This is a genomic window from Undibacterium sp. GW821-FHT07F11, assembly GCF_059418665.1.
In genome coordinates, this window is sequence record NZ_JBWKQH010000010.1 from 220,172 (window position 1) to 264,678 (window position 44,507).

A 44,507-nucleotide genomic window follows, 5' to 3' on the forward strand; every position below is an offset into this window, starting at 1 on the left:
TGCCCGGCTGGGCCCGCTGGCCCTGGCTCACCGCGATCACCTTTTTCGCCCGCGGCACCGTCAGCACCGGCTGGGCCCTGGGCACCCGGCATTCCATCCGTTCCCTTCTCACCTATTTCACCACGCTGACCTGCAGGTATGGTCTTGATGCGCTCATCCAGGGCATTCATACGCTCCCAGATTGCAGAAGTGGCTTTGGTTACATAGCCTTTGACCGACTCGATTACAGCATCGCCGAGGGCTTTCAGGTCTGTGTGCATTCCAAGCCCTTTCTTATATAGTCGAGGAGATCCTTTGCCTCGGTCAATGATGTGACATCATCGGGTTCGACTGGGGTTGATGGGAGGTTAGTTCCGCTAGTAGACGAGTCTTTTGCGAATGGATCTGCCTTGGAATCGCGTTTAACCAGCGCTTCCAGAGAGTAGTTTTGCTGCTGCATATACACTGAATCGCCGCCTGGCAGAGGTTTGTACCCAAATTTCTTGCGCCCCTCGTTTATCGCCATCAAGGAACCTTTTATCGCTTCGGTGATTGCTTTGATACGTGTTTCTGTATCCATGCGCAGCAAGTCTTCCAAATCGAATTCAGATCTGTAGCCAAGCTTCAATAGCCCCAGGCCATCATCAAGCAGGTCTTCGATCGCATTGATCATTTTTTGCAGGCACTGGGTGTAGTACTGCTGATTCAGCGCCTCGATATTTTGAGACGGCAACGTGCCGACGCCGACCATGTATGGGGGCACGTGAAAAGCAGAGCATATTTGCTCGCCTGATAATTTCAGTTGTTCCACCAGTTGAGCGTCATTCGGGTTCACCGTCATGCCCATATATTTAAGGTCATTGCCTAAAACCGCCATGCGTCCAACATTTCCACCCGAGTAATTGTCTTCCCAACTCTTTTTCAAGCGATTGGCAGTTTCGTCATCGATCGCACCTGGGGCGGTCAAAAAACCACTCGGGCGACTCATGTTCTTGAAAAATGTGTCAGAGTTTTGCTGAATGCGCATGCCCTGGGATGCTGGCAAATATGCGGCTGTCAGCGGCGATATTCCAATCAGTGGATGAAACAAGCATTCCATCCGGTCATGTATTATTTCTGATGCTGGTATTGCTGGCTGGTCGGCAGGCAACTTCGACAGATCGTCTCTCATTACCTGGTAATAAATAGATCCATCAGGTGCCACCAGCGGTGTGACTCTATTCCAGTCCAGTATATAAAGGGCAGTAACAATATTTCTGTTATCGCGAATCTTCAACGCAATTGTGTTGCCATGAGTAAGCTTGGATAGTACCCATGTTTCAATAAATTGCTGACGCGTCTGAAAATGATTTGGCTTTCTTAACAGCGGACTGAATGCAGGATTGGTGGTTTCCACCCAGATACCGTCTTCCAGATCCATTAAGCGTAGGCAAATTTTACCTATGTCACTTGCGATCAGTGTCATACAGGAATAGACCGGCGCAAAGGCCAGTATTGCATCCTGGCTGACTTTTTTATCTGACTGCCAGTTCAAATCCTTATTGCTTCGGAAAAGCGAGAACCAGCCGCGGTTACCATCAACACCTGACAGAGTCGGCAAACCCTTCAGTATCGACAAAGCTGCAGATGCAGCGGCGCGCACACGGCTTGTTAATTTCATTGTTTTGCAGCGCCTTTTTTACTGCGAGTCGTTTTTACAACTGGCTCTGGTGTGGGCACTGCTACTGGCGTGGCGGCTGGCGGAATAGTTTTTTCTTCTTCTTTTTCTTCAACTACCGGTTGTAATGGTTGCTCGTCTTCACCTGCGGTGACCGATTCTTGCAGGTCAGTTACATTTTCTGGTGGTACGTCGAGAATCTTTTCCTCAACTATTGGCGAAGTCACCGCGACCATATCTGTCGCTAGCACTTTCGGCACTATCTTTTCCGCAATATGCGTCATAACAGAAGTCGCTTTTATTGCATCTACTGATCGCTCTGCCTTTTTAATAGCCGTCAGTACGCGGGCATCCTTGTCAGTTTTAGCAAAGAAGCTGTCGCCTGGGTTAAACCGCTGGCCAGCATACACCAGAGTTTTGGTACATTTCATCGCAATCATGGAGTCCCCTTGTATAAACAGGGAGCCGAAGCCCCCCTGTTTAATATTGCCGTTACTGATTAGCTGACTACGCCACCGTATTCAGCATCTTGCAGCCCTGCTACGGCAGACGCGCGACGTTTGGCATAGTTGATGCGACGTGTCAGTTTGAAGCCGACCTGCTCGGTTTGCCACAGAGACATCACAGTCGCAGAAGCTGCCGTTGGTGTATCACCGGCACCTTGCGGAGCATCGTTCTGCTCAATGGTTGCTGTATCAGACATAGACAACTCGATACCAGCATCGCCAATTTTCCAGATGTCAGATGGTTTCAGCAGGATCCAGTTACCTGGAGTGACGTTGTCACCTGTGAATACCTGATCGCCTTCGAGCGTGCCACCGTCAGCACGGATATCAGGGAATTCACGCTGCCCCAGAGAGTTGCGCAGCATTTGCAGCGCCTTTGCCATGCTTGGCGTCATGATCTGGACCAGGCCAGAAGCGTTTTTCGCAGCAAGGAACGCAGAATACAGCGTCATCAAGTCTGCACGGACGGCATCAGCATCGGTACCAGATGGCGATGCCAAAGACAGTCCATTCAATATACCTGCAGGACTGACACCAGCACTTGCAGCAGCAGCACCCAGGAAAGTCGTATCAACGCGCTGCGCACTTGCCTGAACGATGGAATCACGGATCCACAATTCTGCAGAAGGATCACTGTCGGCAATCAGTTCTTTAGAGCAAACGGCAATTGCGCCAACTTTCAGTGGTGTCAGTTCAACGTCGGAAAAGTCCGGTTTGCTTACTGGAATTGCCTTGGATTCACCTACCCAGTAACCAGTTGCCGCACCATCTTGTCCCTTGATATGGACGCGTGCAGGCACAGAGCGCAATGGCAGGCGGTCGAAGATCGTCATCGAATACAGAAATTCAATGAAGTCGCCGTTGAAGCGTGTGTCAGACTGGGCGAGTTCAGCACCCCACTCACCAGAACCGGTACCACCACCAGCAACAGCTGCTTTAATCCAGTTCACCAGATTTGGATGAGATTTTCCCCAGCGTTTCTCAGCGATTTGTGCTGGCGAGACAAAGTTGCCGTCCTTTAAGGCGATGAAACTGGCAGCTTTAGCAATCGCCAGGCGGGTGAATGCTTGCCCTTTAAATTTGTCGTCGGGATCTTGCTTACGGACAAAGCTGACACCAGCACGGCTGCGAGAACCTTCTTCGCTGCTTTTTCCCTGGATAGGTGTAGCAGCTGCCGCATTGGTCATTTCGTACTGTTTAACGCGGATATCGTCATCCAAGTTACCGATTTCTTCTGCCAGGGCATCGAATTCAGTAGCTTCGTCGGCAGTGAAGCGGCGATTGTTTTCAGATTTACGCAGCTCCATCAGTTCATTTTGACGTGCCGCTTTTTGTGCGCGCTCTTCGCGCAACTCTTGTAGCGTTTTCATGAGGATACCTTTCGGGTTGATATTTGAAGATTTTCCCGAGGCGTCGGGGGTAGATTTCAAGACCGGTGCTTTGCTGGCATGCTGGCCGGACGCGGCCTGCTCAGTTTTTGCTACGGACTTGATGGATTGGATTGAGGCATCAGAGTTGGCTGGGATCGTTACGGCGGAAAGCTCCAGCCATTCCCACTCCTGATACTCATAGCTGTATGTTTCAGCAATGCGAGAGTACTTTAGCGGATTGAATCCAATGGATAACCCGCGAACCAGCTTATATTTGATGGCTTGCCAAGCTTCATCCAGGCGTTTTTTTAGGTCGCCGTCGTCAGGGATATCAGCAACTTCGCATTTGATCTCAATGCCTGTACCAGTCACTTTGGCGTCGGTCACCCATCCTATTGGCTGGGTGCTGTTGTGTTGCCAAAGCAGGGGGATTGGCAATTTGAATTTCGCACCTTTAGGAAGCACGATATCGCCTGAACGGTCTGCTGTAGGTGTGGATGCAATGCCAGTGAAGGTTCTTTTATTACCTTCGCCTTCCATGGCTTTTATCTCGATCGTCGAGTAAGCACGCTTCATTGTCATAGCTCCAAAAACAAAAAAGCCCTCGAATTGAGGGCTTTCAAATCAAATAATGTAAATTTCTAAATAGATACGATGTGAAATGGTCCACGAACGCCAGCGCTGTGCGCCTCTGCGACTTCCAGCGCTTTCAAGAGACGTTTGCGAGGCTTCATTTCTGCGAGTACATGGAGAGCACCTATTGCAAGAGAATCACCACACCCGCATGCTGCGTAGTCAGCAGTTCCTTCTTCGACTTGATAGTCGGAATTGATTCTGAATAGGCGTCCAGCGTATCCAACAAGGAAAGTTCCAGCCTTTTCTTCCTCGTTTATTTTTTGTGCAAACCCACCATCTTTAAGGCATTGACGTATTGCATCGACAAAGTCCGTGCACATGTATTCAAAGACGTCTTTATCCGAACTTCTGGCGGGTAAGGTGAACGAGTACCTGATCAATTGCCCCATTCTGAATGACGAAGTAAAACCAAATATGGCTGCGCCATTCGCGAAAACCTTTTTATCAGCCCTGACCGTAAGGTCCCATCCAGCAACACCTGCAGAATCACCACCAATAAAGACTTTTCCGTCTGAGACAACTCCAACAATACAAGTCAATTTGCCATCCTTGAAAATTTAAACGAAGAACAATTGATGCTTAGGCTTCGGTGCCGGCGGGTTCAGCGATATAAGTGATATCGCGTTGAGCATTGCCATCAGCGGATCGATCTTGGCCGTGCCTGAAGCCTGCTTTGTAATAATGACTGCATTCCCGCGTGGCTCAACCTTCGCGTTACCAACACACCAGGCCATCATCGGCTGACCTCCGTGAAGCAACTTTTCTTCTGCCAATTTGCGTTCTGCGGTCTTTATCGCTCCGTTCATCTTCCAACCCTGGGAAATACCTACAATACTTGCTTCAGGTATCCCGGCCCCAACCAGAGCTTCAAGAATTGCTCCCAGGCCAGCAGGGTCACATCCGATTTTGTCGAGCTTTCCCGATTCAAAAATTTGCTCAGCTAGCATAGCCACCGCTTCGACGTCATCACCAATCTTTTTAACAAGAGTGAGCGTGCCCTCTTTACTAAAATCCTCTAGCCTAGCAGCAACCTCTTTCCTGCGTTCGAGGACAGAAGGATGTGCCCATGCATGCGTCCAGGCAAGCCATTCGCCTGATCCTTCACACCTGCCAACGGCCGCAAACCCCAGCAAATCGTCCAAACCACCACCATCAATACCAATATCAATTACTTCGCAGCGCTCTAATAATTCTTCAAGGCTAAACACTGGAATTGCAGCGGCCTCCCAGAAATCTGCGCCGGCCCAGCGGTCAGACATCAAGGCCAGTCCAATTTCTACGTTGGCATGCTTTGCCAAAAAGCCACACATTGACTCTTCGCCATTTTCCACAGCTTTTCTGTACTCATGTTCCAGAAATTCTGTATCGACTGACGCGCCCAGATTGGGATTTGTTACGTAAAAATTCTTTGGGTTACGATGCTCTTTCTTGTCGAGCATCACCTTGGGAAATTCATACAAGATTGGCAGAAACTTGTTATCTTTGATCCTACCGTCGCGCACACCACGTGCATATTTCAACTTTTGCTTGAATACCCCTGCAGGCGGCTCATCTGATTGCGTTGACAGAAAAATCGTAAAGCCTTCGGGCCTCGATGCCAAACCGCCGCAGGCTTCGCGCAGCATGTTCTCTGCTTTGGGTTGTTTCCCAAAAAGCCAGAGCTCATCAACAAGTACTCCAATGGCTTTTTTCCCGCCAACCGTATCACTGTCCGCCGCAACGACTTTCAGTGTGGCATCTGTATTGCGATGCTTAATGGTCCTGGTATGCTCTTGCACCTGGTAGAGATCAGACAATTCTTCATCATGCTTGACCATGTCCCGCGCCGGGAAAAACGAATTGTTCGCGATCTCGATTGTCGGTGCCAGAATCAGAAACTCGCCTGATTGACGCCAGTTCCTGGTCAGCGCGGTCATCATGATGCCAGCTGCCGTGGTCGATTTCGTGTTCTTCTTACTGATCAGAAGGAAAAACTCGCTGATCATGCGGCGCCCGGTCTCAGGATCGTAAGCACCAAAAATAGATGCCACAAAATCAGATATCCAAGATCTGGATACCTCGCCCATGGTCGGGATGCCTGGCATGTCGACAACACGGAGTTGGTTGAATATGTCCAGACCTCCCTGAGCCTCCCCTGGAAACAAAGGCTCAAACGGGACTAATGACTTCCCTTCGACAATCCGTTTTTCCCAATCGAGACACTCTGTTGACCATTCCATTACTTACCGTTGTTGACAACTAGCTTAGGCGGAGCACCGGAAGCGAACCTGCCACTGTTGCCTGCCTTGGCAGCCGCCGCCGCGGCGTCTTCCTTTTTGCCTGACTCGCCTTTCTTGGCATGCATGAAAGGCATCAGTGCCTTGGCAGCATCAATTCGCAACTTCTCGCCCAGTTCAATATCGTTCATCGCTGCAATCAGGAAGTTTTTAGGATCCGTATGCTGGATTGCCTTGCTCAAGTCGAAAGTGGGCTTTGACTTCTCTGGTTCAGTTTGTGGTGGCGCTGGTTGTGCCGGTTGCGCCGCTTCTCCCGCGGCCGATTCGGCCTGGGCGCGGTGTATTGCAAGGTATGCAGCTACTTGTTTGTCTTTAACAAGCCGGGACCCAGCAGGTGACGCCGTCTTGGCGCTATAGCCTGCGATTATCGCGGCTTCCTTATTGGTCTTGCCTGCGAGAACAGCATCGGCGAAGAGCAACTTCTTGCCTGTTAATGCCATTAACAAAATCTCCGAAGAGGAAAAAATCTACGCGTGGGATCAGAGCGGTTTCCAAAAAAATAAAAATTTCTTCGGCGAAACCTACCCCCCCCGGGTGCCAGCGCCAGCGAGATCCTGGCGGGTCTTGGCCTCATGGCATGGGGTGCAGAGGTTCTGGGTGTTGGAATCGATGTCAGGGCCACCAAAGCACAAAGGGATCACGTGATCGACCTCTACTGCCATCGTCGTGCGGCCGTGCTTCTCACACTCACAACATAGCGGGTTTGCTGCTAAGAGCTTTGCACGGCGTGACATCCATCCGCTACCACGCTGTCGTGGAGTTGCAATGACACCAGCAATCATGGTGTTGAGTACTGCGAGCTTTGGCTTAAGATTGTGCAACTTCATGGTGCCACCTTCCACAACCAAACGCATGCACCCTGGATAAATATCATGACCCCATATTTAGCTATCCTGGTCAACCAGTCACCACGCTGTTTAAATTTCCTCCGGGTGACCGGATCATGGGATAACTCAAGTGCTTCGTAATAACCGCCAGCGATATACCAACAGAAAGATGCTATTGCAAGTCCGATCGCCATCATGATGGAGTCCTAGCTGTCGGTTTCTTGCAATTAATATCTCGAAGTTTTCTTGCAAATGTCTTTACATTCTCTGGTTTTGGATCATGCAACTCGATAGTTATTCCACGCATAACCCAATAAGCCATCTTGTCTTCATTAGGCAACTGATTTGTCAGCCTGCATATGAACGCCATAGTGTTGACATAGACAGGCACCCACCATGCAACCTTGACCTTGAGTGTAATTTGCATATTTATGATCACTTCCTTGGCTTTGGCCAGTATGGGCCGAGCCTGCGACGTACTTCATCAGCATCCATGGAGTCCATAAATCACCTCGCTGAATAGTGGAGCGGGATATCGGAATCGAACCGATGTCTCAAACTTGGAAGGATTGCGCTAATCCCCTCAGCTAATCCCGCTTAAAACTTAGATGGTTTGTTGGTGCTCAGCTTCGAGCAATAAGGGATTCGAACCCTTGTAGGAGGCTTACAGGCCATAGAGCCAAGCCAACCATTATCTACGTTACCGTTAAACCAGCTCCGGCAATCACTCGCCGTCAAACACCAACACGAATGTTCAGCACTAATACCAACATTCGTTTTGGTGCTACTGAGCGACTGGAGTGAAGTCTACATAGAACTCCAGACCAGGCTTAAATTGAGCGGCTGCTGCTTCATTGATGGTGCAAAGATCAATACTGCCTGATGGAGTCCACTTATAGAATTCCGCATTCTCTTGACTTCCACTTGTGACCGGCTGCAACTTCACTGATTTCAACCCACCTTCAATTTCAGTAACAGAAGAAACTTTGAATTTTGCGCGAACAGACATGGCATTTCCTTAATGATTTTTCCAAAACAAAAAGGCCCTAAATCCGAGAATTTAGGGCCTTGGGCACACTGATGACGTGTATATGAAAAGCACTATAAACCGGAATGCTACTTTTTGCAAGAGCCTGCGACAAGGTGTTGAATCGCATCAGCCACTTGCTCACCTGCCTGCGCATCTACATTCTTCAGCCAGGTCCAAATCTTCGTCTTCTGATCGTAAGCTGTTGAACGCTGCACTTTATATTTCTCAGCCGCTTGCTGTATCGAAATACCACGTTCAAAGAAAGCACGAACTATCAACTCCCGTACTTTTCGTACCGATACACCAGTGATATGGCCACCTTTGATGCAGAATTCCATCAGGTTCAAGATCGCCTCGCCGTACTGATCTGTCATAGCTTCCGAACCGCAACAATGACATTCAGTGGTCTTAATTGCATACCTGGCCACGATGCAGCATTTATGTATTGGGGTGAGTCTATCTACGGCGGCCATAATGAATCCGGCCTGGCCAGCGCCATCCACCGATATCAGGCCCTTGCCAATCCCGGCACCTTTTAACGACAGCTTAGACATCGGTGACAATGCGTATTGCTGACTCGAGTAATTGAATGCGAACGTCAAGGCATCGTGTGTACTATTAAATAACTCGTTCATTCTTGATCCTTATGTCTGATACATCCAAAATCTTCTGCTGTGAAAAGAACTGCGTAGAACTCACTCCCGTCGGTCAGACCAAATCCATTTGATTCAACCGGAGGTTCAAATCGGGTTTGCGTCGGCATTCTGCAGATGTTTGTTTCAAATCCACGATCCATTGGTAAATCCGAATCAGGATCAATCGGACGACAGATTTCCCTTTCCATTTGATTACTATCTAGCGGAGCCTCCCAGTAGATACAAGTTTTGCAGGTTTTCATCAGTCTCGCTCCTTATACAAAACACACCTTTTCCCATGTCGACGCAGCTTTACACATGTGATGATCTTGACCTCGAATACACGCTCGGTACGTTCAAATACACATCCCTTGCATGTCCGCTCCTCCCTTTCTATTAATATTTGCAAAGGATCGCGTGAATATTCTTTTTTCAAAGTCATGATTGCTGTGCCTTCCCAACCTCTGTCATTTTTTCTAATATTTGCGTGTCTTTAATTAATTCCCTGGCGTAGCCGACAGTCATGCTCAGCGAAGCCGAATGCATGCGAGCGAAGCATGCCCGGCAATCCTGCGTATCACTCGGGAAGATCATCATGTCGTATTTCAGCTTCTTGGCGAGACGGCGCAATGGCTCCAGATCAATCACTATGCCGGCGCGCTTTTCATGTATCTCATACGCTTCGACCACTCCAATGATTGCCGTGTAGCTCTCATACCAATGACCGTCGACGGCATCCTTAAATATTGCTGTTCCGTCGTTCGTCACATCCTTGGTACCGTCGCGTTCAAGTTGTTCGATGATCGATAAAAGCGGATCAAACACAGCCTTGATGCGCCAAGGTTGTGTTTTCAGGAGTGTATTGTCTTCACTCCAGCGTCGAGACCCACCTTTCCCTTTCTTACGTGCACGCATCAGAATGTCTCCGTCTGCCACTGGCCTTTAACCTTCTTGATTGCAATAAAATCAAATGGATACATGCCCGCGGCCACTTTGATCTTTACCCTGGCATCATCCGTCCAATAACCTTTCACCTCATGCACCTGGATTCGTCCATCAGCCATCATCACCATGAAGTCGGGCGTGTAGAAAGTGTTGTCAGCGAGCCGAAATTTAATGCACTCGAACCGGTACCAGATCACCTGACCGATATGCATTAATGCCGCCAAGTGAGCGTCGTATGCTGCTTCAGTCTTGTTCATTTCACCCGACTTGAGTCTACCTAGGGCCTGCATTGCAACCTTGCCTGATTGTTTTGCCGGTACTGGAGCGGCTTGCTTTTTTGCTTGGAAATCGGCCAATTGCTCTGGTGTCCAGCGAATCATATTTCCCATGGCAGTCCAATCAAGCAGGCACAGTTGCCGTGTAGTTGGCATTTCCACGACCAGACTCCCAATCGAACTTAACGAAAATGCAGTTCTCGCGAAGCCGGTCATAACTGCGTTCACCCAGGAACTCTTTCAGGCCAGGCACGTTCTGATTTGTCAGGATCATCGTAGGCATGAGGTCACGGTACCGCTTGTCAATAATGTCGAAAAGCTGAACCTTTTCAGCGTCGGTGCCAAATTGGACGCCAACTTCATCCAAGATCAAAAGACCGACACCGACAAGCCTGTTGAGAATTTGAGACTCGGTAACCGGGGAATCACGGCGCCAGGTATCCCGAAGCATGCGCACCGCATCTATCGCGCTGATGTACAGAGCCGTATGATCAGACATCACGTGCAGCGCGATCGACGTCGCCAAGTGACTCTTTCCAGTTCCCATAAGCCCGGAGAAAATTACGAAAGTACCGGCCGTACGATGTTTTTCAAAATCCATTGCAAACTGCATCGCCTCGGCTAACGCTTTTTCCTGTCCGTCATTTTCAACAACATAGGTTGAGAAATCTTTCTTCTGATATCGCTTCGGAATGCCGGTACGCTTCATCGTTGATTCGAGATTTCGCTGTTTTTCCTCGATCTCTTTGGCGTTTTTTGCGGCATCAGCAGCCTTGATACCTGCCTGTGAGCATTGCGGGCACGGCGACCAGAGCATTACTTTTTCCCCAATCTTTATTGCGTTACTCACAAACTCACCATGCACAGCACAAAGCACTGTTTTTGATTCTGTTTGGATAACATTTTTTTTAGAGAAGTCGTCCATTTTCGCCAATACCCTCGTCATAGTTCAAGCTGCTAAAATTGCTTTGTTTTGATACTGGTTTTCCGCCTGGCGAAGCACGCGCCAGTGGCAATTGCCCTTTTGTGTTGCCCACGCGCTCTGCCTCTCTTTGCCATCGCTCAATGATGCTCAAAACGTAACCGAACGAGATAACCTCATTCGGCTTTGAATTGTGAGCTTCCGCGCACGCAGCCTTCGCCAAATCTATCGTGCACCCCTTTCTCGCTAGCGCATCTAGCGTCGGGTTACCAGCTTGAACGATGACTTTTTCCGCTCGGAAAGCAATTGCCAATTGCACCGCTGTTGCAACCCCGCGCTCAGAATCGATTTTTTCGGGCACTGGTTGATTTACTAAAGCTGGTTGCGCGGGGGGTAAAGCTTTCTCCTGTTCCTGTTCCTGTTCCTGTTCCTGTTCCTGTTCCTGTTCCTGTTCCTGTTCCTGTTCCTGATTAGCGCATGTCTTTGGCATAGCCTTGCCTGAAGGCTTTAAGGAAGGCTTCGCGAAAGCCTTATCGAAAGCCTTTGCGAAAGCCTCTCCAAGCACGTAGATGCTAGCTTTCAGCGATTCGTATGCATCACATTTCAGCGCACATTCCGGTATCAAATCCCACTCGCCACCCCAACTCAAAACAACGTTTGGTGACTCTGGTCGATTGCATTCGATAGCCTTTGGTATCCACACGACCTTAGCCTTCCAGTCGGCTTCCACCATGCCTTGCTGAAAGACTTCCCCGAAGGCTTTGTCGAAGGCTTCCAACTCCCAATTCAATTCTTCTGCCATGGCTGCACGACCTGTACGAAACAAGCCAGGTATAGGGCCAGTGTGTGGGCCAGTTAATAAAAACAACCACAATCCTTGGCCGCAGGCTGGCAACGGCGAAAGATCGCGGAATTTCAAGTCGCCCCACATCCTTACTTCAATCTTGCGGTAACGACTCTTCGGCGTTGGCTTTACATCATCCTTGCTCATAAATAACCCCTGGCAAACCCAATCTCCTTAAACCAAATTTTGATCACAACTCCGCCTCAGAAAATAGACGAGGCTGTACAGCACCATTCTGATAAACGATATCCATCACCGTATCGGCAGTAGGCTCGTCACCTTCCCAGCCCTGAGGCCAGGTCTGTAACTCAATCAATTCACGAATACGCGCTTCTTCTTGTGGATTTATTAAATCGATCTCTGGACGACCTGTTGCCCTTGCAACCTCGTTGACTTGAGCCTGGATGACCAGTACACGTTCAAGACCCATTAAGCGACCATCGAATGTGATCGGGCCCATGCGCTGCGGGTTCTTCGCATGTGATCCGTCCTTGAGCAGTTCCAAGCCGGGTTTGCGTAATCGATACTGTGGCTCACGCAGTTCACGCCAAAGCACCTTCAGGCCTTTTAATGGAGCAAGGTAGGCATGCGATGGATTGGTCAGTATTGTGTCAAGAGCGGTGTCTTCCGCTGCCAGTGGACATCCAATACAGCCAGTGCGGGCATTTATCTCTTCGGCCTCGTCCCCGCCGTACGCATCGGCGATCGTGGCAGTACTCCAGTCACCAAACTCGGCGCTTGGCGCCCAATGCTTGAGCCACTCCCATACATGGCAAACCCTCCAGTGCAACAAAGGTGCCAAGGTTGCGAGGCGGCCGCGCAGGCCTTTTGCATTTGGCAATACCTGCTGATACCAACCCTGCCCGCATTCGGCACCATCTTTGCTGCAACTCATTTCTATGCGACGGTCGCGAATTGCACTTTCACCCTGACGAACCCCAGTGATCATCAGGATCTGGCCATCGAGCTGCTCAAGCCTGTCGCGCAGCGCCTGCTCCATAGGATCAATCTTGATCTGACGTGTGCACCAGCGAAGAGTGTTGTTATTTGGGGGTGGCACGCCGCGACCGAGAATGTAGACCATGAACCGCTTATCCATCGGAGCGGTGACAACTTCGACCTGGATGCCACGATCAGCAAGCTCATCCATGATCAATCTTGCGGCATGCGCGAGCGGTGGCAATTCCTGCCGTGTGTCAGCATAGAAAACGGTGAACGACTTGGGTTTGCGAATCTTGCCCGTATCTAATAAATAAATTACAAGCGTCAATGTTGCACTCGAGTCTTTGCCGCCAGACCAAGCCAGTCCCCAGTGATCATGCGCATCGCAGTATGCCTGCAGTGATTGAATAGTGAGTTCAATCGACTCTGACATCTGCAATCGCTTGGCACCGCCTTCGAATATGTCGAGTTGATGCGTGCTCATGATTTAGCCTTGAAACCGTTAAACCAGCGGCAGATGACGTAAGACCGCACAACGCTGACAATGGTGAACCAAATACCAATCTTGATGTTCTCGGCAAGTGGCAACCGAATACCATACCAGGGGAAGATGATCAGCTGCGAGGCAAGCGCGACAAAATAGCCTATAGCTACGTTTGTCAGACTTTCAATCAAAGACCCCAGTCGAGTTTGCATCATGCTGCTTCCTCAAGCTGCTCGAAATCAAAAAGCCCGGGCATGCTGACTTGACGCTCGGCTGCGCGGAGGTAATGCACCTGGTCCATGAAATAGGCAGGGTTGAGTTCTGAGCCACCACCAGTGCGCCCCTTCAGAATTGCGCGGTAAGGTGTCGTACCCAGACCAGCAAACGGGTCATAGACGCGCTCGCCCTTATTGCTGTACCGATCAATCAGGCGATCAACAATATCGAACTGAAGGGGACAAACGTGCTTCTCGACGGCCCGAGAAGCTTGATTACCGTTCAGCGTATGCATGCGCACAACATCGTGCCATACGTCATCCTGGTGACTGCCAGGCATAAGGCTCATGAACTTGGTTGGCAACGCACCGCGCTCAGCCAACTCTTCACCTATGCGCACGTGGAAATCATAATCGTAGACATTCTCTAGGCTGTAGTCGGTGTACATCTTTGCCAGCTTGGCCGGGCCATAGCCAGCCATCTCTTCCGCGGTTAGCAGACGATTACCATTACTGCGCCAATTTGCATGCGCATCCACCTGCCAGCGCGCCAGGCTGTATTCATCTTTGGACTTGGTTACCGGCATGTCAGCGTAACCACGGCTACGATCAGACTGTGGTTTATGAAAAAGCAATATGTACTCTGGACTGCCGACGCCCATCTTGGTCCCGTCCTTGCACATCTCCGTATAGCCCAGGCGGTATGTCTGATTGTTCTCTCTGACGACATCGGTGACCACCGTGATCATGCCCATGTAGTCAAATCCATGCTTCAACCCGTGAAACAACGCCTCTGCATGGAATGGACTGACAGTCGGGATGCCGGCGCCAGTCACGTTGCCGAAGTTAATACGGTCCTTGACGTGGCAGGCATACACACGGCCAGGCTTCAGGATTCGCAGTAGTTCAGGTGTGAGAAAATCCATCTGTGCCCAGAAATGCGCATTGTCAGAGGTGTGTCCAAAATCGTTATATGACGGCGTGTATTCGTAATGGTTTGCAAACGGTATGCTGGTGATGATCAGGTCAACTGAATTTTCCGGCTGCAGCTTTGCCTCTTCCACACAATCATTATTGGCAACAGTGAAGAGATCACTGGAAACTTCAATGCGCTTCACTCCTATCGATCTGGCCAGGCTCTCCTGCATTGCCAATTGATTCAGACCGTATGTACGGATGATTTCTGTCATTTTTTCGCTCATTTCTTCATGTTGCTTCCACTTGGCCTGCAGAGTGCGTAGTACTTCCCTTTCAGACTCTGTATAGATGATGTCTATCCGAACAGGATGCTCCTGCCCAAAGCGGTGGACCCGGTGGATCGCCTGGATGAAGTCATTGAATTTGAAGCCAATACCAGCAAATATCTCGCGATGGCAGTGGCGCTGGAAGTTGCATCCGGATCCGGCAATGACGGGTTTCGTGGACAAAATACGGTGCTGGCCATCACCGAAAGCAACTATCCGGTTTTCGCGCTCATCCAGATCCAGTGAGCCCCAGACACTTACTGCTTCAGGGATTGCTTTCTGAATTGCATGCCGTTCATCTTCCAAGTCATGCCAGACCACGAAATGATCATTGGGGTTTGCGGATACCAGCTCAGCAACCTTTTCAATGCGGGTTGACATGCTGTTCCGTTTTTCGCCAGCGGCAGCTGACAAGCCCAATGCAACATCGGGAATCAGCAAACCCTGACCATTCTTTTCTACACCTGCACTGGTGTAGTCGCTTGGTATCTCGTGGTACCGGACATCGATAGCTGGCAAGTCGTAGCCAATATCAGAATGGCCCAGATCACTGGGTTTCTGAATAAACACTGCCCAACTGGCAACCCACAGCCAGAATTCTTGTTCCTTGTGCGGGTACAGCGTCAAATTACCTGCCTTCTCGCTGTCACGCTGGAAGAACCTGGTCAGAGCCTGGCCTGTATCCATGACACCAAGGTAGCCGGCGTAATGAATCAGTTCCTTGAATCTATTAGGCGATGGCGTTGCAGTTGCGACAAACTTGAATTCAACCGGTTCAAAAGCAGGCAGAAACTCCTGGTATGTTTTGCTTCCATAGCTACGCAACACGCTAGCCTCATCAAGGCTGGTCGCGCGGAACTTCGAAACTGTGATATTTCCTTCGCGCACCGCTTCATAGTTGGTCATGTACAGCGTGGCCGGATCATCGATCTCGCTATCACGGCGAATGAATCTCAAGTCAATCTTCATATCGTGACGGAAGCGCTTCTGAACCTCTTGCCGGAATTCAGTGCGGACACCAAGCGGTGCAACCTGTAGGCGCAGGCCTGGCTTATGAATACCTATCTGCCGCAATATCTCCAGCTGTGTCGCTGTCTTGTGCAGGCCGAAACTTGCGAAGATGGCGCGCTGTCCACCCTGGAGCGCCCAGCGGACAATCTCCCTGGTGTGAGGCTTCAGCCCTGGATTGATTTCTTCCATGGGGACATCGAAGCCTTTGTAACTGGCCATCTTTATCTTTTCCCGCAGGAATTGATCATAAGCGGAGGTCATTAATCATGCCTCCTGGTGCCAACGGTATGCGTGCGCAATCGCAATTGTTCGTTTAAAATACAGACATCCATTGCTCACATCCTTTATATGTGCGGTTTTGGTAGAGGTCCGGCAGTTAGCGCTGCCGGGCTTTGTTTTTTTATGAGGTCGATATATGTCGCAAGCTGGACGATGTCCCGGATCGTGGCGGGTGCCACTCCATACCTAGCGGCCAGTGCTCCATACCCGCAGCCATGCTTGCGTGGTACGTGCTGGGCACGGATCGCGATAACCTGCTGTTCTGTCAGCTTACGGCGCCGTGTCATGCTGGCACCTCGGAGCGCTGCTGCATGAGCAATGCGTCTTGTATTGCGGAGATAATCCTGCAGAGGTACTCATACTCAGGATTTGGCCTGCTCGGCAGGATGCACCACCATTCGTCGCCAAATATCTTCAGCAACAGTTCGTGTTCGGTATGAGGGTCATCGGTGCAAAAGCTATCAAGTTTGTCATTCAACTCTTCAGCTTCATCTTCATCAATTTCGTGATCTGCAAGTAATTTAGCAACGCGCTCTTTACCTGCCGCCTCGATGCTTTCTGCGTCAACGACGGTGTGCGGCATTTGGCCGCAGACGCAATTTGCAATGTATTGGGTATTCATGGTGCGGAAGAATTGAGCGATGGTTTGCTCACCCATGCCACCCCAATACCCAATCCATGCTTTATCCCAGCAAGCAAAAATGATTCTGCCTCTGCGTGGTTCCAGGTCATGCAGAGTCACATAAATAGGGTCGAGGTTAGGTGCGCCAGTGATGGTCAAATAACTGACTTTCTCTTCAACAATGATCATTTGACACCTCTGCAATTACGGCAATGTTCAAATACAACCTCGCCACGTTCATTCTTGAATTGTTGGATAGAACGTGACTGGCCAGAACCGCCGCGGCAGCGCGGGCCATAGCAGAATCGCATTGAAGAAGGCGCAATGGTCTTATTCGTGTTGTTTGCGATGTGTCGTTCGGCTGTGCGTGCAGACGGATCAAAGAGGCTTGTGCTCATGTAGGCCTCCGACCTTGGATGATGTCGCGCAGCAGTGCATTTTCTTGGCGATGTCGGTCGCATTCTTCTTCCATCATGCGCAGACGTTTCGCCATCTCAGATTCACGTTTGCGCAAGGATTCCAGGTCGTAACCCCGTTGGTGCAACATCCAAAGGATTGGTGCGTCATTGCCACAAACATCCATCAAGCGCTGAAACTTAGGCCAAACGATGCCCTCGGTGCCGGCGAGCCAACGAGAGAACTGTGCCTTATCGACCTCCAATTCTTGTTGCAGCTCTTTATCAAGGGCAAAGCCACCCAGCTCGGCACACAATTCCATCGCGGAACCAAGGGTTTGCTTACGAGCGATTTCATCTGCTCTAACCTCGATTGGAATGGGTAATTGCTTTTGGTTCATATTTCCTCGCAACAAAGTTGAGAGCAGTTGAGTGGCTCAAATTGGTAAAAAAAATCAAACTACATACATCGAATAAGGCGGGAGATTCCCAACATGTACAATCAAAGTCCCTCAACAATGATTCTTCTGAAAGGAATCTCCCATGGACTATCAAGAACTACTGTTTGCTGCAGAAGTACGAAGAATTGCTCTTGCAGAAGTCATCCGACAGCACGCACCGACAAACTCTCCCCATCAGGCGCCACCGCTCTCCTAATAGCGCGATTCACTTCGTCTTGGCTCTGTAGGGATGCCTGGATTAATATCAATAGGTCTGTCTGCTTCTTTAGTTCCGCCAGCGATGACGGAACTTCTTCGGCACCTGGCACAAACAGTTTTTCTTCGGAAGTCATTTCAACAGGCGTGCCAGTACCATTGGCGTGGTTACCCACTTGCCTCAGTCGTTTGTCTATCGCTATTGAAATTGCTGGATTCGCTTCGCAAACCCCGAGAATCACTTCATACAAGACCGTGGCCGCCTGCTGCTCTATGTGCGCTCGTAACCGTGCAGATGATTCCGCGCTGAGTAACGGGCCATCTGAAATGCCCAATGCTTTGAGGTCAGTGCCCAGCATTTCTGCAAGATTTTCGCTGACGGGTGCGTTTGAAAGCACCATGCATGCGGCACGGAGCTTTCCTTTCCAGGTGGGGTTTGCGGACATGATAGGGTTCCTCAAGCACAATCAAAGGATGCTATTTTTTTTCTTCGGATCGATTCCGGAGACGCCTGGAAGGAACAATTCAGGATGTGCAAGTTTCTGCTTCGGTGGAATTCCACGCGTCATCCAATTTTGAACGCGTTGAACCCCGCCGCGGGCTTTGTCAAGATTCAACAACTCCGCAACCTTTGCAGGCCCACCCAAATGAATAATGATTTCTTTGTCTTCCATGATGCTCAATTAAACACCATGTTTAAATCAAAAGCAAACAATTTGTTTAACAAACTTACGATTACTTAGGTAATCATATTGTTATGCATGATCAAATGAAAAGACTTTACGACGCTGCATTCAGCCTTAGGGGTTTAACCGGGCAGACTGAAGTAGCAAGATTTTTAAATATGTCACCCCAAACTCTTAATAATTGGGAGGCTCGCGGCATTTCCAAAGCTGGCATTTTGACAATCACCAAATTATTAAACGTAAGTCCTGTTTGGCTATCGGATGGAGGAGAAGGGGCTCCCATTGTGTATGGCAGCCCAGACCAATATAGCGACAGCGGTAATTCATTGTTTAGCTTTGCGGAGATAGCTGAAGATAACGATCCTGAATTAATCGAAGTAAGAATGGTCAAGTTGAAACTCCGTGCAGGAATAACAGGATTCAAAATAGAACCAGATACGAATGATGGAAGGCCAATTAAATTTGAAAAAACTTGGCTGCAAGCAAAGGGGTTGTTCTCTGAAGACCTTTTAGCAATGAAGGTTTCAGGATCAAGTATGCATCCTTTTGTCCCGGAGGGAGCTACAGTAGTTATTAATACTGCAGATAAAAAAATGAAGGATGGTAAAATTTTCGCATTCAATTATGAAGGCGAAGTTGTCATCAAGCGCCTGCAAAGAGATATTGGTGAGTGGTTTTTAGTTTCTGACAACTTGGATCAACGCAGTTTTCCGCCGAAACGGTGCAGAGGAGCGGAGTGCATAATAATTGGTCGTATTGTGCATATGCAAGTTGATCAGATATTTGATTAGCTCCATTTATTTGGTTCATCATTAAAGAGGAACATCTGATGGCATTGATTAACTGTAATGAATGCGGCAAAAGTGTATCTGACACCGCTGCGACGTGCCCTCACTGCGGATATGCACACCCAGCGCAAAACAAAGAGGATAAAGCAATCATAGATCAGTTTTCGAAAATTGCTCAGACAGCTCGACTTGGTGGGTTTGCCTTCTTTTCCGGTCTGGCCTGGCTTGTCATAGCAGGTATATCTGGACGAGAAACTTTAGAAATCGCGTGGCCCTATGCTAAATGGCTGATCGGCGGTGGTGCCTTTTGGTACGTACTAGCAGAAATCGACAGAAATTTGAGCGTAAGAAAACTAAAAAAACAATCCAAAAATTGAAATGAAGCTTGCCATTCTCTTGTTGTTGAGCGTGGGCCTTGGCTGCACTTCTGTTGTTGATGCAAAAATTCCTCGCAGCGCAGCTGCCAAAGCCGCATTCCAGCGCCAGTTCCCCTGCCCTGCTACTGGTCAGCATCGAGGTAAATGCCCTGGCTACCAGATTGACCATAGAATTCCTTTGAAATGCGGTGGTGCAGACCGGCCAGACAATATGCAGTGGCTATCAATTGAAGATCATAAGGCAAAGACCCGGCGAGAGGCCAAACTCTGCAGGTCGAAATCGTCAGGCATACAAAAATGAAAACTGAAACTGGCATTGAATTGGATATCGTCAGCGCATCGGGGGAGGATTATCCCACTGTGTCGGCGCAAAGTGAGTTGGAGCTTGACCGCGATCTCTCAACCTTTGAAGAAAATATCGGTATTTTTAGCGATCTCATCACGAAGGCGGAGCTATTGTGCATGGAGGATGGCTTTGGCGAAATTCAAATGTCAAAGATTGCCATCCATATTGGCGATATGAATTCAATCCGTCGCGAACTTGATAAGCAACAGAGCGACGGCGTTAAAGCCTTTGGAACAGAACATTTCTTGGTGAAGCGCCTTCAGGGGGTTATTTATAGATCACACCTATTGTCTGCCCTGCTGCAAATCAAGATAGATGCTTTTAAACGAAGTAGAAACGACAATAGCAATACTCCGCCTCCCGTTGACAATTCTAGACAACAGACCGATGATGAAGGAATGGAGAAACGAGTTGAACAGCTAGAAAAGGACATGTCCGTGGTCAAGACGGATGTGGCTGTTATTCGCTCAAATTATGCGACAAAGCTTGATATCAACGAATTGAAGCAAGAATTAAAATCGGATATTCATGCCATTCATCTTCAAATTACTGATTTAAGGCAAGATTCCCAAAGGGGCATCCACTCCCTGGAAAGTCAGTCAAAGGATGGAGTGACCTCAATCAGGCAAGAACTGACGTCCAACATTGCTGATATGAAACAGGACATTAAAGCACTGGAAGTCACTCTGACTAAATGGTTTGTAGCAACTGGAATAGGTATCGTCCTTGGTTTTGGTGGCTTATTTCTTGCAATAGCCACAAAACCTGCCATAACCACCCAGCAAACTAGTGCATCAGCCGCACCGGCACCATTACCTCAAAAGCCAGCTCAACCTGCTCAGTAAGATATTTTGTAAATTACGAAAGACAAGTCTATGTCCACCCTCTTTGCATGGGCAAAACCTGCTTTTTTCAGGGGATCGGTACTGGATCATACCTGGGTTACCGACTATGACAACCGGGTGGATAAATACCAGGATATCAACGAGGTTGTGGCAAATGGTAAAAACTATTGGTACAGCTGGGGTGACTATCATATACTGGGTTCAACACCACTGTTGCCTGATGGATTTGTTTGTGCTGACAACGGCTTGATTTCATTGGCAAAATGCCTGTGCCTACCAAATATTCCTTCGTCAGCGAACTTAAAAGCACGGGGAACGATCTATAACTATGGGGTTGATGGAGTTTGTCATCAACTCACAAACCAGATTCTGGCTGCCACAGACAGTAAATTGAAGGTGAATAAAGTCCGTGGATATAGTTTTACATCCTTATTTTTTGGTGAATATGGTCATAATGAGGATAAGTTTTGGAAGCATAAGTTTGCTGATTGCAACGCGCAACCAGGAAGCTACCGCTCATGTATTATGGGCTTTAAGGAGGTTCACATGGACCGACATATTGATTCGTTTGAGGCACGTGCACGCGAAGTACTCTCGGGAAAGTCAAATCAGCATAAGCTGCAAAGGGTGCTGGAATTGCGCCGCACTCAGCAAAGCTACTTTTCCAAACTATCTGACAATATCGACGCCGACAGGGTCAGGTATCCGTCTGCAGATGAACTCAACGCAAAATACACTGAGTTCCTGAATCAGTTCGCTGAGCTGCTTGGCCCTGTCGCCTTTCAAACACTCTTCGATGTCCCTCCTGGCACGGAAATCAAACTGGTTGACGAGTCTCAGTTAAGGACTGCTGCATAGTGTTTTGACCTGGCCTGTTCAAATCCACAACAACCCGCTTCGGCGGGTTTTTACTTTATAGCAAAGGGAATTGTGCACTACCCTGTCGATGTTCGATAACCTTCAGGATGCTGCGTTCAATCTCGAACTTCGCGCCGGATCTCTTTTGGAGAAGGCGCACGTCCACTATAAGCATATCTCCTTTGCCAAAGCGCTCACCACCATTAATCCGGTCGAGGAAGTCTTGATCCTGCATTTCAACGAAAAAGGACTGAGACCCATCTGACAACTTCCATTTATTACCATCCTTAAACGACGGGCTTTCAATTGTGAACCCCATCCTCGTCACATTATCTGCAACTGTTTCTGATGCTGCCACGGGAAGGAAATATTGCGCTTCTTCACGGGTGGCCTGGGCAATAGTCTCTATCGGACTCTCCAGGCTGATGCTTTGCATACCCTCAGTTGCCATGGCTTGCCTGATGAACTTATCAGCTGCCTCAGACGCCTTTTCGTTCAGCACCAGAGTAAGTGATTGGGTTTGCACCTGGATCACATTGCCAGCGTTATTCGTGACAGTTACTGTCTGCTCAGCATGTTGAACGCCTTTCGGTGGACTTCCCTTCAGATGTTTCCAAAGAGAAAAAGCACCTTTGATGACTGTCATCAACTGGTCAGCCGGCACGGTGGTAAGGATCGTCGCAGCCTGGCCACCTATGCTGAAAAGCAGATGAGTCGCAAATGACCCCTTCGCAAACCCGGTCACCTCGGCATGCGCCGTTGCTTGCTCACCGAAAGTCGCTTTTGTCGCCACCACCATGAATTCAGAGAAGGCAATCATATTGGCGGAAGCTGCGTAGACGTCCATGCGCCCGTCATCGACAGCCAGGCCAGAGTACTTAAGAGTGAGTGAGGTTTCCATATGTTCATCATATCAAAGTCCAAACATAAGTAGATAAATTTATCGAATGAACGATTTGTTGATTACAACTATATCCAGAATCTGTTGATTTTTTTCAATTTATATAACCAACAAATCTATCGCAAAACAAAGTGTTTTAAACAAAATGTTTGCATTCAAATTAAACATAGTGTTTAATGGAGTCACTGCAGCAGAAGAATATTACAAGCTGATCCGCTAAACAAACCGATTTAGCAAATTAAAAGTTCTTTGAAAATTTGAGATTTAGGAGAGGGTGATCTGCTTTAGGGTGGCCCTGACGGTTTTAAGGCCGTCAGGGTTTTTCCTAGGTAACGATGAGTAAGATGATCAATACCAAATGCGTCAAACATTTGGCAAGATCAACTTTCAAATCCACCTTCACTGCAACGGTAACTTTCATGGCATAGCCCTTGAAAGCCCGTGGCCACGGGCAATTAGCCCTGGATTTGTTTCGCGCCGTGCCTGGCGCTAGCGAGTCGTCATCTAGAATCACTCTTCGCACCGTTTTGCCTTTTCCCAGACGCGGGACGTGGCTCTACGGTCGGCTAGCACACATTCACTTACTGTACTTCGTGCACAGCACGCCAGGCCTAGCCTGGTAGCACTCACAAGGGTTTGCGTGTTCACCTTTAGCGGGGTATCACTCCCGCAGCCGGAATTGATAGTTCCGGTGGAAGAAGTATAGCAAAGCTTATCGCCCTCCCCTAAATCTCTTATTTCAAAGTCCAGCCAATCCCGGCAAACCCTAACTTGATTTGGAGATGTCATGAACGCCCAAACCTTACTGATCGAAGGCCTGAAAAGACTGCACAGCCTGAAAAACGATGCAGAGCTCGCTCGCCGCCTGGGGGTTGCGCCTCCAGTTATCAGCAAGATGCAGCATGGAAAATTGCCGATCGGTGATTCCTTCCTGATCCGTATCCATGACGCATTCGACAACATGCCCATCACAGCGATTCGTGCCCTGTATATCAAAGCTGAAGAACCGCCGCCCACGGTAACGACTCAGTAACCAGGCTTCTTGCGAGCCTGAGCGCACACAGGTCCATGGGGGACATGGTTAATGCCATTTCACCATTACTAGTTTGTTTTTTTCGAGGTTGTCATGGCACATACATCTACTCCCTGGCTGCAAGTAAAGCAATTCCCAAATTTGTTGGCAACACAGGCAAATCCACGTTTGTCATTGCTGGGCTTGGATCAAGAAGGTGCCGCTTGTTTTCACAACGAAGATGACTGTGAACTTGCTGTGCGTGCTGTCAATACCCACGCAAGTTTGATGTCCGAACTGGATAAGGCTGGTCGGATGCTTGCTGCTATTTTGCAAGAACTCAGCCCACGTCAAAAAACTACCTTGCATGCCAAATTTGAAGCCATGGGTGTCCACGGTGAAAGCCTGATGCGTGCGAACGAGCGCGACCAGGTACTTCGTAACGCCGCAAAACGTCTCTAACAGTAACCCTCGCGCCCTCGATGGGCGGCGTAACCGGCGATCGTCAGGGGTCAATGGAATTACGTGTCTATACCCTGGCCGCCGTGGAAGCGCAAGAACACTACTTACGGGTAAGCCCGTGCACCTGGCGCCAGGATAGCGCGTCTGCTGGACGAGAGTAACCAGCAACCCTTTTGATACAGGAGATTTCGATGAGTGAGCAAGCTGCAGCGGCAATTGAAGTCCGCGCAAATGAATTTGTTGTGGTGCCCGAAGTGACTTTGCCTAATGGGACAGTAGTTCCATCGTTTGCAGTCGGCAAATACATCACTGGCCGTGTAGAAGATCAGTTGTCTATTTCAGAAAATGCTACACCCTGGACTCGCATCAATTTCCATGATTCCAAGGCAGAAGCAGAAAAAGCCGGTATGAAGTTGATCACTGAACTCCAGTATCTGGCCATCGCTCACGATATCGCCAATCAGGACATCAATTGGTCTGGTGGCAAAGTCGGCGAAGGCTTCATTTACCAGGGCTTGCACTTAGGTACCGTACGTGAAGCAAAGGCAGGCAGCTATGTTCCTTCCGAAGCAGCTGAGCGCCGCTGGCATCAACTGTCGAATGGAGAGCAGGTCTTCGACTTCGCGGGCAATTGTTTTACCTGGGTGTTTGATGATGTCCAGGGCGATGACAATGGCTTGGTCGCGAAAGAGTTTGATGAAAATACACCTTCATTGACTACTGCCCCATACCCATCAAGGAAGAATGGGACTGGCTGGCGCCCTGATGCTGGCGATGATTGGTCCGGCGGTGCGCTCGTGCGGGGCGGCTGCTGGGTCTCGGGCGACCGTGCGGGCGTCTTCCGTCTCCTCATCGGCGATCCGCACTTCGGGGACGTCAGCGTCGGCTTCCGCTGCACCAAATAGCTCGGGTACCTTGTAACTGGCTTCCGGTCACGGCGTAGCTGTGACCCGTTGACAGTAATAAATGGCATGGCTGGCAAACCCAGCCACCACAGGAAAGAGGGGGCGCTGCAAAACGGTCTTCCCGAGATATGCGTAGTACCGAACGACCGAGATCGCATATCAAAGAAGGGTGAATTCCTCTTTTTTCCTGTGGTGAATGTTCCGTGCAATGTGCTCTGTTGGGTAAGCAAACATAACCGGCGTGGCAACCGGAAGCCGCAATTGCCTGGCATCAGAAAGCAGTCTGGACTAGTTGAGTCGGCTAGTTACCGACCACCACAACATTTTTGAACAGGAGAGTCAGATGACACGCACGAAACCAATACGCGCATACCTGTACTGGAGGCGCAATCAGTTTTCAAAATATTCTGCGCTGTTTCTCGCCTTGAAACATGGGATGCCAGGCAAATGACTTTCTTGAAAAACGTCTTTTTCTTCCGTCGACTCGGCCATAGCTGGCGGGTCTCATGGAAGAAAGATCGCAACACAATTTAGCACTACTAATTATTCCTAATTTTATTCTGGGGTATCCAAAATGAGTAATCCAGCAGCAATATCCGCCTTAGTGCGGGGCGACGTAGGCAATTTCTTGGTTGCTTCCACTCCAGGTGGCATTGAGCGGCAAGAAAAACAGGGGCAAATAACTTTCGTGGCCAACTCAACCATTCCGAAAGAATGTGATCGTGGTCAGACGCGCGCGCAACTGGAAGAAATTGGTATCAAGTTTCATGGCGATGCAGATGACCTGTTTGTCAATGTGACCCTCCCTGATGGTTGGACCAAACGTGCAACAGAACACTCCATGTGGTCTGAGTTGCTTGATGAACAAGGTCGTGTGCGTGCGCGAATGTTCTACAAAGCTGCCTTCTATGACCGGAAAGCATCCATCGGACTGGAAAGCCGTCTCAAAATAGACGCGTTTTGCCCATGTGATGAACTGGGTAACTCTGTCGATGAATCACTGACCCATAAAAGATCAGAGCACGTACGCATTCGAATTCGTGATTATGGCAATGGCAATGAAATCCACAGCGTTGGATTTTGCAGAAGGGACGAATACGAAAAACATCAAAACCTTGAGAACCTGGCTACGGCGTGGCTTGTCGATAAATTTCCTCTGTTCCAAAACCCAACAGCCTATTGGGATTGATTCTCACGGTAGTCGGCACATTCATACAACCATCAAATCGAACCAGACGCATATGAGCAGACATTTATCAGCAAATCAGGCAAAGACCAGCGCGCAGCTCCAAGCATCATGCGACAAGTTCAACAAAGCACATCCAGTAGGGACTGGTGTCAGCGTGCTGTTGGACGGCGGCGAAGTGCGCAAGACGGTCACAAGGAGCGAGGCGCACGTTCTGAGCGGGCACAGCGCAGTTATTTGGCTGGAAGGCGTCAGTGGTTGCTATTTGCTTGATCGCGTTACAGCTATGCCATCGGAGGCGTCATGAGCACCGCCTGCACTCAAGAGCGATTTCTGCGTGATATCGCCAATCATGAAATGAACGTGATCCGCGATGACGGGGTGAACCGGCATATCCGCTTCAAACAACCGGATAGCAGCAACATGTACTTCGATCTGATCACTTGGCCTGGCTTCCTTTGCTACACCGGTGACATGGGCACATACGTGTTCCAGCGCACAAACGACATGTTCGGATTTTTCCGCAAGGGTGGGCGCCTGGATAGTATCGATCACCACTACTGGGCCGAGAAGGTTGAGGCAGCTGACCGCGAAGGCGTGCGCGAATTCAGCCATGCGAAGTTTCAGGCCATGGTGCGCTCATGGGTCGATGACAGCGAAGATGACGAAAAGCCGTGCACCGATGACGCAGAAGCAGTAGCAAGACACGCGGCAGCCTATGCAGAATTGCGCGCCGCTGTCGAGTCTGACGTTACCAGCGCGGACGATAACTCGACCAGATGCTACGACGCCGCGACCGACTTCCGCCACAACGGCGACGCCTGGCAGGAATTCCACGGCCAGAACGCCGAGTTCGAATTTTCCGACGTGTGGGACGGGTTCGACTTCGCGACGAAGGAATACACGTTCCGTTTCCTGTGGTGCTGCTTTGCACTGGCTTGGGGAATTCAACAATACGATGCTGTGAAAGAAGCGGCGAAAATCGAAGAAATGGCGGTCTAATCATGTGGTTTAAAAATCTTCAGGTATTCAGGCTGACCACCAGTTGGGACATATTGCCAAGCGACTTGCATCAGCAATTGTCACGCGTGCCATTTACAGAGTGTGGCTCCAATGAGTTTCAAACTCAAGGCTGGGATGCGCCCCGGGCAAGCGACATGTTGGTTCATTCTGTCAATGGCAATTTCTTGCTGAAGTTGTCAAAAGAAAAGAAGCTACTCCCCTCCTCTGTTATCAACCAGGTGACCAAGGCGCGGGCTCTTGAAATTGAGGAAGAGCAAGGCTTTGCACCTGGCCGTAAAGCAGTCAAGGATTTAAAAGAACGCATAACTGAAGAACTTTTGCCGCGTGCATTTGCTGTAAAAAGCTCGACTTCAGTATGGATTGACCCAGTGAATCGCTGGTTGGTCATTGACGCATCCAGCCCGTCGACCGCTGACGAAGTAATCAAGCTCCTGCTGAAATGCTGCGACAAATTGCCGCTGGAAGGCCTGCGCACAGCGATATCGCCACAATCCGCCATGACTAGCTGGCTGGCGGGAAATGAAGCGCCCAAGGGCTTCACGATCGACCAGGATACCGAACTCAAGTCTTCGACTGAAGATAAGGCCACCGTACGCTATGTGCGCTACACGCTGGAACCAGATGACACCTTGAAACACATCACAGCCGGCAAGCAATGCACAAAGCTGGCTCTTACCTGGGATGACAAGGTCAGTTTCGTTTTGACCGACACGCTGCAGATTCGCCGGGTTCGCCCTCTTGATGTGTTGGAAGAAGGCAAGGAGGTATGCAGCAATTCAGAAGAGCGTTTTGATGCTGACTTTGTGCTGATGGCTGGCGAACTGGCCAAGATGCTTGATGACATCACGTTTGCACTTGGTGGTGAACTCTCGGACTCAGCAAATCGCGCCTGAGGTCAGCATGAAGATTATCACGATGACACTTGCGGAATGGGAAGAAGAAGGCGAATTGCGTTTCGGCCAAGACCGGTCAAATTGGAAATTCGTCTGCCCTTCTTGCGGAAACATTGCATCTGCCAGGGAATGGCGTGCGGCGAAAGCTTCAGATAGTGCGATCGGTACCGTATGCATTGGACGCTTTACAGGATCCAAGAAAGAAATCGGCGACCAGTCTGGCGGTCCTTGCAGTTACGGTACCACGAAAAAAAACAATCTTTGCCCAGTGCGCGTGCTGGATGACGGCGAAAGTCGTAGCGCATTTAACTTTGCCCCAAAAGAGGAATAACCATGGATCTGGAAACTGCCAAAGAAATTAACTCACTGTGTGCCGCTCACTACTTCTTTCAGATTGGGTTGAGCAAGGCGCCCAGCAGTATCGCTGAATACAGTCTGTCTGAACTCATCCAAGCGAGGGACATGATCAATCAAGAAAATGAGAATGCACCGGTTATAGAAGGTACAAAAACCTTCTATACCACATGCGATGACCGTTTTCTTGCAGCCCTATATGCAACTTATCACTATGCCGGCAATGAGGGTGATGACTTCGAACCCGTCGCTATTACTTCTGATTTTCGCGTGATGGCAGTGCTGCAGTTGCCATCCGCTCCGGAACGCCAGCCTTTGGCGGCATAGCAATACCAAATTAGTCAGCAGTTAGCCGATAAGCATCCGCTTCAGAACATCGATAGGCTTTTTTTATTCTTTCTCACACATAGACAGGAGTCATGATGAGTGCAGTTCTCGATGAATCACCAATCGATCAAACAAAGATCGGTCTTTACAACAAGTTCAATGTATCCCGCACTGACGGCTCCAGTCTGCCAGGTGGCAAGCATGAGAAGGATGAGTACTTTGTTCTGAATCTGACCACGGACAAGCACGCCATTCCATCGCTGGCTGCTTATGCCCGCTCTTGCGCCGCTGAATACCCTGCCCTGGCAAATGATCTGCGCGCAAAACTCAGCTCACTTCGCAAGAATGAGTTTGTGACCGTGCCTGAAGTCACTTTGACTAATGGCACTGTAGTGCCGTCGTTCCAAGTGGGAAAGTACACTTCCGGCAATGAGGATGGTCAGTTATTGATCTCTCAAGAAGCACAACCCTGGGTAGAAATCAATTTTCATGATGCCAAGGCAGAAGCAGAAAAAGCGGGTTTGAAATTGATCACTGAGCTCCAGTACCTGGCCATCGCACATGATATTGCCAATCAAGATATCAACTGGTCTGGCGGCAAGGTCGGTGAAGGATTTATTTATCAAGGCCTGCATCGCGGTACGGTCGATGAAGCTCAAGCAGGCAGTTACGTTTCGTCAGACGAGACAGAGCGCCGCTGGCACCAGTTGTCAAATGGCGAGAAGGTGTTTGACTTCGCAGGGAATTGCTACAGCTGGGTATTTGATGATGTCCAGGGTGATATCAATGGCCTTGTCGCATCCACCATCAGTACAGAATCCCCCTCCCTGGCAACAGCGCCATTCAAGTCATATGAAAAGGGTATGGGCTGGCGTCCATCAAACAGTGTGAATTGGTCCGGCTATGCGCTCGTGCGGGGCGGCTGCTGGTACTCGGGCGGCGATGCGGGCGTCTTCAATCTCCTCTACGGCGGTCCGCTCTGCGAGCTCGGCAGCGTCGGCTTCCGCTGCACCAAATAGCTCGGGTACCTGGTAACTGGCCTCCGGTCACGGCGTAGCTGTGACTCTATTGAAAGTATGGAGTTGAAATGAAAATCGAACTTATTCAAGAGCAGACATTCACCGTGAAAGCCGGTGGCAAGGCAATCCGTGGGATGGTTCAAACCGATGCATGGGAAGGACTGATCAAACTGCAGGATTCAACCGGCAATAGTCTGATCTTGAATGACGGCGTGATTGTTAGGGGTTCAATAGATCTGATATCAGCGCTGGCGCCGACAGCGAGTAGCTTCGTCCAGGTGCCCGAAACCAAATTGCCGAATGGCTTGACCGTACCTGCTTTCCAAGTAGCGCAATACATTTCGACCAAGACAAATGAAGGTCGCATTGGTTTTGATGTTACCAGCATGCCATGGGTGAATATCAACTATTTCGATGCGATAAAGGCCTGCAAAGAAGCTGGTTACAGCTTGATCACTGAAACGCAATGGCTTGCCATTGCCTGGAATCTTTCTCAACAGGATTGCAATTGGACTGGCGGCAAGGTTGGCGAAGGTGATCTGTACCAGGGCATCCGTAATGGCGGCGGTGCAAGACCTGCAGGGTATCTCCCTGACGATGCTAACACCAAGCGCTGGATGACACTTTCAAACGGTCAACAGGTTTGTGATTTCAATGGAAATGTCTTCCAGTGGGTGTTTGATGATATCCAAGGCGATGAAAAAGGCGTGATTGTAAAGGCTTTCGATAGTAGTTCCCCATCGTTGACTGTTCCGCCTTATCCATCAAGGATAAAAGGCACTGGTTGGCGCCCGGATTCTGGTGCCAATTGGTCCGGCGATGCGCTCGTGCGGGGCGGCTGCTGGAGCTCGGACGTCCTTGCGGGCGTCTTCCGTCTCGGCGACGGCGTTCCGCACTTCGGGTCCGACGTCATCGGCTTCCGCTGCACCCTACCCTAATTCTGGACTCTGATCACTGGTTCCTGGTCACGGCAAAGCTGTGACCAAACATTGTAGATAAATAAACGATTATGCCAACCACACAATACCCGACGCCTGAAGAGATGTCCAAGCACCACATCAGTTCTTTCAAAGGAATAGATGTAGGGCTCGGCGAGGCGGATCCTGTAGCGGCAATAGCTGCGAAACTTGAAAAACAATACCCTGATCATTTGATCCTGGTACAGGCAGGGAAATTCTTGCACGGTTATGACCGCAGCGCGCACGCTTTGAGCGTATTGAAACAGTACAAAGTCAAGCTGGTGGGTACATCGAGCGATCCACATATCCGTGTAGGCTTCCCGGCTGGTAATTTCAAACGGAGGCTGTGGCCAATTGTTGAGGAGTTCGGTATTCCCTACGTGGTTGCCCTTGGTCGGCAGTCAACAGGGCATGCTGTGTTTGTATCTGATGAAGCCTCACAACACAGCTCAGTGCTGGCATCCGTTTCATTAGACATCGTAAATCAGGTTATATCTGATTTGCAGCAGCGCGGTGAAATCAACAAAGCCAGCGCCAAACAGCTGCTCGCAAACCCAGATTCATCTGGTTTCAAGCTGAAGTCTCAGGCACAAGAGCTTGACCTGCAGCTGATGCAAGACATCATTAAGATGCCGCGTGATATCCGGGTTACCTATGGCGAGAACATTCGCGTGTGCATGGCCAGAATCATGCATGGTGTGTTTGCCTATGGAATGGAAATCCATAAATCGCCTTTGCTGACGAAGATATCAGCTGATGTTGATTTGCTGAAGCACTATCTTTCCCAGGCTCCACGGCTAAACAAACTCAAGTTCGCATTTGAACACCGAGTTGGTTTAGCGGTTGAACTTGGCAGGCTGCTGGGAGGCGTCATTCGCGCCTCAAAGGAGTCATCATGATCAACAAACAAGGGGATTTTCTGGAAAGTCCAGCAATGCGCTCGTACGGGGCGGCTACTGGAACTCGGACGACAATGCGGGCGTCTTCAATCTCAACAACGACGATCCGCACTACGAGAACGACAACATCGGCTTCCGCTGACCCAAAAATTACACGCTTAGGCACTGAGCATGCTCATGTAAAGCCATCTATTATTGGTCGAAAATCTCCTGGTGAATCACCAAAAGCAAGGCAGCAAGCCAAACCGAAAACCGTTGCAGGGCTTACGAGCGCTGCAACGGGATCCGGTAGCCAATCAGTTTTTGCCCGACTGACCAGCCTCGATAATTTGTATCAATGCTGGTTAAAAGCGAAAAAGAACAAATCCGCAAGTATTCGCGTTCAGCGCTTTGGTGATGATCCCCTGCGCTACCTGACAACGATTCAAGAGCGCTTGCGTAACCGGGCATATACGTTCGGACCATACAAGTCATTTACTGTGCGTGAGAAGAAATTCCGTCATGTTGTTGACGCGCCAATGAAAGACAGGATCGTCCACTGGATGCTGTATGACTACCTGCTCCCTATCTGGCAACCACGCTTTATTCACGACACGTATGGCAACTTGCCAGGCCGTGGCACACATGCGGCGGTAAAGCGTCTGGCCCAGTTTGCACGTGGTCACTCCAGTACCTGGGTTTTGCAATTGGATATCTCGAAGTATTTCTATTCAGTTAATCATGAAATATTGAAATCCAGGGCACTGCGCTTTATTGGAGATCATGAGTTGCGTGTGCTGATGGGTAACCTGGTTGATTCCTTCAGGACAGACAATCAATACGATGACCTGTTTGACGTCGACAGCATGTATCGCACGACTGCAGCGAAGGGAATGCCGATCGGGAACTTGTCATCGCAGCTATTTGCAAACGTCTTTCTCAATGATTTTGATCACTGGATGAAAGAAGAATTGCGCATCAAGCACTATATCCGCTATGTCGATGACATGGTCATCCTGGCTGATTCGCCACAGTACTTGCGCAATTTACGCGATGCGATCGTTGCAAAGCTAAACGCCGACGGCCTGACCATTCACCCAAAGAAGATACGCCTCGCACCAGTTAAGTCAGGCATTCCATTCCTGGGCTATGTCGTCTGGCCAAATCATATTTCAGCCGGCCATTACGTCCGGATCCGGTACATCCACCGATTAAGGCAGCAAGAACAGCAAGGAAAAGATTGCTGTGAGGCGCTTGCCGCCTACTCGGCAATGTTCAGACATACAGGATCAACCATATGCAGGAAATCAACATGATCATCAGTAAAGATCTTATTAAACGCGAATACCTGCACATATCAAAACACGAAAAACCCGAAGCAGCAGTGCAATGGACCGCACAGAAGCTGGGGGTTTCAGATGACTGCGTTAAAGAAGCAATAAAGGACCTGGAGCAAACAGCATGAGCAACTCAATAACAATCACCCATTCCGCATGGATGGCAGAGGGGAAAAGGATCTTTGGCCCGGATCCACTCAAATGGAAATTTGTCTGCCCCTCCTGCGGATACATTGCAGCAGTCGAAGAGTGGCGAGATGCGAAAGCGCCGGAGGGTGCCGTAGCGTTTTCATGCGTAGGTCGCTACACCGGATCAACAAAAGAGATGGGCGACAAAACTGGCGGCCCTTGCAACTACACATCTGGCGGCCTGTTCAACATTAGTCCAGTGACAATTATTCTTGAAGATGGCAAAGAAAGCAGCGCCTTTGCATTTTCACCAAATAAAGAATCTCCTACTTCAGAGGTCGAATCAGCATGATCATCGAGAAAGATATCAAACATTTCCACTTCTGCTGTGGTCTCGGTGGTGGCAAGAAAGGCTTTAACAAAGCCAAGCCTCGCGTGGGAAACATGGTCGGCAAGCTGCGTTGCATTGGTGGTGTGGACGTGGACCCTGCCGCCATTCGCGATTTTGACAAAATGGGCGATGGTAGACCTGGCACAGTTATGGACTTGTTCACCCGCGCGCAATATATTGCCTTCCACGGCAAGCAACCTCCTGAAGGTTGGAAAGAAGTAACACCGGTAGATATCCGCCATGCAGCCGGCAATGAAAGCCCTAACATTGTTTTCATCAGCAGCCCTTGCAAAGGAGCATCTGGTCTGCTGAGTGAAAAACTCAGCCAGACAGCCAAGTACCAGGCACTGAACGAACTGACGTTGCGCTGCATCTGGCTCATGGCCGAGGCCTGGCAGGACGACCCGGTCGAACTGATTGTATTCGAGAACGTGCCTCGACTGGCAACCCGCGGACGCCACCTGCTTGACCAAATCAACCAACTGCTGCACCGATATGGATATGCAGTTGCAGAGACAACGCACGACTGTGGCGAACTCGGTGGCCTGGCTCAATCACGCAAGCGATTCTTGCTGGTTGCCCGGCATATGGAGAAAGTACCGCCGTTCTTGTACGAGCCGGAGAAAAAGCGCCTGGCTGCAGTCGGTGACGTTCTTGGTCGCATGCCTATGCCTGGCGACTTGGCTGGTGGGCCAATGCACCGCATACCTCGGCTGCAGTGGAAAACATGGGTGCGCCTGGCATTTGTCGAAGCCGGTTCAGATTGGCGCAGTCTGAACAAGCTCGCGGTAATTGATGGGCACCTGAGTGATTACCTGATCGTGCCCGAGTACCGTTCAGATTACCTTGGTGTAAATGAGTGGGATAAACCTGCCGGGGCTATCTCTGGCCGTGGTGGTCCAAGCAATGGTGCCTACTCAGTAGCGGACCCACGCATGGCAACTACAGCGGAATACAGCCAATACGGCGTATTGCCATGGAACGAACCAACGGGTGTAATCAGTAGTCAATCTGCACCTGGTGGTGGAAAGTATTCCGTTGCTGATCCCCGTATGCCTGAGAAAGCGAATAGGCAGAATGGAATGTATCGGGTAGTCAAATGGGACGGCCAGTCAGGATCTGTTACCGGGGCATGCCATGTGGCTGGGGCTGCGATGTCAATCGCTGATCCTCGCCGGATGGGTCCTACATTTGGCAAATATGCTGTAACTCAGTTTGATGAGCCAGCCGGCACCGTTATCGCTGGCAGTACAACTGGTCAAGGCGCATTCGCAGTTGCAGACCCGCGAACCAACTGGCCAGACTCTGCCCATGGCAGCAAATTGAAGGTGACGCCGTTTGACCAAGCAGCGTCTACTGTGACTGGGTCGCGCTTTGGCAGTGGTGCCCTGGCGGTGGCAGACCCACGTACAAGCATGAATCGTAAGTCAGGCGATGCTTATTTGACTGGCGGCCATTATGGCGTAGTGCCATGGGACTCTGCCTGCGGAGCCGTTAGCGCATCGGCTGGCCTAGACAATGGCCGCTGGTCGGTTGCAGATCCTCGCATTGTCACCCTGCCCGCCATGGATGAAAAGACGATCGCCATTATTCAGTCGCTTGACGGTACTTGGCACCGTCCTTTTACTACCCTGGAGCTAGCAGCACTGCAAAGCCTGGTCGATCCAGAGGAAATGCTGATATTGGATGGGCTGTCTGACAGCGCCTGGCGCGAACGCATCGGCAACGCTGTGCCACCGGCAGCTGCGGAAGCGATAGCCGAAGTCATGGGTACAACCCTGCTCCTGGCCTGGTCTGGTGAAACTTTCGTGCTGTCTGCCATGCCAATCTGGGTGCAGCCTGTTGCGGTGGCCCTCTCTGTTGCTCAAGGAGAATCACCGTGAGCGCAAAACATACGCCAGGCAGACTGCACTACGCAGAAGGCCGAGATGCGTACACACATCAGTTAAGGGATGAATCAGGCAATTTCATTGTTGCTCAAACATCCCAGTCCAGCAACCCAGTCCATGAAGCTGACGCTCGTCGATTGGTTGCATGCTGGAATGCCTTCGATGGGATCGCCATAGAGAAATTCCAAGGCAAGACAGTCACCGAATATATGTGTGAGCAGGCTTTCTTGGTTCACGCAGGTGCCGGGGAAAATAGCTTTGATATGGAGATCAAAGGAGGCGCATGCATGGTGATGGCCAGCTGCTTTGCTGGTCAGTTCACGGGGAGCGGCGCAACCAATTTTCTTGAAGTGGGATTGACTCATCCGGATATAGGCCCCTTTACGGTCACCATTCAGAGGGTCGAAGGAAGATCCCCGGCTTTCTTGAAGGCTGATGCCGACCGAAGCCGTGATAAGGCCATGGCGATGCTTGCGGACTGCCTACAAGGATATGAAAAGGCAATTTCAACCCTTGATGATGCCGGGATCCCCACATCGAAAGATGAAATTAATACTACTAAGAGAATACGCAATTTTTTGAAAGGTGAATCATCATGACATCGAAAACTCATCAAGACTCAGGATCTCGGAATGACCACCTGCATGCAGAGGCATTTTGCCTCATGCGCTATACATGCAAGTTGTGTCAACACAGTGAGACCATTTGGAATAGCCGTGATGGTGTACTCCCTTCGGCACCTCTTGCCCTTCTTGCGGGCAACCTACCCTTAACCATAGTGATTTTGGTTCTGACAAATATGCACCTGACCATAAACCACACAAAGGTCAACGTGTCTGGATTTCCATGACGCTCGAGCGTGCTGAGAAGCTGGCTAAACGCATGATTTTGTCACGGATCAAACGGGGCACAGAAGCAAATAACCTGATCAAAAAAGCTGCAGAGCGGTATTACAACAATGGTATCGAGCCTGATTTGCGCATTGAAGGTTACACCGAACAGAACTGAGTTGCTTACCCAGATTAATAACAAGTAGAAATCATGTCCAATTTATCAATTAAAGAACGGCCAATCTTGTTTTCCGGTCCCATGGTGCGAGCTATTCTCGGCGAAATTAAGACACAGACGAGGCGCGTGATGAAACCACAGCCCGAGCCTGACGCAGACCAACCAGGTAAGCATAGGTGGCCAGCCGACACGTTTCAAATGATGGTCGACGTCGAAGGCGAGTTGCAGTATTACACCGGCATGGCCGGCGATTGCTGCCCGTACGGTTCAGAAGATGAGCGAATCTGGGTGCGTGAAACCTTTTTTGCGTATGGCCGCTGGGTGACTCGTTACAGCGAGAAAAAGAAGCGCGACGAGTGGCACTTTATAGATGCGACCGTCGAGTGTGGCCGCGCATATCAATATGCCGCTGACAATCCTGACGTATCAGTCGCGACGTGGAAAGGCGGAGCGCCTGGCTGGTACAAGCGCCCGGCTATCTTCATGCCGCGCGCGGTTAGCAGAATTGACCTTGTCATTACCAAAGTGCGCGTTGAACGACTGAATGACATAAGCGAAGACGATGCAAAGGCTGAAGGTGCACCAGGCTATGAGGAAGGAATAGACCCTCACCCTCCAGATGATCATTGCGAGTGGTCGTATCAAGCATCATTTCGCAGGCTTTGGGAATCAATCAATGGCGTCGGCAGTTGGGCAAAGAACCCATGGGTTTGGGGCGTTGAATTTCGGCGGGTGGTGCCATGACATGCAAACACCTCAAATTTGATGCTGTGGTACGAGTAGCCCGCATTCAAGACATTGGCCGATACATTGCGGAAATCCGCGTGAAATGTATCGAATGCGGCACTCCCTTTCAATTTCAAGGCATCCAGCCTGGCATGAACTATAACGGGCCAACAGTTAGTCTTGATGGACTGGAAGCAAATTTGCCAATTTTCCCTGATGGGCAGCAACCTAATCCTTTGCAAAACTTGATGGGTTACACAATAAAAAACACCAACTGATGCGGACTCGAAGGTGAAATTATGAATACAGGTATCAAAGACTTTACCCCTACAAAAGAAACGATCAGCCTGCATGGGCTGGGATTCATCCAATTGAAATTAGGTGGAAATCAGCGCATGCATGTTTGGCATCCTGATCTACCCAAGCGCGATTGCTACGAGCATTCAGCCATTCATAATCACCGATTTGGCTTTCGCTCACGTGTTCTCAAAGGCATGCAGGTAAATCAACGTTGCGACCTGGAGATTGTGAAGCCAGGTACTGGATCTCATGTCTTGATAAGTCATAACGGTCCACGTAGTGATAAAGGCGGAAGGGAAAGCTTTCCGGTTGCAGACGTAAATATTTTCTTACGTGAAATCGAGATTTACGGCCCTGGTCAAGAATATGACATGCCCGCGCTGGAATATCACCATACGCCCTGTCACGGTATTGTAGTAACGATCATGCAAAAGCTGGCGGAGTGCGGCATACATGCAAACAGTGTTTGTCAGCGTGGCGTCGAATTTCATACCGACTTTGATCGATTCCAGCTGTCGCCGGCGCAGCTGTTCACTTTTGTTGTGGACGCACTTTCTACAGAGGTCTGAGCAATGATTACAGCATTTCCATTAACTTGGCCAGAAGGTTGGCCGCGCACCGCTCCAGGCACATTTAAGATTGGTCGCTTCAGCACCAGAAGGCAGCACGCAGGGTCCACGTATGCCAGGTTGGAAAACATTACAGTCTCTGAAGCAGTGGATCGCCTGCTGACAGAACTGGAACGGATGGGCATCGACCGCCAAGACATCATTGTCAGTACAAATATTAAAACTCGTCTGGACGGAATGCCACGCAGCGGTGAAAAAACACCATCTGACACAGGCTCAGCTGTCTATTGGCAAACCCGGGCAGGCGCAAAGCGTGTAATGGCAATTGACCAATACGGTGACGTTGCATCGAATCTTGCTGCGATAGCAGCCACCCTGGACGCAATGCGCGCCATCGAAAGACATGGTGGCGCCCAGATACTGGATCGTGCATTTACGGGTTTCACTGCCCTACCCGCGCCATCGGCAAAGCGTACTTGGCGTGAGGTCATGGGTATAGCAGGTAACCCGGACCAGCAATTCCTTAAAGACCAATTCCGCAGCCTTGCTTCTGTCAGGCACCCTGATAAAGGTGGTAGCGATCAGGCGATGGCAGAACTGAATGTTGCATATGAAGAAGCCAAAAAGGAATTGGGTATATGAGCAGCGACATGATGCTTCGCAGCCTAGTCGAAACTTTGCCGCGATTTTCCTATCGGTATTCAGATGAAATCTCGCTGCATGAGGCTATGGCAACTGTCTTGACTGATGCCGGTATCGAATTCCAGCGCGAGGTAGTGGCTGGACCGCGTGACCGGTTCGATTTCTTGGTGCCACCGGGCATTGTTATCGAAGCGAAGATCAAAGGCTCCATGTCAAAAGCACTTATACAGATCAACCGCTACGCTGCGCGCGACGATGTCAAGGCTGTTGTTTTGGTAACGACGAGGTTTTGGGGATTAACCAAAACTGGTGCGCATGAACTACATGGCAAACCCGTTCATATTATAAAACTGCAAGGGGCATCGTTTTGAATCTCTACGGAAACGTTACATATGCTGGATCACAGTGGCTGATTGCTGGCGAGCCGTTCGTAAAGACCCGTCTGAAGCGTCTTTTCCCGCGCGCGCCGCAGCAAGCTGCAGATGTTATCCGCATTTCCGCAACGCCAGAAAATACCAGGGATTTGCAATGGTTTTTGCAACGATATCCTATGGAGGTCAATCGTCCAGACATGATGGACAAACTGGCTGCCCAGCACTTTGAGATTGAAAATAGATTGGCAGATCTCATGGCAGGTCGCGAAAAGCCAGCCCAGATTGTACTGGCAGAACCACCCCGCCAATATCAGGAGTTTGCTGCTGCCATGTTGGAAGTAAAAGGTGGTTACCTGCTCGCTGATGATTTGGGTTTGGGTAAAACAGTCTCCGCCATCTGTGGAATGGTAAATACCGATAATCTGCCGGTCTTGGTGGTATGCCCTGCTCACCTACCCAGACAGTGGATGCAGATGATTAACCGCTTCGCCCCAGCATTGAAGTGTCATATTATTAAGAAGGGCACGCCTTACGACTTTATCCCGAAAAAACGTAGCCGGTCAGCCCAGGCTGAATTGCTGCCTCCTGAGATGCCTGACGTAATTATCACGTCTTATCACAAACTGCGTGGCTGGGCCGAGACGCTGGCTGGAGTCGTCAAGTATGTGATATTTGACGAATGCCAGGCGCTGCGCAGTCCAGGCACAAACATTTATTGCGCTGCACAGCATGTAGCGAATCAAGCACCCCGCAGACTTGGGCTCAGTGCAACACCGATTTACAACTACGGTCATGAATTCCACCATGTGATCAGTATATTGGCACCCGATAGCCTTGGTGAATACAGCGAGTTCATCCGAGAGTGGTGCACAGCTGAATACGGCGGTAAGGCCCGTCTATCAGATGCAAAAGAGTTTGGTGCCTACTTACGACGTGAGGGCATCATGCTCCGCCGCACACGTGCTGAAGTCGGGCGCGAATTGCCAGATCTGTCCAAGATCATCCACGAAATTGAGGCTGATTCTCACGCTCTCGATGCACTCAAGACCGATGCTGTATCGCTGGCCAAGGTCGTTTTGCGTCACAACGAGCAGTTCCGCGGCGAGAAAATGCAGGCTGCCGGTGAATTTGACGCATTGATGCGCCAGGCGACTGGCATTGCAAAAGCTCCTTACGTTGCAGAATTTGTGAAGCTGTTGCTCGACAGTGGTGAGCCGATAGTGCTTTTCGGCTGGCACCGCGCCGTTTATGAAATCTGGATGGAAGCGCTGGCCGAATTCAAACCAGTTTTATATACCGGCTCGGAGTCAGCAAACCAAAAGGCAGAATCAATAAGTGCCTTCCTCGATGGCAGAGCCAGGATCCTCATCATGTCGCTGCGGTCTGGAGCTGGGGTCGATGGCTTGCAGGGTTACTGCAATACCGTGGTATTCGGTGAACTCGATTGGTCACCAGGTGTACATGAGCAATGCATCGGCCGTGTCCACCGAGATGGCCAGGATGATCCTTGCGCAGCGTACTTCCTTGTCTCTGACAGTGGTGCCGACCCAATTATGGCGGAGGTATTGGGCGTAAAGCGCGAGCAGATCGAATCTGTCCGGAATCCAGACTCAGCACTTATCGAGCGTATCGATATCGGCGAAAACAATATTCAGCGTCTTGCCCGTGACTTCTTAGCCAGGCGTGGTGAAGCATTGCCACCACAACCAAGTGTAACCATGATTCATGAAAAGGTAACTCCATGAGCGAAAATACAAAAATTGAATGGTGCGATCACACGTTCAATCCTTGGGAGGGATGTCAAAAGGTTGGCCCCGGCTGTGATCATTGCTATGCAGAAGCCCGCAATGCTCGCTTTGGTGGTGGCACGGCACCAAACTGGGGACCCGGAGCACCACGCCGCAGGACATCTGCAGCAAACTGGAAATTGCCAGTGAAGTGGAACCGTCAGTTTCAATTAAAGCAAAACGCCTGGGATAAATTCGTAGCGTCAAATCCTGGCATGAGCAATCAACAATTGACCACGGCAGGATTCATTAAACCGATACGCCCTCGTGTGTTCTGCGCAAGTTTGGCCGACGTTTTTGACAATGAAGCCAACCCTGAATGGCGTACTGAACTATTCGCCCTCATACGCTCCACACCCTACCTCGACTGGCTGTTGTTGACGAAGCGCGTTGGAAACGTAGCCGCAATGGTCGAAGTCGCAGGAGGCTGGCCAACAAATGCTCAGTTGGGTATCACGATATGCAATCAGCCTGAAGCTGACCGTGACATTGCTAAAGCTTTGGCAATCAAAGAACAGTTTGATATTGGTGTTGTCTTTTTAAGTATGGAGCCGCTGCTTGGCCCGGTCGACATCTGGCGCTGGCTTACTCCAACGGGCATCCATTGTCAGGATGTATGCCCGGACACTCAATACGTGAAGCAGGAAGAGGTGGAGACCTGGGAAAACGGTAGAGGCGAAATCAATCCACATTGTCCACGTTGTGGAGAAGTGGCTTCCTGGACTGGTTATGATCCGGGCATCAACTGGGTAATTGTCGGAGGCGAATCTGGACCAGGTGCCCGCCCAGCACATCCAGACTGGATACGCAGCTTGCGTGAGCAGTGCGACGAAGCTGGCGTGCCGTTTCACTTCAAACAATGGGGTGAATGGCATACCAAAGCATTTCAAATGTCGACGGGAGCAGCTGTGTTCCGCCAATTCGATAACTATCAACAGTGGGTCAATAAGCCACAGTGGATAAACGGCGGCATCTGTCTTGATAAACATGGCACTGAACTGAAGTCTGGTGGTGACATGGCACGAGCTCGTGATTCAAATTCCTTCCCAGTCACGATCATGCATAAAGTTGGCAAGAAGTCCGCTGGTCGACTTCTTGATGGGGTTCAACACGACGGTTTTCCAGAAAGCGAGTAAAGAACATGTCTCAATATACTCAGCGCATCATCGCTCTCATCAAAGAATGCCCAGGCATCAGGCTTGTTGAAATAGCAGACAAAATTGATTGTGATGTCGAAGTAATAGAACCGGCAATTAATGAGCATGTCCTGATTGGGATGATTATCAAAGAGGATATTCTAGCCCCCAATGGTCGCATGCAGCCTTCTTTCAAAATGGCGTCAGCTACGGCATTTAAACCAGCGGTGCCTGAACGTACAAAGATTGACCTGGCCATGGACTTTCTGATTGCTCATAACGGCAAGGCAACGGCGCAGGAGTTGCATGATGTCATGGGTTTGAGGCCTGGCGCTCATGTGGGGCCATACCTGCAGGAATCGATTAAACAAAACAAGATACACAAGCGTGCTGACGGTTTTTACTACCTGGGAATGTCACCTGATGATGAGACCCCAGAAGTGCCATTGGTCAGGAGAAATGCCACAGTTCCTAAACCTGAAGCAATCAAACAAGCAGAAAATGCTTCAACAATTGCTCAGGTCTTGGCAAACCCAGGATCCCAAATAACTATGATTGAAACTGTGCGGCCATGTGAAGCCCCGGATACACCTTTGATCACAGATAAGGCAAAGGAGTTTGCATGCGCATTATGGTCAGACGGTGCGATCGAGATACAGCGACGTGGAGAATGCATTGCTGTTTTGCAGGAAAGTGAATTGAACCAGTTGGTCAAGTACTTTCAGCGAGTAGGCATTTGCTGATTAATTGATATGAGAATCAAAATAAGGCAATACCAGGAGGTTTAATATGAGTATGTTCTTGAGTGCAGATGAAATTGTCACACTCACTGGCCGGAAGGTGAAAAGCAAGCAAATTGAAGCACTACGTGCGATGGGTATCCCGTGCAGGGTAAATGCAACTGGTCACCCAGTTGTCACATCTGCATCTGTAGAAGGTCAAAAAAACGCACCACCTGAAGTAAAAAAATGGGTGCCAAATGTAATGAAGGCGGCATGAGAAATGGGCAGAAAACCGAGTAGAAATCTCAATCTTCCGCGTGGCATGAGAGCCCGCCATCGCGGAAAATATGGGACATATTACACTCTCGATACCGGTGAAAAACCCCGTCGAGAGATTTCGCTCGGCAAGGATTATGTTCTTGCGGTACAAAAATGGGCTGAGCTTACAAAGGCCAACGCCCCTGTCAGTCAACTTATAACATTTCGCTATGCAGCGGAGGGTTACGTTCGAGATCGATTGCCAGCAAAAGCCCCGCGCACACAAAAGGATAACTTGCGAGAACTGGCCTGGCTGTATAAATTCTTTGACAATCCTCCATCACCATTAGAGCAGGTTGATCCTATACACGTTCGACAATACATGGACTGGCGTGTCAGCGCTAAAGTACGCGCCAACCGCGAGAAAGCCCTATTCTCTTCAATCTGGAACTACGCCAGGGAAAAGGGATTAACGAATCGCGAAAACCCTTGTAAAGGTGTCAAGAATTACAAAGAAAAAGGAAGAGATATTTATATCGATGATGAACTTTTAACATTGGTTTATAGCTTCGCTGAAGTCCCGTTGCAAAATGCACTTGATCTAGCATATTTAACTGGGCAACGCCCGGCAGACGTGCTGAAGCTAAAGCGGTCAGATGTAAAAGATGGGGCTCTTTGGATTCGTCAAAATAAGGGAAGCGCGAAACTGCGGATCAACATCGAAGGCTTACTTGACGATGTTATGAAACGCATAAGTAGTGCCAAAGTAATGAGCCTTAAATTGCTGAACAATATGAAGGGGGAGCCTTTGACGCAGTATATGCTGCGCGGTGCATTTGACCGGGCAAGGGCTGCGGCGATAGATGCACATCCGGAGATTGAAAAGGAAATCAAAGCCTTCCAGTTCCGCGACTTGCGTGCTAAAGCAGGGACTGATAAAGAAGAGAGCCAGGGAATGAACGCTGCGCAAGCGCAACTTGGGCACACTACTCCGACAATGACCGCTCACTATGTCCGCCATAGAAAAGGCAAACTTGTTAACCCGACAAAATAATTTTGCGGAAACAACCTTAATTTGCGGAAAAAAAGAATCGGAAAATGTTAGTGAGTACTATCAAAGAAATGTAATTGTGGTGCCCGAGGCCGGAATCGAACCGGCACGCCCGCTATTAACGAAGCGGCGGATTTTAAGTCCGATGTGTCTACCAGTTTCACCACTCGGGCCCACTACTACAACCTGCTTAGCGAAACGCTAAGTCGGGTTCTGGAAAAAAAGCGCTCTAAAAGCGCTTTTTGTATTTGGAGGCGGGGGTCGGGATCGAACCGGCGTCTACGGCTTTGCAGGCCGCTGCATAACCACTTTGCTACCCCGCCAGGGGTGCTATCTCTGCATATCGTCTAGTATGATTTTATCACGCTTGATGATTGCTGAAATGCGGTGCAACTTGAACAAAAAAGGGAAGCCTTGCTTCCCTTCAGAATCTGGAGCGGGAGAAGAGTCTCGAACTCTCGACCTCAACCTTGGCAAGGTTGCGCTCTACCAACTGAGCTACTCCCGCAGATGTACTGCTGATACTTCAGGTACTACGCCATTTTGGAGCGGGAGAAGAGTCTCGAACTCTCGACCTCAACCTTGGCAAGGTTGCGCTCTACCAACTGAGCTACTCCCG

General features: G+C 49.8%; 55 protein-coding genes, 5 tRNA genes and 1 pseudogene. 32 read left to right on the top strand and 29 right to left on the bottom strand.

Annotated elements, in window-relative coordinates:
* The 25 genes and pseudogenes from AC07OI_RS24045 to AC07OI_RS24165 all read right to left on the bottom strand — a co-directional run.
* A pseudogene (locus AC07OI_RS24045) lies at positions 1 to 260 on the bottom strand (hypothetical protein); the annotation flags it as partial.
* Positions 245 to 1,639, bottom strand: coding sequence for a phage portal protein (locus tag AC07OI_RS24050; RefSeq protein ID WP_495258968.1), 1,395 nt, complete (start codon positions 1,637 to 1,639; stop codon positions 245 to 247). The pseudogene AC07OI_RS24045 and the gene AC07OI_RS24050, both read right to left, overlap by 16 nt.
* Positions 1,636 to 2,076, bottom strand: a complete 441-nt coding sequence (locus tag AC07OI_RS24055; RefSeq protein WP_495258969.1) for a hypothetical protein — start codon at positions 2,074 to 2,076, stop codon at positions 1,636 to 1,638. The genes AC07OI_RS24050 and AC07OI_RS24055 overlap by 4 nt, the downstream gene beginning before the upstream one ends.
* Before the next feature lie 59 nt (positions 2,077 to 2,135).
* Positions 2,136 to 4,088 carry a phage major capsid protein gene (locus AC07OI_RS24060; RefSeq protein WP_495258970.1) on the bottom strand — a complete coding sequence of 651 codons (1,953 nt, stop codon included), beginning with the start codon at positions 4,086 to 4,088 and terminating at the stop codon, positions 2,136 to 2,138.
* Positions 4,089 to 4,153: 65 nt separating this feature from the next.
* A complete protein-coding gene (locus AC07OI_RS24065) occupies positions 4,154 to 4,687 on the bottom strand; it encodes a hypothetical protein (RefSeq protein ID WP_495258971.1) in 534 nt (177 codons plus the stop codon).
* A gap of 18 nt (positions 4,688 to 4,705) precedes the next feature.
* Entirely contained in the window at positions 4,706 to 6,367 is a 1,662-nt protein-coding gene (locus AC07OI_RS24070; protein ID WP_495258972.1) for a terminase large subunit, read from the bottom strand.
* Positions 6,367 to 6,864 carry a terminase small subunit gene (locus tag AC07OI_RS24075; protein WP_495258973.1) on the bottom strand — a complete coding sequence of 166 codons (498 nt, stop codon included), beginning with the start codon at positions 6,862 to 6,864 and terminating at the stop codon, positions 6,367 to 6,369. The genes AC07OI_RS24070 and AC07OI_RS24075 overlap by 1 nt, the downstream gene beginning before the upstream one ends.
* An 81-nt stretch (positions 6,865 to 6,945) precedes the next feature.
* Positions 6,946 to 7,278, bottom strand: a complete 333-nt coding sequence (locus AC07OI_RS24080; RefSeq protein ID WP_495258974.1) for an HNH endonuclease — start codon at positions 7,276 to 7,278, stop codon at positions 6,946 to 6,948.
* A gap of 496 nt (positions 7,279 to 7,774) precedes the next feature.
* Positions 7,775 to 7,848 (bottom strand) — tRNA-Gly (locus AC07OI_RS24085).
* A 33-nt stretch (positions 7,849 to 7,881) separates the two neighbouring features.
* Positions 7,882 to 7,981 (bottom strand) — tRNA-OTHER (locus AC07OI_RS24090).
* Between the two features lie 54 nt (positions 7,982 to 8,035).
* Positions 8,036 to 8,260, bottom strand: a complete 225-nt coding sequence (locus AC07OI_RS24095; RefSeq protein WP_495258975.1) for a hypothetical protein — start codon at positions 8,258 to 8,260, stop codon at positions 8,036 to 8,038.
* Positions 8,261 to 8,367: 107 nt separating this feature from the next.
* Positions 8,368 to 8,916 (bottom strand): hypothetical protein, encoded by a 549-nt coding sequence (locus AC07OI_RS24100; RefSeq protein WP_495258976.1) that lies wholly within the window; start codon positions 8,914 to 8,916, stop codon positions 8,368 to 8,370.
* The gene (locus tag AC07OI_RS24105; protein ID WP_495258977.1) at positions 8,913 to 9,179 is read right to left on the bottom strand and encodes a hypothetical protein; all 267 of its coding nucleotides are present in this window, start codon (positions 9,177 to 9,179) and stop codon (positions 8,913 to 8,915) included. Before AC07OI_RS24105 ends, AC07OI_RS24100 begins: the two co-directional genes overlap by 4 nt.
* A 175-nt stretch (positions 9,180 to 9,354) precedes the next feature.
* Positions 9,355 to 9,831: a hypothetical protein gene (locus AC07OI_RS24110; RefSeq protein ID WP_495258978.1), complete on the bottom strand. Its 477-nt coding sequence runs from the start codon at positions 9,829 to 9,831 to the stop codon at positions 9,355 to 9,357.
* Positions 9,831 to 10,292 carry a DUF1064 domain-containing protein gene (locus AC07OI_RS24115; RefSeq protein WP_495259058.1) on the bottom strand — a complete coding sequence of 154 codons (462 nt, stop codon included), beginning with the start codon at positions 10,290 to 10,292 and terminating at the stop codon, positions 9,831 to 9,833. Before AC07OI_RS24115 ends, AC07OI_RS24110 begins: the two co-directional genes overlap by 1 nt.
* Positions 10,261 to 11,061 (bottom strand): ATP-binding protein, encoded by an 801-nt coding sequence (locus AC07OI_RS24120; RefSeq protein WP_495258979.1) that lies wholly within the window; start codon positions 11,059 to 11,061, stop codon positions 10,261 to 10,263. Before AC07OI_RS24120 ends, AC07OI_RS24115 begins: the two co-directional genes overlap by 32 nt.
* Positions 11,045 to 12,049, bottom strand: a complete 1,005-nt coding sequence (locus AC07OI_RS24125) for a hypothetical protein (RefSeq protein WP_495258980.1) — start codon at positions 12,047 to 12,049, stop codon at positions 11,045 to 11,047. The genes AC07OI_RS24120 and AC07OI_RS24125 overlap by 17 nt, the downstream gene beginning before the upstream one ends.
* A gap of 43 nt (positions 12,050 to 12,092) precedes the next feature.
* Positions 12,093 to 13,328: a phosphoadenosine phosphosulfate reductase domain-containing protein gene (locus AC07OI_RS24130; protein ID WP_495258981.1), complete on the bottom strand. Its 1,236-nt coding sequence runs from the start codon at positions 13,326 to 13,328 to the stop codon at positions 12,093 to 12,095.
* Positions 13,325 to 13,543: a DUF7220 family protein gene (locus AC07OI_RS24135; RefSeq protein ID WP_495258982.1), complete on the bottom strand. Its 219-nt coding sequence runs from the start codon at positions 13,541 to 13,543 to the stop codon at positions 13,325 to 13,327. The genes AC07OI_RS24130 and AC07OI_RS24135 overlap by 4 nt, the downstream gene beginning before the upstream one ends.
* Positions 13,540 to 16,059 carry a DNA methyltransferase gene (locus tag AC07OI_RS24140; protein ID WP_495258983.1) on the bottom strand — a complete coding sequence of 840 codons (2,520 nt, stop codon included), beginning with the start codon at positions 16,057 to 16,059 and terminating at the stop codon, positions 13,540 to 13,542. Before AC07OI_RS24140 ends, AC07OI_RS24135 begins: the two co-directional genes overlap by 4 nt.
* An 83-nt stretch (positions 16,060 to 16,142) precedes the next feature.
* Positions 16,143 to 16,364, bottom strand: coding sequence for a hypothetical protein (locus tag AC07OI_RS24145; protein ID WP_495258984.1), 222 nt, complete (start codon positions 16,362 to 16,364; stop codon positions 16,143 to 16,145).
* Positions 16,361 to 16,888 carry a phiTE_072 family protein gene (locus AC07OI_RS24150; protein WP_495258985.1) on the bottom strand — a complete coding sequence of 176 codons (528 nt, stop codon included), beginning with the start codon at positions 16,886 to 16,888 and terminating at the stop codon, positions 16,361 to 16,363. Before AC07OI_RS24150 ends, AC07OI_RS24145 begins: the two co-directional genes overlap by 4 nt.
* A 205-nt stretch (positions 16,889 to 17,093) precedes the next feature.
* The gene (locus tag AC07OI_RS24155; protein ID WP_495258986.1) at positions 17,094 to 17,495 is read right to left on the bottom strand and encodes a hypothetical protein; all 402 of its coding nucleotides are present in this window, start codon (positions 17,493 to 17,495) and stop codon (positions 17,094 to 17,096) included.
* 200 nt (positions 17,496 to 17,695) lie between these two features.
* Positions 17,696 to 18,196, bottom strand: coding sequence for a hypothetical protein (locus AC07OI_RS24160; RefSeq protein WP_495258987.1), 501 nt, complete (start codon positions 18,194 to 18,196; stop codon positions 17,696 to 17,698).
* Positions 18,197 to 18,217: 21 nt separating this feature from the next.
* A complete protein-coding gene (locus AC07OI_RS24165) occupies positions 18,218 to 18,424 on the bottom strand; it encodes a hypothetical protein (RefSeq protein WP_495258988.1) in 207 nt (68 codons plus the stop codon).
* Between the two features lie 95 nt (positions 18,425 to 18,519).
* On the opposite strand from AC07OI_RS24165, the gene AC07OI_RS24170 reads away from it, so the two are divergent.
* From AC07OI_RS24170 to AC07OI_RS24190, 5 genes are read left to right on the top strand one after another with little or no spacing between them, the layout of a single operon-like run.
* Entirely contained in the window at positions 18,520 to 19,227 is a 708-nt protein-coding gene (locus AC07OI_RS24170; protein ID WP_495258989.1) for an XRE family transcriptional regulator, read from the top strand.
* A gap of 38 nt (positions 19,228 to 19,265) precedes the next feature.
* Entirely contained in the window at positions 19,266 to 19,601 is a 336-nt protein-coding gene (locus AC07OI_RS24175) for a zinc ribbon domain-containing protein (protein WP_495258990.1), read from the top strand.
* Between the two features lies 1 nt (position 19,602).
* A complete protein-coding gene (locus tag AC07OI_RS24180) occupies positions 19,603 to 19,902 on the top strand; it encodes an HNH endonuclease signature motif containing protein (RefSeq protein WP_495258991.1) in 300 nt (99 codons plus the stop codon).
* Positions 19,899 to 20,792 carry a hypothetical protein gene (locus AC07OI_RS24185; RefSeq protein WP_495258992.1) on the top strand — a complete coding sequence of 298 codons (894 nt, stop codon included), beginning with the start codon at positions 19,899 to 19,901 and terminating at the stop codon, positions 20,790 to 20,792. The genes AC07OI_RS24180 and AC07OI_RS24185 overlap by 4 nt, the downstream gene beginning before the upstream one ends.
* Before the next feature lie 30 nt (positions 20,793 to 20,822).
* Positions 20,823 to 21,650, top strand: a complete 828-nt coding sequence (locus AC07OI_RS24190; protein ID WP_495258993.1) for a hypothetical protein — start codon at positions 20,823 to 20,825, stop codon at positions 21,648 to 21,650.
* Between the two features lie 55 nt (positions 21,651 to 21,705).
* Here AC07OI_RS24190 and AC07OI_RS24195 read toward each other — a convergent pair whose 3' ends face one another.
* Positions 21,706 to 22,551, bottom strand: a complete 846-nt coding sequence (locus tag AC07OI_RS24195) for an LAPAL motif-containing putative phage structural protein (protein ID WP_495258994.1) — start codon at positions 22,549 to 22,551, stop codon at positions 21,706 to 21,708.
* A 787-nt stretch (positions 22,552 to 23,338) separates the two neighbouring features.
* Between AC07OI_RS24195 and AC07OI_RS24200 the strand changes: the two genes are divergently transcribed.
* From AC07OI_RS24200 to AC07OI_RS24330, 27 genes are all read left to right on the top strand, one after another.
* Positions 23,339 to 23,584, top strand: a complete 246-nt coding sequence (locus AC07OI_RS24200; protein WP_495258995.1) for a helix-turn-helix domain-containing protein — start codon at positions 23,339 to 23,341, stop codon at positions 23,582 to 23,584.
* Positions 23,585 to 23,677: 93 nt separating this feature from the next.
* The gene (locus AC07OI_RS24205; protein ID WP_495258996.1) at positions 23,678 to 24,025 is read left to right on the top strand and encodes a hypothetical protein; all 348 of its coding nucleotides are present in this window, start codon (positions 23,678 to 23,680) and stop codon (positions 24,023 to 24,025) included.
* A gap of 191 nt (positions 24,026 to 24,216) precedes the next feature.
* Positions 24,217 to 24,930, top strand: coding sequence for a hypothetical protein (locus AC07OI_RS24210; RefSeq protein ID WP_495258997.1), 714 nt, complete (start codon positions 24,217 to 24,219; stop codon positions 24,928 to 24,930).
* Positions 24,931 to 25,504: 574 nt separating this feature from the next.
* Complete coding sequence (locus tag AC07OI_RS24215; RefSeq protein WP_495258998.1) at positions 25,505 to 26,119, top strand: hypothetical protein; 615 nt, start codon at positions 25,505 to 25,507, stop codon at positions 26,117 to 26,119.
* A 300-nt stretch (positions 26,120 to 26,419) separates the two neighbouring features.
* Complete coding sequence (locus tag AC07OI_RS24220) at positions 26,420 to 27,118, top strand: hypothetical protein (RefSeq protein ID WP_495258999.1); 699 nt, start codon at positions 26,420 to 26,422, stop codon at positions 27,116 to 27,118.
* Between the two features lie 2 nt (positions 27,119 to 27,120).
* Positions 27,121 to 28,032, top strand: coding sequence for a recombination-associated protein RdgC (locus AC07OI_RS24225; protein ID WP_495259000.1), 912 nt, complete (start codon positions 27,121 to 27,123; stop codon positions 28,030 to 28,032).
* Positions 28,033 to 28,039: 7 nt separating this feature from the next.
* Entirely contained in the window at positions 28,040 to 28,363 is a 324-nt protein-coding gene (locus AC07OI_RS24230) for a VVA0879 family protein (RefSeq protein WP_495259001.1), read from the top strand.
* Between the two features lie 2 nt (positions 28,364 to 28,365).
* Positions 28,366 to 28,713: a hypothetical protein gene (locus AC07OI_RS24235; protein ID WP_495259002.1), complete on the top strand. Its 348-nt coding sequence runs from the start codon at positions 28,366 to 28,368 to the stop codon at positions 28,711 to 28,713.
* Positions 28,714 to 28,805: 92 nt separating this feature from the next.
* The gene (locus AC07OI_RS24240) at positions 28,806 to 29,732 is read left to right on the top strand and encodes an SUMF1/EgtB/PvdO family nonheme iron enzyme (protein ID WP_495259003.1); all 927 of its coding nucleotides are present in this window, start codon (positions 28,806 to 28,808) and stop codon (positions 29,730 to 29,732) included.
* A 68-nt stretch (positions 29,733 to 29,800) separates the two neighbouring features.
* Complete coding sequence (locus AC07OI_RS24245) at positions 29,801 to 30,670, top strand: SUMF1/EgtB/PvdO family nonheme iron enzyme (RefSeq protein WP_495259004.1); 870 nt, start codon at positions 29,801 to 29,803, stop codon at positions 30,668 to 30,670.
* 71 nt (positions 30,671 to 30,741) lie between these two features.
* Positions 30,742 to 31,590, top strand: a complete 849-nt coding sequence (locus tag AC07OI_RS24250) for a four helix bundle protein (protein WP_495259005.1) — start codon at positions 30,742 to 30,744, stop codon at positions 31,588 to 31,590.
* A complete protein-coding gene (locus AC07OI_RS24255; RefSeq protein ID WP_495259006.1) occupies positions 31,587 to 32,885 on the top strand; it encodes an RNA-directed DNA polymerase in 1,299 nt (432 codons plus the stop codon). Before AC07OI_RS24250 ends, AC07OI_RS24255 begins: the two co-directional genes overlap by 4 nt.
* Complete coding sequence (locus tag AC07OI_RS24260) at positions 32,882 to 33,034, top strand: hypothetical protein (RefSeq protein ID WP_495259007.1); 153 nt, start codon at positions 32,882 to 32,884, stop codon at positions 33,032 to 33,034. Before AC07OI_RS24255 ends, AC07OI_RS24260 begins: the two co-directional genes overlap by 4 nt.
* Positions 33,031 to 33,387: a VVA0879 family protein gene (locus AC07OI_RS24265; RefSeq protein ID WP_495259008.1), complete on the top strand. Its 357-nt coding sequence runs from the start codon at positions 33,031 to 33,033 to the stop codon at positions 33,385 to 33,387. The genes AC07OI_RS24260 and AC07OI_RS24265 overlap by 4 nt, the downstream gene beginning before the upstream one ends.
* Positions 33,384 to 35,309, top strand: a complete 1,926-nt coding sequence (locus tag AC07OI_RS24270) for a DNA cytosine methyltransferase (RefSeq protein WP_495259009.1) — start codon at positions 33,384 to 33,386, stop codon at positions 35,307 to 35,309. Before AC07OI_RS24265 ends, AC07OI_RS24270 begins: the two co-directional genes overlap by 4 nt.
* Complete coding sequence (locus AC07OI_RS24275) at positions 35,306 to 35,914, top strand: hypothetical protein (RefSeq protein ID WP_495259010.1); 609 nt, start codon at positions 35,306 to 35,308, stop codon at positions 35,912 to 35,914. The genes AC07OI_RS24270 and AC07OI_RS24275 overlap by 4 nt, the downstream gene beginning before the upstream one ends.
* A gap of 247 nt (positions 35,915 to 36,161) precedes the next feature.
* On the top strand, positions 36,162 to 36,323 hold the full coding sequence (locus AC07OI_RS24280) for a hypothetical protein (RefSeq protein ID WP_495259011.1): 162 nt from the start codon (positions 36,162 to 36,164) through the stop codon (positions 36,321 to 36,323).
* A gap of 48 nt (positions 36,324 to 36,371) precedes the next feature.
* Entirely contained in the window at positions 36,372 to 37,067 is a 696-nt protein-coding gene (locus AC07OI_RS24285) for a hypothetical protein (protein ID WP_495259059.1), read from the top strand.
* Positions 37,064 to 37,327, top strand: coding sequence for a hypothetical protein (locus AC07OI_RS24290; RefSeq protein ID WP_495259012.1), 264 nt, complete (start codon positions 37,064 to 37,066; stop codon positions 37,325 to 37,327). The genes AC07OI_RS24285 and AC07OI_RS24290 overlap by 4 nt, the downstream gene beginning before the upstream one ends.
* Before the next feature lie 21 nt (positions 37,328 to 37,348).
* Positions 37,349 to 37,918, top strand: coding sequence for a hypothetical protein (locus AC07OI_RS24295; protein WP_495259013.1), 570 nt, complete (start codon positions 37,349 to 37,351; stop codon positions 37,916 to 37,918).
* A gap of 120 nt (positions 37,919 to 38,038) precedes the next feature.
* Entirely contained in the window at positions 38,039 to 38,560 is a 522-nt protein-coding gene (locus tag AC07OI_RS24300) for a hypothetical protein (RefSeq protein ID WP_495259014.1), read from the top strand.
* Positions 38,557 to 38,931, top strand: coding sequence for a hypothetical protein (locus AC07OI_RS24305; RefSeq protein ID WP_495259015.1), 375 nt, complete (start codon positions 38,557 to 38,559; stop codon positions 38,929 to 38,931). The genes AC07OI_RS24300 and AC07OI_RS24305 overlap by 4 nt, the downstream gene beginning before the upstream one ends.
* Positions 38,928 to 40,679, top strand: a complete 1,752-nt coding sequence (locus tag AC07OI_RS24310) for a DEAD/DEAH box helicase (protein ID WP_495259016.1) — start codon at positions 38,928 to 38,930, stop codon at positions 40,677 to 40,679. The genes AC07OI_RS24305 and AC07OI_RS24310 overlap by 4 nt, the downstream gene beginning before the upstream one ends.
* Complete coding sequence (locus AC07OI_RS24315) at positions 40,676 to 41,857, top strand: phage Gp37/Gp68 family protein (protein WP_495259017.1); 1,182 nt, start codon at positions 40,676 to 40,678, stop codon at positions 41,855 to 41,857. Before AC07OI_RS24310 ends, AC07OI_RS24315 begins: the two co-directional genes overlap by 4 nt.
* Positions 41,858 to 41,862: 5 nt before the next feature.
* Positions 41,863 to 42,600: a hypothetical protein gene (locus AC07OI_RS24320; protein ID WP_495259018.1), complete on the top strand. Its 738-nt coding sequence runs from the start codon at positions 41,863 to 41,865 to the stop codon at positions 42,598 to 42,600.
* Between the two features lie 46 nt (positions 42,601 to 42,646).
* Positions 42,647 to 42,856, top strand: coding sequence for a DUF4224 domain-containing protein (locus tag AC07OI_RS24325; RefSeq protein ID WP_495259019.1), 210 nt, complete (start codon positions 42,647 to 42,649; stop codon positions 42,854 to 42,856).
* Positions 42,857 to 42,859: 3 nt separating this feature from the next.
* On the top strand, positions 42,860 to 43,891 hold the full coding sequence (locus AC07OI_RS24330) for a tyrosine-type recombinase/integrase (protein ID WP_495259020.1): 1,032 nt from the start codon (positions 42,860 to 42,862) through the stop codon (positions 43,889 to 43,891).
* A gap of 77 nt (positions 43,892 to 43,968) precedes the next feature.
* Here AC07OI_RS24330 and AC07OI_RS24335 read toward each other — a convergent pair.
* The 3 genes from AC07OI_RS24335 to AC07OI_RS24345 form a co-directional block, all read right to left on the bottom strand.
* Positions 43,969 to 44,061, bottom strand: a tRNA-Leu gene (locus tag AC07OI_RS24335).
* 76 nt (positions 44,062 to 44,137) lie between these two features.
* Positions 44,138 to 44,211 (bottom strand) — tRNA-Cys (locus AC07OI_RS24340).
* A gap of 109 nt (positions 44,212 to 44,320) precedes the next feature.
* Positions 44,321 to 44,396 (bottom strand) — tRNA-Gly (locus AC07OI_RS24345).
* Positions 44,397 to 44,507 lie beyond the last annotated feature (111 nt).

Bases quoted from the DNA above. Each gene is read 5' to 3' on its own strand.
- AC07OI_RS24325 (WP_495259019.1), top strand. From the start codon at position 42,647: ATGAGTATGTTCTTGAGTGCAGATGAAATTGTCACACTCACTGGCCGG.
- AC07OI_RS24240 (WP_495259003.1), top strand. From the start codon at position 28,806: ATGATGAGTGCAGTTCTCGATGAATCACCAATCGATCAAACAAAGATC.
- AC07OI_RS24125 (WP_495258980.1), bottom strand. From the start codon at position 12,049: ATGAGCAAGGATGATGTAAAGCCAACGCCGAAGAGTCGTTACCGCAAG.
- AC07OI_RS24220 (WP_495258999.1), top strand. From the start codon at position 26,420: ATGAGCACCGCCTGCACTCAAGAGCGATTTCTGCGTGATATCGCCAAT.
- AC07OI_RS24245 (WP_495259004.1), top strand. From the start codon at position 29,801: ATGAAAATCGAACTTATTCAAGAGCAGACATTCACCGTGAAAGCCGGT.
- AC07OI_RS24190 (WP_495258993.1), top strand. From the start codon at position 20,823: ATGTCCACCCTCTTTGCATGGGCAAAACCTGCTTTTTTCAGGGGATCG.
- AC07OI_RS24130 (WP_495258981.1), bottom strand. From the start codon at position 13,328: ATGAGCACGCATCAACTCGACATATTCGAAGGCGGTGCCAAGCGATTG.
- AC07OI_RS24100 (WP_495258976.1), bottom strand. From the start codon at position 8,916: ATGAACGAGTTATTTAATAGTACACACGATGCCTTGACGTTCGCATTC.
- AC07OI_RS24320 (WP_495259018.1), top strand. From the start codon at position 41,863: ATGTCTCAATATACTCAGCGCATCATCGCTCTCATCAAAGAATGCCCA.
- AC07OI_RS24200 (WP_495258995.1), top strand. From the start codon at position 23,339: ATGAACGCCCAAACCTTACTGATCGAAGGCCTGAAAAGACTGCACAGC.
- AC07OI_RS24260 (WP_495259007.1), top strand. From the start codon at position 32,882: ATGATCATCAGTAAAGATCTTATTAAACGCGAATACCTGCACATATCA.
- AC07OI_RS24315 (WP_495259017.1), top strand. From the start codon at position 40,676: ATGAGCGAAAATACAAAAATTGAATGGTGCGATCACACGTTCAATCCT.
- AC07OI_RS24055 (WP_495258969.1), bottom strand. From the start codon at position 2,076: ATGATTGCGATGAAATGTACCAAAACTCTGGTGTATGCTGGCCAGCGG.
- AC07OI_RS24120 (WP_495258979.1), bottom strand. From the start codon at position 11,061: ATGGACGACTTCTCTAAAAAAAATGTTATCCAAACAGAATCAAAAACA.
- AC07OI_RS24195 (WP_495258994.1), bottom strand. From the start codon at position 22,551: ATGGAAACCTCACTCACTCTTAAGTACTCTGGCCTGGCTGTCGATGAC.
- AC07OI_RS24175 (WP_495258990.1), top strand. From the start codon at position 19,266: ATGGCATTGATTAACTGTAATGAATGCGGCAAAAGTGTATCTGACACC.
- AC07OI_RS24255 (WP_495259006.1), top strand. From the start codon at position 31,587: ATGATCAACAAACAAGGGGATTTTCTGGAAAGTCCAGCAATGCGCTCG.
- AC07OI_RS24180 (WP_495258991.1), top strand. From the start codon at position 19,603: ATGAAGCTTGCCATTCTCTTGTTGTTGAGCGTGGGCCTTGGCTGCACT.
- AC07OI_RS24305 (WP_495259015.1), top strand. From the start codon at position 38,557: ATGAGCAGCGACATGATGCTTCGCAGCCTAGTCGAAACTTTGCCGCGA.
- AC07OI_RS24115 (WP_495259058.1), bottom strand. From the start codon at position 10,292: ATGCCAACTACACGGCAACTGTGCCTGCTTGATTGGACTGCCATGGGA.
- AC07OI_RS24140 (WP_495258983.1), bottom strand. From the start codon at position 16,059: ATGACCTCCGCTTATGATCAATTCCTGCGGGAAAAGATAAAGATGGCC.
- AC07OI_RS24160 (WP_495258987.1), bottom strand. From the start codon at position 18,196: ATGTCCGCAAACCCCACCTGGAAAGGAAAGCTCCGTGCCGCATGCATG.
- AC07OI_RS24330 (WP_495259020.1), top strand. From the start codon at position 42,860: ATGGGCAGAAAACCGAGTAGAAATCTCAATCTTCCGCGTGGCATGAGA.
- AC07OI_RS24280 (WP_495259011.1), top strand. From the start codon at position 36,162: ATGACGCTCGAGCGTGCTGAGAAGCTGGCTAAACGCATGATTTTGTCA.
- AC07OI_RS24290 (WP_495259012.1), top strand. From the start codon at position 37,064: ATGACATGCAAACACCTCAAATTTGATGCTGTGGTACGAGTAGCCCGC.
- AC07OI_RS24145 (WP_495258984.1), bottom strand. From the start codon at position 16,364: ATGACACGGCGCCGTAAGCTGACAGAACAGCAGGTTATCGCGATCCGT.
- AC07OI_RS24205 (WP_495258996.1), top strand. From the start codon at position 23,678: ATGGCACATACATCTACTCCCTGGCTGCAAGTAAAGCAATTCCCAAAT.
- AC07OI_RS24110 (WP_495258978.1), bottom strand. From the start codon at position 9,831: ATGCGTGCACGTAAGAAAGGGAAAGGTGGGTCTCGACGCTGGAGTGAA.
- AC07OI_RS24215 (WP_495258998.1), top strand. From the start codon at position 25,505: ATGAGTAATCCAGCAGCAATATCCGCCTTAGTGCGGGGCGACGTAGGC.
- AC07OI_RS24185 (WP_495258992.1), top strand. From the start codon at position 19,899: ATGAAAACTGAAACTGGCATTGAATTGGATATCGTCAGCGCATCGGGG.
- AC07OI_RS24165 (WP_495258988.1), bottom strand. From the start codon at position 18,424: ATGGAAGACAAAGAAATCATTATTCATTTGGGTGGGCCTGCAAAGGTT.
- AC07OI_RS24230 (WP_495259001.1), top strand. From the start codon at position 28,040: ATGAAGATTATCACGATGACACTTGCGGAATGGGAAGAAGAAGGCGAA.
- AC07OI_RS24105 (WP_495258977.1), bottom strand. From the start codon at position 9,179: ATGAAAACCTGCAAAACTTGTATCTACTGGGAGGCTCCGCTAGATAGT.
- AC07OI_RS24265 (WP_495259008.1), top strand. From the start codon at position 33,031: ATGAGCAACTCAATAACAATCACCCATTCCGCATGGATGGCAGAGGGG.
- AC07OI_RS24210 (WP_495258997.1), top strand. From the start codon at position 24,217: ATGAGTGAGCAAGCTGCAGCGGCAATTGAAGTCCGCGCAAATGAATTT.
- AC07OI_RS24075 (WP_495258973.1), bottom strand. From the start codon at position 6,864: ATGGCATTAACAGGCAAGAAGTTGCTCTTCGCCGATGCTGTTCTCGCA.
- AC07OI_RS24295 (WP_495259013.1), top strand. From the start codon at position 37,349: ATGAATACAGGTATCAAAGACTTTACCCCTACAAAAGAAACGATCAGC.
- AC07OI_RS24095 (WP_495258975.1), bottom strand. From the start codon at position 8,260: ATGTCTGTTCGCGCAAAATTCAAAGTTTCTTCTGTTACTGAAATTGAA.
- AC07OI_RS24060 (WP_495258970.1), bottom strand. From the start codon at position 4,088: ATGAAGCGTGCTTACTCGACGATCGAGATAAAAGCCATGGAAGGCGAA.
- AC07OI_RS24270 (WP_495259009.1), top strand. From the start codon at position 33,384: ATGATCATCGAGAAAGATATCAAACATTTCCACTTCTGCTGTGGTCTC.
- AC07OI_RS24150 (WP_495258985.1), bottom strand. From the start codon at position 16,888: ATGATCATTGTTGAAGAGAAAGTCAGTTATTTGACCATCACTGGCGCA.
- AC07OI_RS24235 (WP_495259002.1), top strand. From the start codon at position 28,366: ATGGATCTGGAAACTGCCAAAGAAATTAACTCACTGTGTGCCGCTCAC.
- AC07OI_RS24155 (WP_495258986.1), bottom strand. From the start codon at position 17,495: ATGAACCAAAAGCAATTACCCATTCCAATCGAGGTTAGAGCAGATGAA.
- AC07OI_RS24170 (WP_495258989.1), top strand. From the start codon at position 18,520: ATGAAAAGACTTTACGACGCTGCATTCAGCCTTAGGGGTTTAACCGGG.
- AC07OI_RS24225 (WP_495259000.1), top strand. From the start codon at position 27,121: ATGTGGTTTAAAAATCTTCAGGTATTCAGGCTGACCACCAGTTGGGAC.
- AC07OI_RS24080 (WP_495258974.1), bottom strand. From the start codon at position 7,278: ATGCGTTTGGTTGTGGAAGGTGGCACCATGAAGTTGCACAATCTTAAG.
- AC07OI_RS24050 (WP_495258968.1), bottom strand. From the start codon at position 1,639: ATGAAATTAACAAGCCGTGTGCGCGCCGCTGCATCTGCAGCTTTGTCG.
- AC07OI_RS24070 (WP_495258972.1), bottom strand. From the start codon at position 6,367: ATGGAATGGTCAACAGAGTGTCTCGATTGGGAAAAACGGATTGTCGAA.
- AC07OI_RS24250 (WP_495259005.1), top strand. From the start codon at position 30,742: ATGCCAACCACACAATACCCGACGCCTGAAGAGATGTCCAAGCACCAC.
- AC07OI_RS24135 (WP_495258982.1), bottom strand. From the start codon at position 13,543: ATGATGCAAACTCGACTGGGGTCTTTGATTGAAAGTCTGACAAACGTA.